The organism is Cyanobium sp. T1B-Tous (assembly GCF_024345475.1).
In the GTDB taxonomy this organism is placed as follows: Bacteria; Cyanobacteriota; Cyanobacteriia; order PCC-6307; family Cyanobiaceae; genus Cyanobium_A.
Window position 1 is genome coordinate 1 of record NZ_JAGQBE010000001.1, and the last position, 53,219, is coordinate 53,219.

58 protein-coding genes, 3 tRNA genes and 1 pseudogene are annotated in these 53,219 nt (G+C 69.6%); 31 read left to right on the top strand and 31 right to left on the bottom strand.

Translation table 11 applies throughout. The features are described from left to right. Window positions 1-269: pseudogene (locus KBY71_RS00005) on the bottom strand (D-alanine--D-alanine ligase); the annotation flags it as partial. 32 nt (window positions 270-301) lie between these two features. Then, window positions 302-1,684 carry a tRNA (N6-isopentenyl adenosine(37)-C2)-methylthiotransferase MiaB gene (gene miaB / locus KBY71_RS00010; protein WP_396095043.1) on the bottom strand — a complete coding sequence of 461 codons (1,383 nt, stop codon included), beginning with the start codon at window positions 1,682-1,684 and terminating at the stop codon, window positions 302-304. 140 nt (window positions 1,685-1,824) lie between these two features. On the opposite strand from miaB, the gene KBY71_RS00015 reads away from it, so the two are divergent. Beyond that, window positions 1,825-2,925 (top strand): enolase C-terminal domain-like protein, encoded by a 1,101-nt coding sequence (locus KBY71_RS00015; protein ID WP_254927047.1) that lies wholly within the window; start codon window positions 1,825-1,827, stop codon window positions 2,923-2,925. Continuing rightward, the gene (locus tag KBY71_RS00020; RefSeq protein ID WP_254926959.1) at window positions 2,919-3,986 is read left to right on the top strand and encodes a DUF1611 domain-containing protein; all 1,068 of its coding nucleotides are present in this window, start codon (window positions 2,919-2,921) and stop codon (window positions 3,984-3,986) included. Before KBY71_RS00015 ends, KBY71_RS00020 begins: the two co-directional genes overlap by 7 nt. A gap of 50 nt (window positions 3,987-4,036) precedes the next feature. Here the strand turns inward: KBY71_RS00020 and KBY71_RS00025 are convergent. Next, a tRNA-His gene (locus KBY71_RS00025) sits at window positions 4,037-4,109 on the bottom strand. Between the two features lie 48 nt (window positions 4,110-4,157). Next, on the bottom strand, window positions 4,158-4,364 hold the full coding sequence (locus KBY71_RS00030) for a hypothetical protein (protein ID WP_254926960.1): 207 nt from the start codon (window positions 4,362-4,364) through the stop codon (window positions 4,158-4,160). Between the two features lie 90 nt (window positions 4,365-4,454). On the opposite strand from KBY71_RS00030, the gene KBY71_RS00035 reads away from it, so the two are divergent. Genes KBY71_RS00035 through KBY71_RS00045 form a run of 3 tightly spaced genes read left to right on the top strand, consistent with a single transcriptional unit; the run spans window position 4,455 to window position 7,584 of the window. Further along, window positions 4,455-4,883, top strand: coding sequence for a DUF4359 domain-containing protein (locus KBY71_RS00035; protein WP_254926961.1), 429 nt, complete (start codon window positions 4,455-4,457; stop codon window positions 4,881-4,883). Next, entirely contained in the window at window positions 4,880-6,175 is a 1,296-nt protein-coding gene (locus KBY71_RS00040; protein ID WP_254926962.1) for an amidohydrolase family protein, read from the top strand. The genes KBY71_RS00035 and KBY71_RS00040 overlap by 4 nt, the downstream gene beginning before the upstream one ends. Beyond that, on the top strand, window positions 6,166-7,584 hold the full coding sequence (locus KBY71_RS00045; protein ID WP_254926963.1) for an FAD-binding oxidoreductase: 1,419 nt from the start codon (window positions 6,166-6,168) through the stop codon (window positions 7,582-7,584). Before KBY71_RS00040 ends, KBY71_RS00045 begins: the two co-directional genes overlap by 10 nt. Here KBY71_RS00045 and KBY71_RS00050 read toward each other — a convergent pair. The 5 genes from KBY71_RS00050 to murA all read right to left on the bottom strand — a co-directional run bounded on the left by KBY71_RS00050 (window position 7,568) and on the right by murA (window position 12,045). Beyond that, window positions 7,568-8,089 (bottom strand): pentapeptide repeat-containing protein, encoded by a 522-nt coding sequence (locus tag KBY71_RS00050; RefSeq protein WP_254926964.1) that lies wholly within the window; start codon window positions 8,087-8,089, stop codon window positions 7,568-7,570. The genes KBY71_RS00045 and KBY71_RS00050 overlap by 17 nt on opposite strands. Window positions 8,090-8,120: 31 nt before the next feature. Next, window positions 8,121-9,344: a folylpolyglutamate synthase/dihydrofolate synthase family protein gene (locus tag KBY71_RS00055; RefSeq protein WP_254926965.1), complete on the bottom strand. Its 1,224-nt coding sequence runs from the start codon at window positions 9,342-9,344 to the stop codon at window positions 8,121-8,123. A 7-nt stretch (window positions 9,345-9,351) separates the two neighbouring features. Continuing rightward, complete coding sequence (locus KBY71_RS00060; RefSeq protein ID WP_254926966.1) at window positions 9,352-10,626, bottom strand: aspartate aminotransferase family protein; 1,275 nt, start codon at window positions 10,624-10,626, stop codon at window positions 9,352-9,354. After that, window positions 10,602-10,683: transfer RNA gene (locus KBY71_RS00065), tRNA-Leu, on the bottom strand. Before KBY71_RS00065 ends, KBY71_RS00060 begins: the two co-directional genes overlap by 25 nt. 12 nt (window positions 10,684-10,695) lie before the next feature. After that, window positions 10,696-12,045, bottom strand: a complete 1,350-nt coding sequence (murA, locus tag KBY71_RS00070) for a UDP-N-acetylglucosamine 1-carboxyvinyltransferase (RefSeq protein ID WP_254926967.1) — start codon at window positions 12,043-12,045, stop codon at window positions 10,696-10,698. Between the two features lie 166 nt (window positions 12,046-12,211). On the opposite strand from murA, the gene KBY71_RS00075 reads away from it, so the two are divergent. From KBY71_RS00075 to KBY71_RS00100, 6 genes are all read left to right on the top strand, one after another. Then, window positions 12,212-12,295 (top strand) — tRNA-Leu (locus tag KBY71_RS00075). A gap of 9 nt (window positions 12,296-12,304) precedes the next feature. After that, the gene (locus KBY71_RS00080; RefSeq protein WP_254926968.1) at window positions 12,305-12,553 is read left to right on the top strand and encodes a hypothetical protein; all 249 of its coding nucleotides are present in this window, start codon (window positions 12,305-12,307) and stop codon (window positions 12,551-12,553) included. Window position 12,554: 1 nt separating this feature from the next. Then, on the top strand, window positions 12,555-13,385 hold the full coding sequence (locus KBY71_RS00085) for an RNA methyltransferase (RefSeq protein WP_254926969.1): 831 nt from the start codon (window positions 12,555-12,557) through the stop codon (window positions 13,383-13,385). Window positions 13,386-13,423: 38 nt separating this feature from the next. Further along, window positions 13,424-14,896 (top strand): dihydrolipoyl dehydrogenase, encoded by a 1,473-nt coding sequence (lpdA, locus tag KBY71_RS00090; RefSeq protein ID WP_254926970.1) that lies wholly within the window; start codon window positions 13,424-13,426, stop codon window positions 14,894-14,896. A gap of 1 nt (window position 14,897) precedes the next feature. Then, complete coding sequence (gene trpC, locus KBY71_RS00095; protein ID WP_254926971.1) at window positions 14,898-15,782, top strand: indole-3-glycerol phosphate synthase TrpC; 885 nt, start codon at window positions 14,898-14,900, stop codon at window positions 15,780-15,782. Further along, on the top strand, window positions 15,783-16,145 hold the full coding sequence (locus KBY71_RS00100) for a hypothetical protein (RefSeq protein ID WP_254926972.1): 363 nt from the start codon (window positions 15,783-15,785) through the stop codon (window positions 16,143-16,145). 107 nt (window positions 16,146-16,252) lie between these two features. Here the strand turns inward: KBY71_RS00100 and rpsD are convergent, their stop codons facing one another. Continuing rightward, window positions 16,253-16,861 (bottom strand): 30S ribosomal protein S4, encoded by a 609-nt coding sequence (gene rpsD / locus KBY71_RS00105; protein ID WP_190389071.1) that lies wholly within the window; start codon window positions 16,859-16,861, stop codon window positions 16,253-16,255. A gap of 167 nt (window positions 16,862-17,028) precedes the next feature. Here rpsD and yidD point away from each other — a divergent pair, with 167 nt between their 5' ends. The 4 genes from yidD to aqpZ all read left to right on the top strand — a co-directional run bounded on the left by yidD (window position 17,029) and on the right by aqpZ (window position 19,961). Next, window positions 17,029-17,277, top strand: a complete 249-nt coding sequence (gene yidD, locus KBY71_RS00110; protein ID WP_254927048.1) for a membrane protein insertion efficiency factor YidD — start codon at window positions 17,029-17,031, stop codon at window positions 17,275-17,277. Between the two features lie 15 nt (window positions 17,278-17,292). Further along, a complete protein-coding gene (locus tag KBY71_RS00115; protein WP_254926973.1) occupies window positions 17,293-17,565 on the top strand; it encodes a glutaredoxin family protein in 273 nt (90 codons plus the stop codon). Between the two features lie 27 nt (window positions 17,566-17,592). Continuing rightward, window positions 17,593-19,104, top strand: coding sequence for a UDP-N-acetylmuramoyl-L-alanyl-D-glutamate--2,6-diaminopimelate ligase (locus tag KBY71_RS00120; RefSeq protein WP_254926974.1), 1,512 nt, complete (start codon window positions 17,593-17,595; stop codon window positions 19,102-19,104). A 128-nt stretch (window positions 19,105-19,232) separates the two neighbouring features. Further along, window positions 19,233-19,961 (top strand): aquaporin Z, encoded by a 729-nt coding sequence (aqpZ, locus tag KBY71_RS00125; RefSeq protein ID WP_254926975.1) that lies wholly within the window; start codon window positions 19,233-19,235, stop codon window positions 19,959-19,961. A 69-nt stretch (window positions 19,962-20,030) separates the two neighbouring features. Here the strand turns inward: aqpZ and KBY71_RS00130 are convergent, their stop codons facing one another. Both KBY71_RS00130 and KBY71_RS00135 read right to left on the bottom strand, forming a co-directional pair. After that, window positions 20,031-20,420 (bottom strand): hypothetical protein, encoded by a 390-nt coding sequence (locus KBY71_RS00130; RefSeq protein WP_254926976.1) that lies wholly within the window; start codon window positions 20,418-20,420, stop codon window positions 20,031-20,033. A 72-nt stretch (window positions 20,421-20,492) separates the two neighbouring features. Further along, the gene (locus KBY71_RS00135) at window positions 20,493-21,647 is read right to left on the bottom strand and encodes an aminotransferase class V-fold PLP-dependent enzyme (RefSeq protein ID WP_254926977.1); all 1,155 of its coding nucleotides are present in this window, start codon (window positions 21,645-21,647) and stop codon (window positions 20,493-20,495) included. A gap of 96 nt (window positions 21,648-21,743) precedes the next feature. Between KBY71_RS00135 and KBY71_RS00140 the strand changes: the two genes are divergently transcribed. Further along, window positions 21,744-22,559 (top strand): mechanosensitive ion channel family protein, encoded by an 816-nt coding sequence (locus tag KBY71_RS00140; protein WP_254926978.1) that lies wholly within the window; start codon window positions 21,744-21,746, stop codon window positions 22,557-22,559. Window positions 22,560-22,571: 12 nt separating this feature from the next. On the opposite strand, the gene KBY71_RS00145 is transcribed toward KBY71_RS00140, so the two are convergent. The 10 genes from KBY71_RS00145 to sppA all read right to left on the bottom strand — a co-directional run bounded on the left by KBY71_RS00145 (window position 22,572) and on the right by sppA (window position 29,031). Beyond that, a complete protein-coding gene (locus tag KBY71_RS00145) occupies window positions 22,572-22,745 on the bottom strand; it encodes a hypothetical protein (protein WP_254926979.1) in 174 nt (57 codons plus the stop codon). Window positions 22,746-22,862: 117 nt separating this feature from the next. Beyond that, window positions 22,863-24,338 carry an AAA family ATPase gene (locus tag KBY71_RS00150; protein ID WP_254926980.1) on the bottom strand — a complete coding sequence of 492 codons (1,476 nt, stop codon included), beginning with the start codon at window positions 24,336-24,338 and terminating at the stop codon, window positions 22,863-22,865. A gap of 10 nt (window positions 24,339-24,348) precedes the next feature. After that, window positions 24,349-24,909 carry a DUF177 domain-containing protein gene (locus KBY71_RS00155; protein WP_254926981.1) on the bottom strand — a complete coding sequence of 187 codons (561 nt, stop codon included), beginning with the start codon at window positions 24,907-24,909 and terminating at the stop codon, window positions 24,349-24,351. A gap of 17 nt (window positions 24,910-24,926) precedes the next feature. Next, on the bottom strand, window positions 24,927-26,054 hold the full coding sequence (gene yidC / locus KBY71_RS00160) for a membrane protein insertase YidC (RefSeq protein WP_254926982.1): 1,128 nt from the start codon (window positions 26,052-26,054) through the stop codon (window positions 24,927-24,929). A 53-nt stretch (window positions 26,055-26,107) separates the two neighbouring features. Next, on the bottom strand, window positions 26,108-26,509 hold the full coding sequence (locus tag KBY71_RS00165) for a PH domain-containing protein (RefSeq protein WP_254926983.1): 402 nt from the start codon (window positions 26,507-26,509) through the stop codon (window positions 26,108-26,110). Further along, a complete protein-coding gene (gene rnpA, locus KBY71_RS00170) occupies window positions 26,506-26,889 on the bottom strand; it encodes a ribonuclease P protein component (RefSeq protein ID WP_254926984.1) in 384 nt (127 codons plus the stop codon). The genes KBY71_RS00165 and rnpA overlap by 4 nt, the downstream gene beginning before the upstream one ends. 5 nt (window positions 26,890-26,894) lie before the next feature. Further along, on the bottom strand, window positions 26,895-27,032 hold the full coding sequence (gene rpmH, locus KBY71_RS00175; RefSeq protein ID WP_190389059.1) for a 50S ribosomal protein L34: 138 nt from the start codon (window positions 27,030-27,032) through the stop codon (window positions 26,895-26,897). 90 nt (window positions 27,033-27,122) lie between these two features. Beyond that, a complete protein-coding gene (locus KBY71_RS00180) occupies window positions 27,123-27,755 on the bottom strand; it encodes a DUF2808 domain-containing protein (protein ID WP_254926985.1) in 633 nt (210 codons plus the stop codon). Between the two features lie 89 nt (window positions 27,756-27,844). Further along, a complete protein-coding gene (gene aroH, locus KBY71_RS00185) occupies window positions 27,845-28,222 on the bottom strand; it encodes a chorismate mutase (RefSeq protein WP_254926986.1) in 378 nt (125 codons plus the stop codon). Then, the gene (sppA, locus tag KBY71_RS00190) at window positions 28,219-29,031 is read right to left on the bottom strand and encodes a signal peptide peptidase SppA (RefSeq protein ID WP_254926987.1); all 813 of its coding nucleotides are present in this window, start codon (window positions 29,029-29,031) and stop codon (window positions 28,219-28,221) included. The genes aroH and sppA overlap by 4 nt, the downstream gene beginning before the upstream one ends. Window positions 29,032-29,090: 59 nt before the next feature. Between sppA and KBY71_RS00195 the strand changes: the two genes are divergently transcribed. The 3 genes from KBY71_RS00195 to KBY71_RS00205 are packed head-to-tail and all read left to right on the top strand — an operon-like array spanning window position 29,091 to window position 32,929. Further along, entirely contained in the window at window positions 29,091-30,026 is a 936-nt protein-coding gene (locus KBY71_RS00195) for a DMT family transporter (protein ID WP_254926988.1), read from the top strand. After that, on the top strand, window positions 30,026-31,093 hold the full coding sequence (locus KBY71_RS00200) for a glycosyltransferase (RefSeq protein WP_254927049.1): 1,068 nt from the start codon (window positions 30,026-30,028) through the stop codon (window positions 31,091-31,093). Before KBY71_RS00195 ends, KBY71_RS00200 begins: the two co-directional genes overlap by 1 nt. 24 nt (window positions 31,094-31,117) lie before the next feature. Continuing rightward, entirely contained in the window at window positions 31,118-32,929 is a 1,812-nt protein-coding gene (locus KBY71_RS00205; RefSeq protein ID WP_254926989.1) for a glycosyltransferase family 39 protein, read from the top strand. On the opposite strand, the gene KBY71_RS00210 is transcribed toward KBY71_RS00205, so the two are convergent. Then, window positions 32,923-33,471 carry a DUF721 domain-containing protein gene (locus KBY71_RS00210; RefSeq protein ID WP_254926990.1) on the bottom strand — a complete coding sequence of 183 codons (549 nt, stop codon included), beginning with the start codon at window positions 33,469-33,471 and terminating at the stop codon, window positions 32,923-32,925. The two genes, KBY71_RS00205 and KBY71_RS00210, sit on opposite strands and share 7 nt — an antisense overlap. Before the next feature lie 88 nt (window positions 33,472-33,559). Here KBY71_RS00210 and KBY71_RS00215 point away from each other — a divergent pair, with 88 nt between their 5' ends. The 5 genes from KBY71_RS00215 to KBY71_RS00235 all read left to right on the top strand — a co-directional run bounded on the left by KBY71_RS00215 (window position 33,560) and on the right by KBY71_RS00235 (window position 37,808). Then, on the top strand, window positions 33,560-34,333 hold the full coding sequence (locus KBY71_RS00215; RefSeq protein ID WP_254927050.1) for a PspA/IM30 family protein: 774 nt from the start codon (window positions 33,560-33,562) through the stop codon (window positions 34,331-34,333). 82 nt (window positions 34,334-34,415) lie between these two features. After that, window positions 34,416-34,736, top strand: coding sequence for a thioredoxin (trxA, locus tag KBY71_RS00220; protein WP_254926991.1), 321 nt, complete (start codon window positions 34,416-34,418; stop codon window positions 34,734-34,736). Continuing rightward, window positions 34,723-35,910 (top strand): aminotransferase class I/II-fold pyridoxal phosphate-dependent enzyme, encoded by a 1,188-nt coding sequence (locus tag KBY71_RS00225; RefSeq protein ID WP_254926992.1) that lies wholly within the window; start codon window positions 34,723-34,725, stop codon window positions 35,908-35,910. Before trxA ends, KBY71_RS00225 begins: the two co-directional genes overlap by 14 nt. After that, window positions 35,907-36,629, top strand: a complete 723-nt coding sequence (locus tag KBY71_RS00230; RefSeq protein ID WP_254926993.1) for a biotin--[acetyl-CoA-carboxylase] ligase — start codon at window positions 35,907-35,909, stop codon at window positions 36,627-36,629. Before KBY71_RS00225 ends, KBY71_RS00230 begins: the two co-directional genes overlap by 4 nt. Before the next feature lie 57 nt (window positions 36,630-36,686). Further along, a complete protein-coding gene (locus KBY71_RS00235) occupies window positions 36,687-37,808 on the top strand; it encodes a M23 family metallopeptidase (RefSeq protein WP_254926994.1) in 1,122 nt (373 codons plus the stop codon). On the opposite strand, the gene KBY71_RS00240 is transcribed toward KBY71_RS00235, so the two are convergent. Both KBY71_RS00240 and KBY71_RS00245 read right to left on the bottom strand, forming a co-directional pair. Then, window positions 37,801-38,475, bottom strand: coding sequence for an ABC transporter ATP-binding protein (locus tag KBY71_RS00240; protein WP_254926995.1), 675 nt, complete (start codon window positions 38,473-38,475; stop codon window positions 37,801-37,803). The two genes, KBY71_RS00235 and KBY71_RS00240, sit on opposite strands and share 8 nt — an antisense overlap. 6 nt (window positions 38,476-38,481) lie before the next feature. After that, the gene (locus KBY71_RS00245; RefSeq protein ID WP_254926996.1) at window positions 38,482-40,041 is read right to left on the bottom strand and encodes an NAD(P)H-quinone oxidoreductase subunit N; all 1,560 of its coding nucleotides are present in this window, start codon (window positions 40,039-40,041) and stop codon (window positions 38,482-38,484) included. A 110-nt stretch (window positions 40,042-40,151) separates the two neighbouring features. Here KBY71_RS00245 and topA point away from each other — a divergent pair, with 110 nt between their 5' ends. From topA to KBY71_RS00270, 5 genes are all read left to right on the top strand, one after another. Beyond that, window positions 40,152-42,878 carry a type I DNA topoisomerase gene (gene topA, locus KBY71_RS00250; protein ID WP_254926997.1) on the top strand — a complete coding sequence of 909 codons (2,727 nt, stop codon included), beginning with the start codon at window positions 40,152-40,154 and terminating at the stop codon, window positions 42,876-42,878. Next, window positions 42,878-43,372 (top strand): hypothetical protein, encoded by a 495-nt coding sequence (locus KBY71_RS00255; RefSeq protein WP_315858472.1) that lies wholly within the window; start codon window positions 42,878-42,880, stop codon window positions 43,370-43,372. Before topA ends, KBY71_RS00255 begins: the two co-directional genes overlap by 1 nt. Window positions 43,373-43,440: 68 nt before the next feature. Continuing rightward, window positions 43,441-44,046, top strand: coding sequence for a DUF2232 domain-containing protein (locus KBY71_RS00260; protein WP_254927052.1), 606 nt, complete (start codon window positions 43,441-43,443; stop codon window positions 44,044-44,046). Between the two features lie 38 nt (window positions 44,047-44,084). Beyond that, window positions 44,085-45,227 carry a nicotinate-nucleotide--dimethylbenzimidazole phosphoribosyltransferase gene (locus tag KBY71_RS00265; RefSeq protein ID WP_254926998.1) on the top strand — a complete coding sequence of 381 codons (1,143 nt, stop codon included), beginning with the start codon at window positions 44,085-44,087 and terminating at the stop codon, window positions 45,225-45,227. A 10-nt stretch (window positions 45,228-45,237) separates the two neighbouring features. Further along, window positions 45,238-46,266: a twin-arginine translocation pathway signal gene (locus KBY71_RS00270; protein ID WP_254926999.1), complete on the top strand. Its 1,029-nt coding sequence runs from the start codon at window positions 45,238-45,240 to the stop codon at window positions 46,264-46,266. A gap of 135 nt (window positions 46,267-46,401) precedes the next feature. Here the strand turns inward: KBY71_RS00270 and KBY71_RS00275 are convergent, their stop codons facing one another. Together KBY71_RS00275 and KBY71_RS00280 are read right to left on the bottom strand one after the other, a co-directional pair. Further along, window positions 46,402-47,562 carry an aldo/keto reductase gene (locus KBY71_RS00275; RefSeq protein WP_254927000.1) on the bottom strand — a complete coding sequence of 387 codons (1,161 nt, stop codon included), beginning with the start codon at window positions 47,560-47,562 and terminating at the stop codon, window positions 46,402-46,404. Beyond that, window positions 47,537-48,184 carry a bifunctional nuclease family protein gene (locus KBY71_RS00280; protein ID WP_254927001.1) on the bottom strand — a complete coding sequence of 216 codons (648 nt, stop codon included), beginning with the start codon at window positions 48,182-48,184 and terminating at the stop codon, window positions 47,537-47,539. Before KBY71_RS00280 ends, KBY71_RS00275 begins: the two co-directional genes overlap by 26 nt. 64 nt (window positions 48,185-48,248) lie before the next feature. Here KBY71_RS00280 and KBY71_RS00285 point away from each other — a divergent pair, with 64 nt between their 5' ends. Further along, window positions 48,249-48,920, top strand: a complete 672-nt coding sequence (locus KBY71_RS00285; protein ID WP_254927002.1) for a riboflavin synthase — start codon at window positions 48,249-48,251, stop codon at window positions 48,918-48,920. 59 nt (window positions 48,921-48,979) lie between these two features. Continuing rightward, complete coding sequence (locus tag KBY71_RS00290; RefSeq protein WP_254927003.1) at window positions 48,980-49,555, top strand: HdeD family acid-resistance protein; 576 nt, start codon at window positions 48,980-48,982, stop codon at window positions 49,553-49,555. A gap of 9 nt (window positions 49,556-49,564) precedes the next feature. On the opposite strand, the gene KBY71_RS00295 is transcribed toward KBY71_RS00290, so the two are convergent. The 4 genes from KBY71_RS00295 to KBY71_RS00310 all read right to left on the bottom strand — a co-directional run bounded on the left by KBY71_RS00295 (window position 49,565) and on the right by KBY71_RS00310 (window position 53,173). Next, window positions 49,565-49,918: an AbrB family transcriptional regulator gene (locus KBY71_RS00295; protein ID WP_254927053.1), complete on the bottom strand. Its 354-nt coding sequence runs from the start codon at window positions 49,916-49,918 to the stop codon at window positions 49,565-49,567. A 133-nt stretch (window positions 49,919-50,051) separates the two neighbouring features. Then, on the bottom strand, window positions 50,052-50,696 hold the full coding sequence (locus KBY71_RS00300; RefSeq protein ID WP_254927004.1) for a cytochrome c oxidase subunit 3: 645 nt from the start codon (window positions 50,694-50,696) through the stop codon (window positions 50,052-50,054). Next, window positions 50,693-52,327, bottom strand: a complete 1,635-nt coding sequence (gene ctaD / locus KBY71_RS00305) for a cytochrome c oxidase subunit I (protein ID WP_254927005.1) — start codon at window positions 52,325-52,327, stop codon at window positions 50,693-50,695. Before ctaD ends, KBY71_RS00300 begins: the two co-directional genes overlap by 4 nt. 6 nt (window positions 52,328-52,333) lie before the next feature. Beyond that, complete coding sequence (locus KBY71_RS00310) at window positions 52,334-53,173, bottom strand: cytochrome c oxidase subunit II (RefSeq protein ID WP_254927006.1); 840 nt, start codon at window positions 53,171-53,173, stop codon at window positions 52,334-52,336. Between the last annotated feature and the right edge of the window lie 46 nt (window positions 53,174-53,219).

A 53,219-nucleotide genomic window follows, 5' to 3' on the forward strand; every position in this document is an offset into this window, starting at 1 on the left:
GCCGGGAAGCCGCGGAAGCCGGGCTCCGGTAGGGGCTGGGGCAGCTGCTCAGGCCGCACCGGGGTGCCCTGGGCCAGCACCGCCTCGGCCACGTCCGAGCCCCACCAGCGCCCGTCGGGATCGATGTAGAAGCAGCGCAGCGCGTAGTGCCCGGCGTTGTCGGCATGCCGCACGGCGGCGGCCACGGTGGCGGCCGAGCGGATCGAGACGGCGTGCTCGCCGGAGGCCCCCCCGAAGATCAGACCAACGGGAAGGGGGGATCGGGTCATGCCGGCCGGAAGGGGCCCCAGGGGGCCAAAGCTCAGGTCAGTTTGCCGCTGAGGGAGAAGGCGCGCACCCCTTCGATTTGCACCGTCACCAGCTCCCCGGCCTCAATGGGGCGGCCATCGGCGCGCTCACCGGGGAAAAAGGTGAGTCGGTTGGTGCGGGTGCGGCCCATCACCTGCTGGGGATCCTTGGGATTGGTGCCCTCCACCAGGATCTCTTCGATCCGGCCGGCGTAGCGGGCACTGCGTTGGCGGGCCTGCTGCTCCACCAGGGCGTTGATCTCCTGCAGGCGCTCCACCTTCACCGCCTCGCTCAGCTGGTCCGGCCAGTCGGCGGCGGGGGTGTTGGGCCGCGGCGAGTAGGCGGCGGTGTTCACCGCATCGAAGCCGATCTCCTCGATCAGGGCGAGGGTGCGGCGGAATTGGGCGTCGGTTTCGCCCGGGAAGGCCACGATCACATCGGCGCTGATCGCGGCATCGGGCATGCGCTCGCGGATGCGCTCGACGATGCGGCGGTAGCGCTCCACGGTGTAGCCCCGGGCCATCGCCTTGAGCACGGCGTCGTCGCCGCTCTGGAAGGGCACGTGGAAGTGCTCGCACACCTTGGGCAGGTCGGCGCAGGCGTCGATCAGCCGCTCGGTGAAGTAACGGGGATGGCTGGTGGCGAAGCGGATCCGTTCGATCCCTGCCACGTCGTGGACGTGATGGAGCAGGTCGGTGAGGGTGTGGGCACGGCGGCCTTCGGGGGTGATGCCGGGCAGGTCGCGGCCGTAGGCATCGATGTTCTGGCCCAGCAGGGTGATCTCCTTGAAGCCGCGCTCCGCGAGGCCTTCCATCTCCAGCTTGATGGCCTCGGGCAGGCGCGACTGCTCCTGGCCTCGAACGGAGGGCACCACGCAGTAGGTGCAGCGCTCGTTGCAGCCGTAGATCACGTTCACCCAGCCGCACACCTGGCTGTCGCGCCGGGCGGTGGTGATGTCTTCGAGGATGTGGTGCTCCTCGGTGGCCACCACCTGCTGGCCCTGCTCCACCTGGGCCAGCAGCACATCGAGCCGGTTGGCGTGCTGGGGGCCCATCACCAGATCCAGCTCCGGCACCCGCCGCAGCAGGGATTCCCCCTCCTGCTGGGCCACGCAGCCCGCCACCACCAGGGTGAGGTTGGGGTTGGTGCGCTTGCGCTGGGCCTGGCGCCCCAGGTAGCTGTACACCTTCTGCTCCGCGTTGTCGCGGATCGTGCAGGTGTTGTAGAGCACCAGATCGGCCGTGTGCTCGTCGTCGCCGGCCCGGTAGCCCATGGCTTCCAGGATTCCGGCCATGCGCTCGGAATCCGCCTTGTTCATTTGGCAGCCGAAGGTGGTGATCCAGTAGCTGCCGCGTGGGCTGAGGGTGGTGGCCTGCATGGGATCAGTTTCGGCCATCGGGTTCCGTGGCTGGGGTGCCGGTGGTCGTGGTGGGGGGCAGGAGGGCCCTGGGCTGGTGTCGGAAGTCTGTACAAGCTGTACGGATTGCAGGAGGCGTGCCTGACGCGTGTCAGCTTGAGGGCAGCGCCCTAGCCCTGATGCAGCTTCGCCTGCAACGCTTTCAGCTCACCAAGGCCGTGCCCCTGGCCATCAGCCGCGGCACGACGGCGGCGGTGGAGCACCTGCTGGTGAGCCTTGAGCACGACGGGCTCACGGGCATCGGCGAGACGGGCGGCTTTGACACCGGCCACCGCCACTACGCCACCGATGCCGTTGCGGCGGAACTGGAGGCAGTTGCCCCCCAGCTGCAGGCCCTGGCACCCCAGCCCCTTCAGGCCCTGGAGCCCCTGCTGGCGGCCCTCAGCCCGCCGGCCCGCTGTGGCCTCGATCTGGCCCTGCACGACTGGTGGGGCAAGCGGTTGAACCAGCCGCTGCACCGGCTCTGGGGGCTGGATCCGGGGGCCTGTGTCGCCACCAGCGTCACCCTCGGCTTAGGCCCCCCCGAGGCTGTCCTGGCGCGGCTCGAGCGCTGGTGGCTGCAGCTGCCCGCCACCCGGATCAAGCTCAAGCTGGGTAGCCCTGACGGGGTAGCCCACGACCTGGCCCTGCTGGCGGCCGTGGCCGCGGCCCTGGAGCAGCGGCGCCAGAGCACCGGTGGGCCCTGTGAGCTGCAGGTGGATGCCAATGGCGGCTGGGATCTGGGTACGGCCCGGGCCATGCTCGATCCCCTGGAGCGCGCTGGGGTGGTGCTGCTGGAGCAGCCCCTGCCGCCCCTGCGGGACCCGGAGCTCGACACGGCTGGCTTCGAGGCCCTGGAGCTCGACTGCCCGATGCCGTTGGTGGCCGACGAGAGCTGCTGGAACCTGGCCGATCTGGTGCGGCTAGCACCCTATGTGGATGGCATCAACATCAAACTGCTCAAAAGCGGTGGCCTTGCCGAGGCTTGGGTGATGGCCCAGGCGGCCCGGCGGCTGGGGCTGGGGGTGATGGTGGGCTGCTACTCCGATGCCGCCCTGCTCAACGGCGCCGCTGCCCAGCTGCTGCCCCTGGTGACCTGGCCCGATCTCGACAGCCACCTCAACCTGGTGGACGACCCCTTCGCCGGGCTGAACCTGGCGGCTGATCGGCTGGTGCCGCCCCCCGGCCCCGGCCTGGGCATTGATCTGCACACCTGCTTGGCAGGCGATCGAGCATGTTGAGCGCCTCCGCTCCGATCGTGCTGCTGCTGCACGGCGGCCTCGACGACCTCTCCGGCAAGACCGGCCTGGCGATGCTGCGCTACCGATCCGGGCCGATCGTGGCGGTGATCGATCCGGCCTTCGCTGGCGCCGACCTCAAGGCCACCACCGGCATCGACCGGGCCGTCCCTGTGGTGCCCGACATGGCGGCGGCCCTGGCCTACGGCCCCGAGGTGGCCGTGGTGGGGCTGGCCCCCTCCGGCGGCCGCTTGCCGGAGGGGATGCGGGCCGATGTGCGGGCCGCGTTGCAGGCGGGGCTGAGCCTGGCCAGTGGCTTGCACGGCCGGCTGGCTGACGACCCGGAGTTCGCCGCCATTCCGCTCCGGCCCGGCCAGTGGATCTGGGACCTGCGCCAGGAGCCGGATGGGCTGGAAGTGGCCACCGCCCGGGCGGCCGCCCTGCCCGGCCGGCGGCTGCTGGCGGTGGGCTCCGACATGGCCGTGGGCAAGATGAGCGCCTGCCTGGAATTGCAGGCCGAGGCCCAGCGTCGGGGCCTGGATGCCCGCTTTGTGGGCACGGGCCAGGCGGGGATCCTGATCGCCGGCACTGGTGTGGCTCTCGATGCGGTGCGGGTGGATTACGCCGCCGGCGCCGTGGAGGCGGCGGTGCTGGCGGCCGCGGCTGGGGCAGGGCCGCAGACGCTCGTGTTGGTGGAGGGTCAGGGATCGCTTGGCCATCCCGGGTCCACCGCCACCCTGCCCTTGCTGCGCGGCAGCCAACCCACCGATCTGCTGCTGGTGCACCGGGCCGGCCAGACCCACGTGCGCACCCGGCCGGGGGCGGCGCCGGTGCCGATCGCGCCCCTGCCGGAGCTGATTGGGGCGTTGGAGTCCCTGGCCGCCCTGGGCCGGCCCGATGGCCTGCGGCCCCGGGTGCGGGCCGTGGCGCTCAACACTGCCCGGCTCTCCACTGCCGCAGCCACCGCCGCCCTGCTGGCCACAGCTGCGGAGACCGGCCTGCCCTGTGCCGATCCGGTGCGGCAGGGGGCCGCTCCCCTGCTGGATGCCCTGGTGGCCGTTTGAAGGCAAAAAAAACCACCTCGCCGCGGGGACGAGGTGGTTGGGTCTACAAGGGCGAGCGAGGGGACTTGAACCCCCGAATGGCGGCGCCACAAGCCGCTGCCTTAACCACTTGGCTACGCCCGCCGTGATCAGCGCCAATGTACCAAGCCACCTCTTGTGGAGAAGCCCGATTCAGTGGGGCTTGAGCCAGAGGATCGGGATCGCCACCAGGCAGAGGATGCCGGCCGCGGTGGGCAGCTGGGGCAGTACCGCCGTCAGGGCACCCAGCTGGCCCAGCTGGGCCCCGAGCTGACTGCGCACCAAGGCGGCTGAGCTGGGGTCGAGCAGAAAGGCCGCGATGGCCGCGAGAAGGGCCGTGGCGACGAGTTTTTGTTCCATCTCCGCCATTCTGATGCCGCATTCAAGCGTGATTGGCGGCTGGCACCAGGATTTGGTGCCAACGTGGGCGTGCCTGATGACTCCCCTGGCTTGTCTGGTCACCCGGCGGTTTCCGCCCGCGCTCCCTGGGGTGCTGGGTTGGTGGTGGTGGCTCTGGCCGCGGCCGGGCTGGCCATCACCAATCCTGGCCCCGCCGACTTCCAGGCCTTTGCGGCCGAGCGTTTGGTGGATGAGATCAGTGAGGAACTCTGCAGGGATGGGGGCTTGCCGGTGCTGATGCGCATGGCGGTGACCAACTGCCAGGAGCTGGTGCAAGCCCAGCGGGCCGCCCTGGGCACCGTGGTGGCCCACCACACCCGTCGCAGCAACTTCGGTGTGCTGAGCCTTTACACCAGCGAGATCGGCGGCCAGAGCCTGTTGCGCTGGCGGGTGCCGCGCTTCCGCTCCACGGTGGTTGGGGTGGCGGGTCAGTTTGTGCTGGTGCGTGCCGCCAGCGACCGCCTCCAGGCCGAACAGTGACCCGCTTCCTGGACCTGCGCCTGCCCCGGGGGCTGCTGGATCCGCGCTTGGTGAGCGGTTTTAGCGCCGACGCCGATGGCCTCGTGCCGCTGCGCATCACCGTGGCCGGGGCCTCCATCGCCGCGATCGAGCCCTTGGCGCCGCGGGCTCCTGACGCGGTGCAGGCCCTGCCGCTCGCCCTCACCCCTTTGGTGGAGCCCCACGCCCACCTCGACAAGGCCTTCAGCGGCGACGCCTTCCCGAATCGGGAGGGCACCATGGCGGCAGCCCTGGCGGCCAACCAGCGGGAGTACGCCGAACGCACTGCTGAGCAGGTGGCGGAGCGGGCTGGGCGGGCCCTGGAGCGGGCCTGGCGCAACGGTGTGCGGGCGATCCGCAGCCATGTCGACAGCGTGGGGCCTGGGGCCCAGCCCAGCTGGGACGCCCTGCTGCAGGCGCGCCAGCGCTGGAGCGGTCGGGTGGAGTTGCAGCTGGTGGCCCTGGCGCCGATGGCCCATTGGCTCAGTCCGGAAGGGGAGGCCCTGGCCCGGCGGGTGGCCGCTGCCCAGGGATTGCTGGGCGGCGTGATCGGGCCTCCCTATGGCCAGGGCCGATCCCGCCGCGCCGCCGACCGCGAGGCCCTGCTGGCCCTGCTCGACCTGGCCGAGCGCCTCGGCTGTGGCGTGGATCTGCATGTGGACGAATCCGACGCCCATCCCGGAGTCGGCGTTGATCTGGTGGCCCGTGGGGCCCTGGAGCAGCGCCGGGCGGTGCCGATCACCTGCAGCCACGCCAGCAGCATGGCCCTGCTGCCTCCCCGGGCCTGCGACCAGCTGGCCGAGCGGCTGGCTGCAGCGGACATTGCCGTGGTGGCCCTGCCCACCACCAACTTCTGGCTGCTGGCGCGCGCCGCTGGCCGCACCCCTTGCCGCCGGCCCCTGGCGCCGATCCGCAGCCTGCAGCGGGCGGGGGTGCGGCTGGCCCTCGGCGGCGACAACGTGCAGGACCCCTGGTATCCGGGCGGCGATTTCGATGCGGTGGAGCTGTTGCGTTGGTCGGCACCGCTCTGCCAGCTGATGCCCTGGCAGCGCCTCGGCCTGGCTCCGTTCAGCACCGCGGCAGCGGCCGTGCTGGATCTGGCCTGGGATGGGGTGCTGCGCGTCGGCGGACCGGCCGACCTGGTGCTCCTGGGCGCCGGCACCTGGGGGGAGCTGCTGGCCCGGCCGCCCCAGCGGCGGGTGCTGCGCGCCGGCCAGTGGCTGCCGCCGCCCGAGGCCGAGCAGCCCTCGGCCCTGCTGCTTCCATGGGGTTGAGCCCCCTGCTCTACCCCGTGGCTGATCCCGCACCCGACCGCTGCCCCGAGGCCCGGATCGCCGCCCTGGCGGCGGAGTTGCGGCGGAGCGATCCGGCGCTGCCGCTGCTGGGGGCGGAGTCGCCCGCGGAGCTGGAGCGCCTCTCCCGCGACTACTACGACTACTCGCCCGTGCTGGTGCCCGTGCTCGAGCACTGCCGGGCCCAGTTGGTGGCGGCGGCCTCCAGCGTGGAGCAGGTGCGACTGGTGGCCGGAGCCTGCGCCCGCCACGGTGTGCCCCTGACGGTGCGGGGCGCCGGCACGGGCAACTACGGCCAGTGTGTGCCGCTGCACGGGGGCCTGGTGCTGGATCTGTCCGGTCTCAACCGGCTGCGGCACCTGGACGACGCCACCGGGGTGATCGAGGTGGAGGCGGGCGCCCTGATGGGGGCGATCGACCATCAGCTGGCACCCCGGGGCCGGGCCCTGCGGCTGGTGCCCAGCACGGCCCGCAGCGCCACCATCGGCGGTTTCATCGCCGGCGGCTCTGGGGGCATCGGCTCGCTGCGCTGGGGGTTCCTGAGGGATGCCGGCAACCTCTTGGGCCTGGAGGTGGTGACCGTGGAGCCCGAGCCGCGTTTGCTGCGCCTCGACGCGGCGGCCAGTGCCCCGCTCAACCACGCCTACGGCACCAACGGCATCCTGACGGCCCTGCGCCTGCCCACCACGGAGGCCGGGGCCTGGCAGGAGCTGGTGGTGGGCTTCGACAGCTGGGCCCAGGCCCTGGCGGCGGCCCAGGCCCTTCCCGCCACGGCCCTGCTGCTGAACGCCCTCAGCCTGATGGAGGCGCCGGTGGCCCAGCAGCTGCCCTGGCCGGCGAGCTGCCCGAAGCCCGGGGCGGGGGAGCATCGCCTGCTGCTGCTCGCCGCTGCCGACACCCTGGAGGTGTTGCCGGACTGGCTGGCGGCCCGCGGTGGTGTGTTGTGCTGGCAAGCCCCCCAGGGGCAGAGCCGGGGCCTGCCCCTGCGCGAACTCAGCTGGAACCACACCACCCTGCACTGGCGCGCCCAGCACCGGGGCTGGACCTACCTGCAACTGCTGTTGCCCCAGCCCGAGACGGCCTGTCTGGAGCAGCTGCGGGCCGGCTGGGGCGACGACCTGCTCTGGCACCTGGAGGCCGTCCGGCAGCAGGGGGCAGCCCGGTTGGCGGCCCTGCCGCTGGTGCGCTGGCGGGGCGAGGAGGCCCTCCAGCGCCTGATGGCCGACTGCCGGGCAGCGGGAGCGGTGCTGTTCAACCCCCATGTGCTCACCGTTGAAGACGGCGGCCTGGGGGTGGTGGATGCCGACCAGGTGGCGGCCAAGGCCGCCTACGACCCGGCCGGCCTGCTCAATCCGGGCAAACTGCGCGGCTGGCTCAGCAGCCCAGGCTGAGGCGGGTGTCGACGCCGGTGATCGGGTTGGTGCCCTCGGCGTCGCGGCAGAGGGAGCGCTGGTCCACCCGGTCGATCAGGGCGTCGCTGAAGTCGGCATCGGTGACCGTGGCGCCGCGGAAGCTGCTGCCCGAGGCGATGGCGCCGCTGAGAATCGCTCCGCTGAGATCGGCTCCGGACAGGTCGACTTTGTCCATCAGGGTGCCGCTGAGGTCGGCGCCGGCGAAGTTGGCCTCCGGGAAGGCGGCCTGGGTGAGGATCGCGCCGTGCAGATCGGCGCCACTGAAGTTGGCGTGGCGGCCCGTGGCCCCGGCGAAGGAGGTGTTGGCCAGGTTTTGGCCGCTGAAATCCTGCTCGTTTTGGTTGGTGAGCGTGTAGTCCACCCCGGAGAACTCGGCGGCCGCCGGCAGCGGCGCCAGTCCCAGCAGCCCGATCAGCACCAGGAGGGCCAGGCCCAGGCTGCGCCGGCGCAGGGCGGTAGCCAGTCGGCCGAGGAGGGGGGACATGGGGAGCAGGGCCGCGGCCCCTCACTCTGGCTCAGCCCACCCGTGGATTGCCCAGGAGGTGGCCGATCAGGTAGAGGGAGCCCGCCACCACAATCGGCGCCGGAGAGCTGGCCTGCTCGAGGCCCCTCTCCAGGTGCGGGGCGGGATGGAGCTGGGCGGCCAGGGCGGGGCAGGCGGCGGCCAGGGCCTCCGGACTCCAGCAGGGGTGGCCGGGCACCGGCACGATCCAGGCTTGGTCGGCGGGGCCCAGCAGGGCCTGGAGGATCTCCGGCCCCTGCTTGTTGGCCAGGATTCCCAGGACCCAGTGGCGCGGTCCGGGGGGCAGGCCATGGCGCTCCGGGTGGCCATCGAGTTCGGCCCGCAGGGCGATGGCGGCGGGGAGGTTGTGGGCCCCATCGACCAGCAGGGGCTGGTTGCGCCAGGTGAGCCGTTGCAGCCGGCCGGGCCAGCGGGCCGCCCAGAAGCCCTGGCGGATGGTGGCCGCGCTGATCGGCCAGCCCCGTTCCGCCAGGGCCTGCAGCATCCCCAGGGCCACGGCGCCGTTGGTCGCCTGCACGGCCCCGGGCAGCCCCAGGGGCCACTGCTGCCGATCCAGGGGCGCCACCCAGCGCAGCTCGGCCCCCACCGCCTCGGCCTGGGCCTCCAGCACCGCCGCCACGTCCGGGGTCTGGGGGGCGCTGATGGCCACGGCCCCGCGCTGGAGCACCCCCGCTTTTTCGGCGGCAATGCGGGCTGGATCCGGCCCGAGAAACTCGGCGTGGTCGAGCCCCACCGAGGCAAAGCCGATCACGGGCCGCTGGGGATGGCAGGTGGTGGCGTCGAGCCGGCCCCCCAGTCCCACCTCCAGCACCACCAGCTCGCAGTTCGCCTCTGCGAAGGCGAGGAAGGCCGCGGCGGTGACCAGCTCAAAGGGCGTGAGCTGGTGGTGGCGGGCGATCGGCGTGGCCGTTTCCAGGTGGCGGCGCAGGGCCGGGGCGGCAATTGGGGCATCGCCCAGCCGGATGCGCTCGGTCCAGCTCACCAGGTGCGGTGAGGTGTAGAGCCCGGCGCGGATGCCGCTGGCCAGCAGCGCCTGGTGCACCAGGGTGCAGATCGAGCCCTTGCCGTTGGTGCCGGCCACCTGCACGGCGGCGAAGCGGCGCTCGGGATGGCCCAGCTCGGCCAGGGCGGCCTGCAGGCGATCGAGGCCCAGGTCGACGCCGCGACGGCTGAAGGGCTCGATCAGGTCGGCGAAGTCGTCGGGCTCAGACGCCAATCCTGGTTCAGGCGCCAAGGCTGAGCAGGGCACGCTCGAGCCGGTCTACGGCGAGGCGTAGATGGCGCGGTTGGATCACCAGCGGCGGCACGAAGCGCACCACCTGGGGGCCAGCAGGCACCAGCAGAAGTCCCTGCTCCATGGCGGCCTTCACGATCTCCGGAGCGCTCGGAGCCTCGGCCCGCAGAACCAGCCCCTGGAGCAGTCCCCAGCCCCGCACCCCCTCCAGCAGGGTTGGGTGGCGGCTCACCAATTCGGCCAGCAGCTCCTGCAGCAGCCCCCCCATCCGTTGCACATGGCTGAGCAGGTCTCGGCGCTCCAGCTCAGCCAGCACCGTGAGACCGGCCCGGCAGGCAAAGGGGTTGCCGCCGAAGGTGCTGGCGTGCTCCCCGGGGCGGAAGTGATCCACCGCGCTCTTCACCGCCAGGGCGCCGATCGGGATGCCGCCGCCCAGGCCCTTGGCCAGGGTGATCGCATCGGGCTCCACCCCCAGCTGTTCGTAGCCCCAGAGCTGGCCGCTGCGGCCGACGCCGATCTGCACCTCATCGAAGATCAGCAGGATGTTGTGGGCGTCGCAGAGCTCCCGCACCCGTTGGAAGAAGGCGCGGTTGCCGGGGTGCACCCCGCCCTCGCCCTGGATCGGCTCCAGCAGCACGGCGGCCACCCGCGGACCCTGCACCTCGCAGGTGGCCAGCAGGGCTTCGAAGGCGGCCGTGTCGTTGTAGGGGAAATAGCGGAAGCCCTGCACCATCGGCTCGAAGCCCTGGTGGTACTTCGGCTGGCCCGTGGCGGTGACGGCGGCCAGGGTGCGGCCGTGGAAACTGGCCTGGGCCGTGAGGATCAGTGGTGCCAGGCCTTCCCCGGACGCTCCCGTGGTGGGGATGCCGCGCACCGTGTGGCCGTGCTTGCGCGCCAGCTTGATGGCGGCCTCGTTGGCTTCGGCGCCGGAGTTGCAGAAGAAGACCCGATCCAGGCAGCTCCGGGCTGTGATGGCGGCGGCCAGCTCCTCCTGTTCGGGGATGCGGTAGAGGTTTGAGACGTGCTGGAGCTTGCCCAGCTGGCGGCCCAGGGACCGCTGCATCCGCCGGTCGCTGTGGCCCAGGGTGCAGACGGCGATGCCGGCTACGCAGTCGAGGTAGCGCTTGCCCGTGCTGTCCCAAACCCACACCCCCCGGCCCCGGGTGAGGCTGATCGGGAAGCGGGCGTAGGTGTCCATCACCGCTGAGGCGGACAGGCCTGAGCTGGTGATGGGCGAGATGGGAGCGGTGGGACTCGAACCCACATGCCCGAAGGCGCTCGATTTTGAGTCGAGTCCGTCTACCAATTCCGGCACGCTCCCGCAGTCGAGAGCTTAGGCGGCGATGCTGGCGCTGCTGCCCGGGGCGTTGACCCGCTCGATGCAGGCGCCGGCGGCGTTGAGCTTGCCCTCGAGATTCGCGTAGCCGCGATCCAGGAATTCCAGGCCCCTCACGGTGGTGATGCCTTCGGCCGCCAGGCCGGCCAGCACCATGGCGGCGGAGGCCCGCAGGTCGGTGCCCTGCACCGGAGCGCCACTCAGGCGGGACACCCCTTCGACGAAGGCGGTGTTGCCCTGCATGCGGATGGCCGCGCCCATGCGCTGCAGCTCTGCCACGTGCTGCAGGCGGTTCTCGAAGATGTTTTCGGTGATCACGCTGGTTCCCTTGGCCGTGGCCAGCAGGCTCATGAACGGAGCCTGGAGGTCGGTGGGGAAGCCGGGGAAGGGTTGGGTGCGCAGGTCAACGGCGTTGAGGTGGTCGGCCTTGAGGGTGAGGCCGATGCCGTCGTGCTCCAAGGTGCAGCCGGCTTCTTCCAGTTTGGTGAGCACGGCGCCGAGGTGCTCGGGGATCACCGGTGCCACGCGCAGGTGGGAGCGGGTGATGGCAGCGGCCAGCAGGAAGGTGCCGGCTTCGATGCGATCGGGGATCACGGCGTAGTCGGCGCCATGGAGGCGGTCCACCCCCACGATCGTGATGGTGGGGGTGCCGGCACCGCGCACCTTGGCTCCCATGGCGATCAGCAGACCGGCCAGATCCACCACCTCCGGTTCCAGGGCGGCGTTGTCGATCACCGTCTCGCCATCGGCAAGGGCGGCCGCCATCATCAGGGTCTCGGTTGCCCCGACGCTGGGGCAGTCCATGTGGATGCGGCCGCCGGTAAGGCGATGGCCACGGCCGGGCACCACCGCGGTGACGACCCCATGCTCAATGGTCACCTGGGCGCCCAGGGCTTTGAGCCCCTTGACGTGTTCCACCACGGGCCGGGTGCCGATCTGACAGCCGCCGGGCAGGGGCACCTTGGCCATGCCCATCCGGGCCAGCAGCGGGCCGATGCAGAAGAAGCTGGCCCTCAGGCTGTTCACCAGCTCATAGGGGGCGGTGGAGTTGTTGATGGCGTCGCCGTTGAGCTCCAGGGCATCGCCGTGGCGCACCACCCGACCCCCGAGGCTGCCGAGCATCTCGCCCATGGCGGCGATGTCCGTCAAGGGCGGCACGTTGCGCAACCGGATCGTGTCGCGGGTGAGCAGGCAGGCGGCCATCAGCACCAGGGCCGAATTCTTGGCGCCGCTCACCTCCAGCTCCCCGGACAGGCGCCGCCCGCCGCGGATCTCCAGCTGGGGATTGGCCGTGGTCTGAAAGGGGGTGGAGGTTTGGGTGGGGGAGGGGACAGCGATCAGGCCCATGGAACGACTGCCCAGCTCTAGAGACCGCATCTTGACAACAAACAGTGAGACCGTCTAGACGGCCGCCGTCCAAACTGTCTCATCTGGTCCTCGTCTGGGTTGGCTCGAGTGGGGTGGCTGGTCGCGCGATGGCGTATGTTTTGCCAGTCGCTCCGGCGGCAGCCACGCGGATGTGGCGGAATTGGTAGACGCGCTAGTTTCAGGTACTAGTGGCAGCAATGTCGTGGGAGTTCAAGTCTCCCCATCCGCACTTTTATCCATGATCGTCCTCAAGATCACCAACGCCTCTGAGGTGATGGCCTCGAAGCTGGGCAAGTTTCTTGAGAGCCTTACCCCCGAAGGTCTCGATCAGTCGACGATCGAGGACATCGTGCTGAAAAAGCTGGTCCAGAATCTGCAGGCCGAAGGCCTCAAGGGGGAAGTGGCCTCCGTTCGCGGCCTGGATCTCGACGGCAAGGACCTGAACATTCACGACGGTCTGCACGTGCGGCGTCACCAGGCCTTCTGAGGTGGTTCCCGGCGAGGAGCTCCTGAACGGCCTGGAGCCGATCACCAGCCGCCGCAACCCGCTGGTGAAACGGCTGCGTCAGCTCCATGACGCCCGCGGACGACGGGAGGAGGGCCTGATCCTGCTGGAGGGCACCCACCTGCTGCAGGAGGTGCTGCGGCTCCAGCTCCATCCCCGGGATCTGCTGGTCACTCCGGCCTGGCTGGAGGCCCACCCCGCCCTGGTCGGGGCCCTGCCGCAGGGATGGGAGCGCCGGTTGGTGAGCGAGGAGGTGCTGGAGGCCGTGGCCACGACCCGCCAGCCCGATGGGGTGGTGCTCACCCTGCCGCCGCCGACTCCGGCGCAGGATGCTCCAGCACCCTTCGTGCTGGCCCTCGATGGCCTGCAGGATCCCGGCAATCTCGGCACTCTCATGCGCACGGCCCTGGCGGCTGGAGTGGGAGCCCTGTGGTTGGGCGATGGGGCCGATCCCTTCCAGCCCAAGGTGCTGCGGGCTTCCGCCGGGGCGGCCCTGGCCCTGCCGCTGCGGCGGGGGAGTCGGCTGGAGCTGGAGCAGTGGCTGGCGGCGGCGGCGGCCGCGGGCTGGCAGGTGGTGGTGACCCTGCTGCCCGGGGCAGGGCCGCTGCCGCCCCAGCCTTACTGGCAGCTCGACTGGACCCGACCCACCGTCTTGCTGCTGGGCAATGAGGGGGCCGGCATCTCCCCCGCACTCGCTGCCCTGGCCAGCCAGCGGGTCACCATTCCCCACAGCCCTGCTGTGGAATCCCTGAATGTGGCGGTGGCCGCGGCTCCGCTGCTGCTGGAGCGCCTGCGCCAGCGGGCCGGAACCTGACGGGGGAGAATGCCCGGCAACAACCGCAGTGCTGCCCGGTGAGCGACGCCCCCCTCCACGGATCAGGTTTCGACTACGACGTGATCGTGATCGGTGCCGGTTACGGCGGTTTCGACGCGGCCAAACACGCCGCTGACCATGGCCTGCGTACGGCGATCATCGAGAGCCGGGACATGGGTGGCACCTGCGTGAACCGCGGCTGCGTGCCCTCCAAAGCCCTGCTGGCCGCCAGTGGCCGCGTGCGGGAGTTGGCGGATGCCGAGCACCTCGCCGGCTTCGGTATCCATGCGGCTCCGGTGCGCTTTGAGCGTCAGAAGATCGCCGACCACGCCAACCAGCTGGTGGCCACGATCCGCACCAATCTCACCAAGACCCTGGAGCGTGCCGGCGTCACCATCATCCGTGGCACGGGCCGCTTGGAGGGCAGCCAGCGCGTGGGGGTGCGGGAGATCAACGGGGTGGATCGGGTGCTCAAGGCCCGTGAGGTGATCCTGGCCACGGGCTCGGAGCCCTTCGTGCCCCGCGGCATCGAGACCGACGGCCGCACCGTGTTCACCAGCGATGAGGCGGTGAACCTGGAGTGGCTGCCCCGCTGGCTGGCCATCATCGGCAGCGGCTACATCGGCCTGGAGTTTGCCGATGTGTACACGGCCCTCGGCTGTGAGGTGACGATGATCGAAGCCCTGGATCGGGTGATGCCCACCTTCGATCCCGACATCGCCAAGATCGCCGCCCGCAACCTGATTGACGGCCGCGACATCGACGCCCGGGCCGGTGTGCTGGCCCAGTCGGTGCAGCCTGGCGCCCCGGTGCGGATCGAGCTGGTGGACATGCAGACCCGGGAGCCGGTGGAGACCCTCGAGGTGGATGCGGTGCTGGTGGCCACGGGGCGGGTGCCCAGCAGCGCCGAGCTCAACCTGGCCTCGGTGGCCGTGGAGACCGAGCGGGGCTTCATTCCGGTGGATGACCGGATGCGGGTGCTGGTGGGCGGCGAGCCCGTACCCCACCTCTGGGCCGTCGGGGATGTCACCGGCAAGATGATGCTGGCCCACACGGCCGCTGCCCAGGGCACCGTGGCCGTGGACAACATCCTGGGCCACAGCCGCAGCATCGACTACCGCTCCATCCCGGCGGCCACCTTCACCCATCCGGAGATCAGCTCGGTGGGCCTGAGCGAGGCCGATGCCAAGGCGCTGGCAGCCCAGGAGGGTTTCGAGCTGGGCGCGGTGCGCAGCTACTTCAAGGCCAATTCCAAGGCTCTGGCCGAGCTCGACAGCGATGGCCTGATGAAGTTGCTGTTCAACAAGGCCACCGGCGAGGTGCTCGGGGCCCACATCTACGGCCTCCATGCCGCCGACCTGATCCAGGAGATCGCCAACGCCGTGGCCCGTCGCCAGAGCGTGGTGCAACTGGCCACCGAGGTGCACACCCACCCCACCCTCAGCGAGGTGGTGGAAGTGGCCTACAAGCAGGCCGCTGCGGCCATGCTTCCCGCCGCCGTGGGGGCCTGAGATGGAGATCCGTCGCCGGCCCCCCAACCCCAAGGTGAAGGTGGCCTTCCTGGAATACGCCATCCCCCACGAGGACGAGGCCCCACGCCACATCCTCGAAGAAATCGTGTGGGCCAAGGACCGTGAAGTGGCTGTGGCCCGCGAACGAGTGCCCCTCGAGAAGCTCAAGCAGCAGGTGGCCGAGTTGCCGGCGCCCCGCGATTTTCTGGCGGCCCTACGGGCCAGCTGCCGCAAACCGGCGGTGATCGCCGAGGTGAAGAAGGCCAGCCCCAGCAAGGGGGTGATCCGCGAGGATTTCGACCCGGAAGCCATCGCCAAGGGCTACGCCGCCGGAGGCGCCAGTTGCCTCTCGGTGCTCACCGATAAGCCGTTTTTCCAGGGGGGCTTTGAGGTGCTGGTGCAGGTGCGCCAGGTGGTGGAGCTGCCCCTGCTCTGCAAGGACTTCATTCTCAGCCCTTACCAGCTGTACCAGGCCCGCGCCGCCGGAGCCGATGCGGCCCTGTTGATCGCCGCGATCCTCACGGATGTGGACATGGCCTACCTGCTCAAGGTGGCCAAGGCCCTGGGATTGGCGGTGCTGGTGGAGGTGCACGACGGGGAGGAGCTGGAGCGGGTGCTGGCCCTCGACGGGGTGGAGCTGATCGGCATCAACAACCGGGATCTGGCCACCTTCCACACGGACCTGGCCACCACCGAGCAGCTCACCGCCCGTTACGGCGACCAGATCCGCGCCAAGGGTTGCCTGCTGGTGAGCGAGTCGGGCCTGTTCAGCCGCGACGACCTCGATCGCGTGCAGAGCGCCGGCGCCGATGCGGTGCTGGTGGGCGAATCCCTGATGCGTCAGGCCGACGTCACGGCGGCGCTGGAAACCCTGATCGGGGGCTAGATGTCCGATTCTCTGCCCCCGGTTCCAGGGTTACCCCCCAAGCCCCAACCCAGTCAGCAGGAGATTGAGGCGATTCTGGCCAGAACGGAGCGGGAGCACCGAGCCCGCTTTCCGGTGGAACAACGATCTCCTTTGGAGATCATTTCTAGCTGGCTTTCGCGTGGCATTGTCGCCCGGGTTCTATTTGGAATATCTGGGCTGATTTTGATCAATAATGGCCTTGCTGGAATGAAGACTAGGGCTGTATCCAACGACAGTTTGATTGCTGTCAGTATCAACAATCAAGGCGGTCAGTCGGTTGGGCTCGGCTTGGCGATGTTGGCTTTCGCCACCATGCCTTTCCCCGCCCGCAAACGCGATTGAGGGAGCGGCGGATGCCTGGGCAGGCACCGGCCTGCCGTTGGTGGCGCCACAACAAAAAGCCCCCGCCGTAGGGCGAGGGCTGGGAAACGACCCGGGCAGCCGCTGGATCACACCTTGCGGGAGTAAAACTCCACCACCAGCAGTTCGTTGATCTCGAGGGCGACCCACTCGCGCTCGCACTTGCTGATCACCTTGGCGACGAGCTTGTTCTTGTCGAGCTCGAGGTGGGGCGGGATGTTGGCCAGACCCGGGAATTCCAGGTTGCCTTCGGCCAGTTTCTTGCTTTGCTTGCGCTCGCGCACGGCCACCACATCGCCGGCCCTGCATTGGTAGCTGGGGATGTCCACGACGCGACCATTCACGGTCACGTGGCCATGGTTCACCAGCTGACGGGCACCGGGCACGGTGGGGCCGAAGCCGAGGCGGAAACAGATGTTGTCGAGACGGTTCTCGAGCAGTTTGAGCAGGTTGGTTCCGGTGGAACCCTCCTGGGCACGGGCTTTCTTGACGTAGCGAACCAGCTGACGTTCGGAAATGCCGTAGTTGAAGCGAAGCTTCTGCTTCTCTTCGAGGCGGATGGCGTATTCGGAGCGCTTGCGACGGGCTTGGCCGTGCTGACCGGGGGGATAAGACCGCTTGGCGGACTTACGGGTGAGACCGGGAAGGTCTCCCAAGCGCCGCGTGATCCTCAGGCGAGGGCCGCGGTAGCGAGACATGAAGTCGAGTTCGAAGGACGAAGGGATCCCAAGGGGAGCCCCAATGGCGCTGCGGCATCGAGCATGCTGGGGAAACCCCGCAAACCCGCGCCTTGCCGCGCCAACGGTCGATCTTATCGGTTGGGCCGCCCAGCCTTGAGCTCCAGACCCAGCCCGGCCTCGCCTCGCTGGAGGCCTCGGATCGGGGGCGGCTGGCCCGGTGGGCTGCGGCCCTGTTGCTGGCCCTGATCGGTCTGTACCGCCAGTGGATCTCGCCGCTGCTGGGCCCCCGCTGCCGCTTCATCCCCAGCTGCAGCGCCTACGGCCTCGAGGCGATCAGCCGCCATGGGGCCTGGCGGGGCAGCTGGCTCACCCTGCGGCGTCTGTTGCGCTGCCACCCCTTCACCCCCTGCGGGTGTGATCCCGTTCCCGATTGACGGCCGTTTCGCGTGATGCCCGTTCTGGTGTTGATGACCCGTCAGGGCTGCTGCCTGTGTGAGGGCCTGGCCGAGAAGCTGCAGGCCCTGGCGTTGCCCCAGGCGCTCGTGCGGATCGACGTGGATGGCGATCCCGCTCTCCAGGCCCGCTTTGGCCTGGAGGTGCCGGTGCTGGTGCTGCGCTCACCCCACGGGGAACAGGTGTTGCCCCGGGTGCCCCCACGGCTGACGGGGGACAGCCTGCGGGTTTGGTTGCAGAAGCACGGTTTTTCAGGCCAGGACGCTTAGAAAGGCGCCATTCAGCCATCTGGTGCCATGACCCAGCTGCTCCATCCGATCCTGCGGGACGTGGGTCTGGAGCTGCCGGAAGGGTTGCCCAATGGGGAGGTGAGCGGCATCAGCTGCGACTCCCGCCGGGTGGGCCGGGGCACCCTGTTTGTGGGCTTGCCGGGCACCCAGGTGGATGGCGGCTGCTTCTGGCCCCAGGCGCTGCAGGCCGGCGCTGTGGCGGCCGTGATCAGCCCGGCGGCCGCGGCGGCCCAGCCCCCGGGCCCCGGCGATGCGGTGCTGGTCAGTCCCGAACCCCTGGCGGGCTGGGCGGGTCTGCTGGCGGCCGCGTTCTGGGCCCAGCCCAGTCGCCGCCTTGCCCTGATCGGGGTCACCGGCACCAACGGCAAAACCACCACCACCCATCTGATCGAGCACCTGGCCAGCCATGCCGGCCGCCCTACGGCCCTGTTCGGCACCCTGGTCAACCGCTGGCCCGGCCAGAGTGTGACCGCCCAGCACACCACGGCCTTTGCCGATCTGCTGCAGGCCCAGCTGGCCCAGGCCGTGGAGGCCGGTGCCCAGCTTGCGGCCATGGAGGTGAGCTCCCACGCCCTCGATCAGCAGCGGGTGGCGGGTTGCCACTTCGCCGGGGCGGTGTTCACCAACCTCACCCAGGACCACCTCGACTACCACCCGTCGATGCAGGCCTACTTCGAGGCCAAGGCCCGGCTGTTTGCGCCGCCCCTCTGGGATGGCAGCGGCAGCCGTGCGGTGGTCAACGGCGATGACCCCTGGGGTGCCCCATTGGCCGCGCGGCTCGGTTCGGCCTGCTGGCGCAGTTCCCTCGAGGATCCTGGCGCCGAGCTGTTCATCCGGGATCTGGTGCTCGGCGCCGACGGGGTGCGGGGGGTGGTGCAGACGCCGGTGGGGGAGGGGGCCTTCCACTCCCCCCTGCTGGGCCGCTTCAACCTGATGAACCTGTTGCAGGCCGTGGGCGCCCTGGTTCAGCAGGGCATCCCCTTGCCCCAGTTGTTGGCGGGTCTGGCCAGCTTCCGCGGCGTGCCCGGGCGGATGGAGCGGGTGCTGGTGGGCGATGGGGCCGGCGACCCGGCCGTGCTGGTCGATTACGCCCACACGCCCGACGGCCTGGCCAATGCCCTCGCCGCCTGCCGCCCCTTCACCGCCGGTCGCCTGATCTGTGTGTTCGGCTGCGGGGGTGACCGCGACCGCAGCAAGCGGCCCCAGATGGGCGCCATCGCGGCCGAACTGGCCGATCAGGTGGTGGTCACCTCCGACAACCCCCGGACTGAAGATCCCCAGCAGATCCTGGCCGACGTGGTGGCCGGCATTCCCGCCGGCCGCCCGCTGGGCCGGCCTGTGGCGGTGGAGGGGGATCGGGCCACGGCCATCGCCACCGCCATTGCCGATGCCGCGCCGGGGGACCTGGTGCTGATCGCCGGCAAGGGCCATGAGGACTACCAGATCCTCGGCACCACCAAGATCCACTTTGACGACCGCGAGGAGGCGGAGAAGGCGCTGCGGAGGCGCCGGGTCTGAGGGGGTGGGATGGTTCAGGGGTGATCGCCAACAATCACGACGGACCTCTGGCCGCCCCCTTCTGCGTTGCGTACCGTGCGCGGATCTGTTGTCTCCGGTGGTTTTTGCCGATGTCCCAGGCCCAACCCATGTCCAGGCGTTTCCTGGCTGAGCTGATCGGAACCTTCTGGTTGGTGTTCGGTGGCTGCGGCAGCGCCGTGCTGGCGGCCGTCTTCCCCTACGCCCAGGCCGATGCCAACCCCCTGGGCCTGGGTTTCCTGGGCGTGTCCCTGGCGTTCGGCCTCACCCTGCTCACCATGGCCTATGCCATCGGCCATATCTCCGGTTGCCACATCAATCCGGCCGTGAGTTTTGGGCTGTGGGCGAGTGGCCGCATGCCCGGATCCCATCTGCTGCCTTACATCGTGGCCCAGGTGCTGGGCGGCACGCTGGCGGGCGGCTTGCTGTACGGCATTGCCAGTGGCCGGCCGGGCTTTGAACTCTCCGGTTCCAATCCCCTCGCCACCAATGGTTTCGGAGCCCACTCCCCGGGCGGCTACGGCCTGGTGTCGGCCCTCCTGATCGAGGTGGTGCTCACCTTCATCTTCCTGCTGGTGATTCTCGGCACCACCCACCGTGATGCCATCGCGAGCATGGCCGGGGTGCCGATCGGGCTGTCGCTGACGCTGATCCACCTGATCAGCATTCCGGTCACCAACACCTCGGTGAATCCCGCCCGCAGCACCGGTGTGGCCCTGTGGGTCGGTGGGGATGCGATGGGCCAGCTCTGGCTGTTCTGGCTGGCTCCCATCGTCGGGGCCCTGCTGGCGGGCTGGGTGCAGCGGCAGCTGCTCGATGGTGGTCGTCCCACCGCCTGAGGGGACGCCCCTCTGACGGGACGACCCTCCTGCCCCCACCACCAGAGCGCCAGCCCCAGGCCGGCTCGATCAGTTCGGGGCTTCCTCCTGGGAGCGCAGGGCCCCGTAGCTGATCGCCGCCAGGCCAACCGGCAGCAGCAGCCACCAGAGTTTGGTGCGCTCCACCCGCAGCGCGGCTTTGGTGGCGCCATCGCTCTCCTTGGCCCCGGCAAAGGGTGACTCCTTGGTGCTGCCGGCGGCCTTGGTGCCCTGAAGCTGTTGCAGGGCCGCGGCGGTGCCGGCTTCCGCCTGGCGTTCGGTGGCGTCCTGGGCAGCGGCGTAGGGAGAGGCTTTCTGCTCGGTGGCCGCCTGGGCGGCGGGCGGGGCTGCGATCGGCGTGCCAAACATCGCGGTGCAGCTCAGGCCGGCGCTGCAGGCGCTCAGCAGCAGCAAGCGCCCGTGGGTGCGGAGGGGTGACATGAAGAGACTCCGGGTCCTCTTCACTGTGGCCAGAGTTGTTCTTTTTGACAGCGTGGCTCTGGCGCCGTGAAGCTAGAGGCTGCCCAACAGACGGTCGATCTCGTCATCGGTGGTGGTGATGTGGGTGCAGGCCCGCAGGCAATGGGGCTCGTCGAGGCTCCGCACCCAGATGGACTGCTGGCCCAGACGGTTCACTGTGGCCTCGGGACCTTCGCCCTCCAGTTCAAAGCTCACCAGCCCCGCCGGCGGGGCCACCTCCAGCAGCGGCCGGGCCCGTGGGATGGCCCCAAGCCCCTGCCAGAGCCGTTGGCTGCTTCGTTGGATCCGCGCCAGTCGCTCCTCGGCGCTGCCTTCGGCCTCCAGCAGCTGCAGCGACTGCTCCAGTCCGGCATAGAGGGGCACGCAGGAGGTGGCCACCTCAAAGCGCCGACTGTCGCTGTGGAAGCTGCTGCTGCCGCTGGCCTCCGAGCGGAGACTCCGCCAGCCGATCAGGGTGGGCTGGGCCTGCTCCAACACCCGTTCGGAGAGGGCCACCGCCCCCAGGCCTTCAGGCCCGCAGCACCACTTGTGGCCGGTGCAGGCGTAGATGTCGGCGGCGGCGGCGGCTTGGTCCAGGGGGATGCAGCCCAGCGACTGGGCCCCATCCACCAGCAGCCAGGGGTGGCGGCTGTGGCCGGCCAGCTGCTGGGCTACCGCGGTGATCGGCATCAGCTGGCCCGTGTTCCAGAGCAGGTGGGAGAGCACCACCAGCCGGGTGGCGGGGGTGAGCCTTTGCTCCAGCCGCTCCAGCACCCGGGCTTCGGTTTCGGCGGGGGTGCCGCGCAGATCGGCCACGGGCAGGGTGGCCAGCTGCAGCCCCTGGCGGCGCGCCAGTTCCCGGCAGGCAGCTACCACCCCGGGGTGTTCACAGTCGCCGATCAGCAGCTCGTCACCCGGCTGCCAGGGCAGTCCCCAGAGCGGCAAGACGCAGCCGCTGGTCACGTTTTCGGTGAAGGCGAGCCGGTGCGGGGGCACCCCGAACCAGCGGGCCAGGTGCTGGCGGAGCCGGCCGGTCGTCTGTTCGATGAAGGGCCACACCGCGCCGGTGAACGGACCCAGCTCCTGGATCTGCTGCCAGGCGGTGGTGATGGCCTGGAGTGCGGGGGTGGGGAGGGGGCCCTGGCCGCCGTAGTTGAAGTAGGTCTTGTTGGCCAGGGCGGGCAGCTGGGCCCGGAAATCAGCAGCCATCACCGGCACCCGTTTCCCGGGATCCTGGCATTGCATTGACGGGCGGGGGAGTCATCCCCGAAGGTGATCCCTTCACCGCGTTGGTTCACCTTGGCGATGCCCATTCCGGATCTTTCCGTGCTCGTGGCGAGCACGATCGTGCCCTTTGTTCTGAAGCTGGTGGGCGCCGTTGCCCTGTGGATCGCCGGCGGCTGGCTGATTCAGATGGCGATGCGCATTTTGCGCAAAAGTTTGCGCCATAGCAGCCTGGATGTCACGGTTGTCGGCTATCTGATCAACATCCTCGCGGCGGTGTTGCGGGTGATCCTGGTGGTGGCGATTCTGGGCTTCTTCGGCATTCAGACCGCCAGCTTTGCCGCCCTGCTGGCCGGCGCCGGCGTGGCGATCGGTGCGGCCTGGAGCGGCATGCTCGGCAACTTTGCCGCCGGCGTCTTTCTGCAGATCTTCCGCCCCTTCAGTGTGGGCGACTTCATCACGGCCGCGGGGATCACCGGCACCGTCGAGGAGATCGGCATGTTTGTCACGTCTCTGCTGGCGCCCGACAACGTGCGCAACATCGTTCCCAATGGCAAGTTGTTCGGCGACACCATCCAGAACTATTCGGTGCACGGCTACCGCAGGGTGGACCTGGTGGCCCAGCTCGACAATTCAGCCGATGTGGCCCGGGCCATCGCCCTGCTCAAGGAAGGTGTGCAGCGCGTGCCCAATCAGTTCGAAGGCATGGCGGCCGATGTGGAGGTGCTCGAATTCAGCGAGCGTGGCCCCCGCCTGGCGGTGAGGCCTTACACCCACACCAGCACCTACTGGCAGGTGTATTTCGACACCAACCGGATGATTGTGGAGGTGCTCGGCAGCAATGGGTTCCCGGTTCCCCGGATTCCCGTGGCGATGGCGAGCTCGTCGGTGAATTAGATCACCGGTGAACTAGATGACCTGACCCACCATCACGGCGGCCACGGCAGAAAACAGGGTGATGCCGAGGGCGGTGAGGGGGTTCTGGCCCTGGGCCACCGCCACCGTGGTCACGACCCCCGCACCCAGGCAGGCCACGGCCAGCTGGCTCACCAGTTCAGGGCGGCTGTTGGGGGTCGGGGTCATGGTGCGGCGGGCGGCATGGGCCAGACCGTAGGGGTGCTGGCCTTGGTGGTCTTGGCCTGAGCGGGAGCTTGTTACCTGGTGTCGGAGTTCGTTACGCCCCGACATCAGGGCCTCCCCTCAAGCCCGACTGGCTGGCCGGGCCCGGCCGCTGCTGGCCCAGATCTGCAGGGCTTCGAGCTGCTCCCTGGCGGTGCGGGACAGCGGCACCACCTGGCTGGCGGCGGCGATCAGGTCGGCCTCCCCGAATTCCCGCTGTTCCGCAAAGGCCAGGTGCATGGCCTCGATCACGGTCTGCTCCAGCTCAGCCCCCGAGAACCCGGCGGTGCGGTCCACCAGGACCTCCAGGGGAATGGTGTGCTCGGGCCGGCGCCGCCGCAGTTGCAGATCGAGGATCGCCCGCCGTTCCTCAGCGCTGGGCAAATCCAGCAGGAAGATCTCGTCGAACCGCCCCTTGCGCAGCAGTTCGGCCGGCAGCTTGTCGACGCCGTTGGCGGTGGCCACCACGAACACGGCGCTGGTTTTCTCCGCCATCCAGGTGAGCACCGTGCCCAGCACCCGCTGGCTGGTGCCACCATCGCTGCGGGCGTCCCCGCCAAATCCCTTGTCGATTTCGTCGATCCAGAGCACGCAGGGGGCCATGGCTTCAGCCCGCTGGATCATGTCGCGGGTGCGGGCCTCCGAGGCCCCCACCAGCCCGGCGAACAGCCGCCCCACATCCAGTCGCAGCAACGGCATGCTCCAGCTGTGGGCGATGGCCTTGGCGGTGAGCGACTTGCCGGTGCCCTGGGGCCCCACCAGCAGCACACCCCGGGGCAGGGGCAGGCCGTAGCGCATCGCCTCCTCGCTGAAGGCCATGTGGCGCTGCTCCAGCCAGTGCTTCAGCGCCTCCAGGCCGCCAATGTCGGCTGGGGTGGCCTCGCTGGGGCAGTACTCGAGCAGCTCGCTCTTGGCGATCGCCTGGCGCTTTTCCTCCAGCACCTCGGCCAGATCCGCTTCCCCCAACTGGCCCCTCCGGGCGAGGGCCCGGGCGGCCAGCTGGCGCACCCGCTGTTCGCTGAGGCCATGGCAGGCCGCCGTGAGCTGCTCACACACCGCGGCAGCCAGGGGCTGGCCGCTGGCGTTGGCGATCGTGCTCAGCAAGCAGCGGATCTCGTCGGCAGCCGGCAGCGGCAGATCCAGCAGGGTGATGCTGTCCTCCAGTTCCCGGGGGATCGACCAGTCGGGGGCGGTGATCACCAGGGTGCGAGGGGCCTGGCGCAGGCTCGCCGCCAGGTTGCGCAGCCGGCGGCACACACCCGCGTCTTCGCAGTAGCGATGGAAATCTCGCAGCACCAGCAGGGCCCCCTGCTCGGGTGGCAGCGGGTCGAGGCAGGCGAGGGCCGCCATCGGGTTGCGGGCGGCTTCCCCGCTGCGGTTCGGGGCGCCACTCAGGCCATCGATGAAATCCCAGCGCAGCAGGGTGCGGCCCCCCAGCCGTTGGGCGGCCTGCTCGAGCAGGGTCTCCACCCGTTCCTCCTCCAGGCTGCGGATCCAGAGGATCGGGGTGCGGGCCCGGATCAGCAGATCGAGTTGGTCGGCCCAGCTGTCGGTCACGGAGGGATGCTCAGGGGTTGAGACCCTGCAGGGCGCTCCAGCGGGGATCCCCCCCGGAGCTGGCGCTGGTCCAGGTGGCAGGGCCCGGACAGTCGCTGCCGCAGTGGTTGACGATGGGCAGCTGCAGGTTGAGCTGCTCGAAGATCCAGTGCTCCGGATCGAAACTGCCGCGGGGATCGAGTTGTTCCATCAGCCCGCTGTCGTCGCCGGCTCCCTCCAGGTCTTCCGGATCGCCGAGACTCTGGCTGCTTTCGCCGATCCAGAGCAACTCCCTGCTGGAGGCCTGCAGAGGATGGTTGAAATGCTGCAGGCAGCGGTCGCAGCAGAGCGTGACGATGGTGGCCGCCTGGCCCTCCACCTCCAGCACGTTGCCGCGGTGGGTGGCCTGCAGCTGGCCCCGAACGGGGGTGAGGCTGGGGAGGCCCGCGATGGGCTGCTCAATCTGCCACTGACGACCATCCTCCAGGTGACGGAGCTCCTGCAGGGGTACGGGACGCAGGGGATCTGCGCCTGGAGACGGAGAAACCGATTCCGGAAGGATGGGTTCCGGCGGGGCAGATCGCTCGGGCACGGCGCAGCGGGGCGGGGTTATTTCTTGCCCTTGGGTTCGAAGGGCAGGCGGCCGCCGCTGGCACTCACGGTGACGGGTTGCTGGGCCAGTTGCTGATCGAGGATGGCCTGCAGGTTGTCGGGCAGGGCTTCCCTGCTGAGCAGGAAGGTCTGCAGCGCCTGGAAGATGTTGGCCACCACCATGTAGAGCAGCACCCCGGCGGGCAGGGGGAAGAACAGGAACATGCCGGTGATCATCACCGGGGTGATCTTGTTGGCGGTGGACTGCTGCGGATTGGGCGGCATGCCCATGCCCGAGAGGATCTGGGAGGCAAACAGGCTCGCTCCAAAGCCGGCCACCAGGATGGCGATGTCCCAGTTGACGGCGCCGTCGGTCATGAAGCCCACCTGACCGAGGGCCTTGATGAACAGGAAACCGCTGCGGGCCGCGAGGCCAGGAATCTTGCCCTCCACGGTGGCGTCACCGGTGCCCAGGGCCGTGATGGTGCCGTCGGCCGCCACACTCACCACGCCCTCACCCTTGGTGACACTCCAGGCGGGAGCGAAGGCGTCGCCATGGTCAATGCCCTGCAGCACCGAGGCGAAGCTGTCGCCTTGCTTGGTGTGCAGCTTCACCTGGGCCGAATCCCCCACGCCCAGCTTGGTGCCCCCTTCCAGGGTGGCGATCACGGGGACGTGGCTGGTTTCGGTGACGAAGATCGAGTGGCTGGGGCTGTTGAAGGGTTTGGGTTCCACCGCCGCGATCTGCTCGGCCGGCAGCACCTTGAGGTTCAGGGTGTAGGGCACATCGGCGAACGGTGAGCCCCGCAGGGTGGCAAACAGGGCGAAGAGGATCGGCATCTGCACCACGAGGGGCAGGCAGCCAGCCAGGGGGCTGCCGAACTCCTTCATCAGCTGGCCCAGTTCCTCCTGCTGTTTCTGGGGGTTGCTGGCGTACTTCGCCTTGATCTCGGCCTGCCGCTTCTGCATGGCCGGCTGGGCGATGCGCATGCGCCGGGCATTGCGGATCGAGCCGGCGCTCAGGGGAAACAGGGCCAGCCGGATCACCACGGTGAGCGCAATGATGGCCAGGCCATAGCTGGGCACCAATCCGTAGAAGAAATCGAGGATTGGGAGCAGCAGGTTGTCGGAGATGTAGCCGATCACGGCAGAGGAGCTCTGGGGGTAGGGAGGAGCGTGGGCTCAGTGTGACTGATGGTCTAGGCGGCCATGCCCTTCGGTGTGGAGCTCTTGGCCTGACGACGCTCCTCGATGTAGGTCTCGAGCTCGCGGAACCGGGGCACGGAGCGCATTTCCAGCTTGGAGCCGTCGTTCAACACCAGCACCATGTCGCCCCAGAGGCCGAAGCCCCGGGGCACGCTGCGCACCTCCCGGATCTGGCTGTACACCACCTGGGTCCGGTCGCGGCCCAGCCAGCCGCCATTCACCTCGATGCGGCGGCTGGTGATCCGGAACCGCAGCCACAGGGCGCGCACGATGGCTCCCACGGCAAAGGGGATGCCGATGATGGTCAACCCCAACAGCAGGTTGAACACCAGATCTCCCTTGGCAGGACCGCCTTCGTAGAAGACGGTCTCCTGAATGTTTGCGCCGGTGCTCATGGCGTCAGACCTGCCTGGTGGAGAAGTTGGCTGCATTCTCCCAGCAAGGCCTGGCTGGGGAGATCGGCGCTGCCTGGTTTGAGACTCAGCAGCAGCCACAGGCAGCGGTCGCCGGCCTCAATCGGCTGGGCCAGAAGGTGGGCATGCAGCAACCGACGCAGCCGGTTGCGTCTCACGGACCGCTTGTGCACCTTGCTGCTCACCACCACCCCACAGCGCCATGGACTGGCCGGGCAGGCCCGTTGTTCGGCCGGCAGCAACGGGGGGAGTGCGTCGAGGATCCGCAGTACCAGGAATGAACCGTGGATGCGCCGGCCCTTCTGGTACACACGGTCGAAGACCCGTTGCCCCTTGAGCCGGTGGCGCTGGGGCAGGGCCAAGGGCCTCAGACGGCGAGACGGGCGCGGCCGCGGCGGCGGCGGGAGCGGATCACACGACGGCCGGTGTGGCTGCGCATGCGCACGCGGAAACCAGACACCCGCTTGCGCTTACGGCTTGTTCCTTCCAGGGTGCGCTTGGTCATGGCTCTCTGCTCGCTGCGCTCGTCGCGTCGGTAATGGGCGTTGGAGCCAACCTATCAGGCGGGGTTGGCGTGTCAGGCAGGGGTGCCGAATCAGTTCGACGGCGGATCGATCTGGATCAGCCAGCTGCCCAGGTAGCCAGCGATGGGCACATCCCCAGGGGCCTGGGCCAGGGCATTGAACTGGTACATGCCGATGTTGAACGGGTTGAAGATGTTCATGTACACCCCGATGGTGCCGGTGTCGGGCACGGGGGTGTCCGGGAAGATCTCGATGGCGCTGCCGTTTGCAGCCATCTCGATCGTGGCCGGAATCGTTTCCTGGCACTTGGTGCGCGACATCATGCCGCCCTCGCTCATCTTGCAGAGCTTCACCCGCTTGGGATCGATTTTGGCGTCGAAGTAGCTCGGGATGGTGATGCTCAGCTTGAGGATCGCCGTTTTGCGGTCTTTCGGTTTGAGGATCAGGTAGTACTCCGAGCGCTTGAGCCGCTCGGTGTAGGTCATGAAGTAGTAGAGCTTGCGGTAGTCCTTGGTGTTGTCCCAGCGGAACTCCATCAAGCTCGGGGTGCCCTGGGCCTGCACGGCTCCGGGATGAGCGCTGAGGGCGACGGCCCCAACTCCGGCCAGGACTGCGCTGGTGGCCAGCACCGCGGCGCGCCGGCCCAGCTTGGGGCTGAGCCCTGCCAGGCGACCCAGCTGGCGGCGGAAGGAGGGGAGACCCATCAGGGCGATACCGATCAAGAATCCAATTCTCATCAGCTGGCGCCGGCCCCGGTGGACCGGGTGGCCGGCGCCACAGCTGGCGGCCCTGCCTAGGGGTGGGCCCGGTCGGGGCGCAGCCGTGCCGCATCCCGCAGATAGGGATGCACCGGCTCCTGTTCTGGACGCAGCCAGGCATGGGCCAGCAGGCGGATGCAGCGGGGCAGGTCTCCAGCCACGGCCATCTGCTGGCAGTCCAGCAGGGCCACCTGCTCCCAGCCCACCTGGCGGCGCGCGATGGCGGCGGGGAAACAGGCATCCAGATCCCGGGTCACCGAAAAGGTCACCGAGACCAGCTGATCTCCGGTGAGGCCGTTGCGGGCCACGAGCACCTCCACCAGCTCAGCCACGGCCGCTCCGATCGCCGCCGCCGTGTTGGCTTCGGCGGTGGTGGCCCCGCGCAGGGCCCGCAGCACAACGTGTTCGTTCATGGCCGATACAGCCACAGGGGTTGGCCGCTCCAAGCCAACTCCAGGCTGAGGGCCTGACGGAGTTGGCGCAACTGGCTGCGACCGGGCAGCACCCCGGCGAAGCGTTTCGGCGGGCTGCCGAAGGTGATCGGCCGGGTTTTTTCAGGATCGAGCCCCGCCAGCTCCGCGGTCAGCCGCCGGGCGGTCTCCTCATCTCCGAGCACATCCACCAGGCCGAGGTCCTTGGCCTGGGCGCCGCTGAACACCCGGCCATCGGCGAAACTGCGCACGGTGTCGGGGCTGAGCCCCCGGCCGCTCGCCACCGCGTCGACGAACTGGGCGTAGCTGGAGTCGATCAGGCTCTGCAGCAGCTCCCGCTCCCCCTCGGTGAGGGCGCGATCGGGCGACAGGATGTCTTTGTAAAGGCCGCTTTTGACGGTTTCAAAGCTGACGCCCACCCGCTCCAGCAGTTTGGAGAGGTTGTTGCCCCGCAGGATCACCCCGATGGAGCCGGTGATCGTGCCCGGGTTGGCCACGATCTGTTCGGCGGCCACGCCGATGTACACCCCGCCTGAAGCGGAGATGTTGCCAAAGCTGGCCACCACCTTGCAGCCCTTCTCCCGCAGCCGCAGCAGGGCGCTGTGGATCTCCTGGCTGTCGCCCACGGTTCCCCCGGGGCTGTCGATGCGCAGCAGCAGGGCGGGGCATTCGCGCTGCTCCACCTGGCGGAGCGCCTTGAGCACCCGGGTGCGGGTGGCTCCGGCGATGGCCCCCTCAATGGCGATGCGCGCCATGGTGCGACGGGTCTTGCGGCGCCAGGGCCAGGGCATCGGGGCGATGTGAAGTGGTTGGATCTTAAAAAGAAAGCCCCCACCGGCCCGGAAGCGCCATGCCCCAGGCCCTGCGTTGGCCCCTGATGCTGCTGCCCTTTGCCCTCTGGGGCACGGCGATGGCCGCCATGCGGCCCCTGCTCGATGGCGGCACTCCCCTGCAGGTGGCGAGTCTGCGGCTGCTGCCCGCCGGTGGGCTGGTGCTGCTGGCGGCCGTGCTGCTGGGGCGCCCTCTGCGGGTGGCCGCCGCCGACTGGCCCTGGCTGCTCGCCTTTGCCCTGGTGGACGGCAGCCTGTTCCAGGGGTTGTTGGCCCAGGGGCTCGGCCAGACCGGGGCGGGGTTGGGGTCGGTGCTGATCGACTCCCAGCCCCTGCTGGTGGCTCTGTTGGCCCGCAGCCTGTTCGGCGAAGCGATCAATCCAGTGGGGTGGATCGGGTTGCTGCTGGGCCTGCTGGCCATCCTCTGCCTGGGTTTGCCGGCGCCGGTGTTGCAGCACTGGTGGCTGGAGGGTCCGGTCGCCCTGGGTGAGCGGGCCTGGAGCCATGGGGAGCTGTGGATGCTGGGCGCGGCGGCGGCGATGGCCCTGGGCACGGTGCTCTCCCGCTATGCCAGCAGCCAGAGTGATCCGGTCGCCATTACGGGCTGGCACATGCTGATTGGGGGGGTGCCGCTGCTGGCCGGCGTGGGATGGGAAGGGCCCTTGGTGCCCAGCTGGACCGCGGCGGAATGGGGCTGGATGGCCTACGCCACCGTGCTGGGCAGTGCCCTGGCCTACGGCCTGTTTTTCTGGTTTGCCAACAGCGGCGACCTCACCGGGTTTACGGCCCTCACCTTTCTGACGCCCGTGTTTGCCCTCCTTTGCGGGGTGTGGCTGTTGGAGGAGCAGTTGCAGCCGCTCCAGTGGCTTGGGGCGGCGCTGGCCCTGGTGTCGGTGCTGTTGATCAACCAGCGCCAGCAGCTTTGGCGTGGAACGGTGCCGGCGGAGCAGCCCTGATGCGGATCCTGGTGGTGAGCACCCCGGTGGGGGCCCTGGGCAGCGGTCGCGGCGGTGGTGTGGAACTCACGGCCTCCACCCTGGTGGCCGGCCTGCTGGAGCGGGGCCATCGGGTCACGGTGCTGGCGGCGGAGGGGTCGGTGTTGCCGCCGTCCTGTGCGGCCGCCACGCTCTGGCTGGAGCGGGGTGCCGACCAGCCCAGCTGGCAGCACCGCAGCCGCCAGGACCCGGTCGAGCTGCCCGTGGATGCCCTGCTCGGCCGCCTCTGGCGCCGGGCCCTGGCGCACCAGGCCCACTTCAGCGTGGTTCTCAACCTCGCCTACGACTGGTTGCCGTTGTGGTTGACGCCCCACACCGCCACACCCCTGGCCCATCTGGTGAGCATGGGGTCGGTGGGAGAGGCGATGGATGGGGTGATCGCCGAGGTCAGCGCATTGCGCCCCCGGCACCTGGCTTTTCACACCGCCACGCAGGCCGCCGATTTCCAGCTGGCGGAGCCCCCGATCCTGGTGGGCAATGGCTTTGACCTGAGCCGCTACCAGCTCTGCTTGGAGCCGGAGCCCGTGCTGGGTTGGGCCGGCCGCATCGCTCCGGAAAAGGGGCTGGAGGACGGGGCGTTGGTGGCGGCTCGGCTGGGTCTGCCCCTGCGGATCTGGGGCTATGAGGAGGATCGGGCCTATGCGGCTCGGGTGGCCGCCTCCGTGCCGGTGGGGACCCTGGAGTGGCGGGGGTTCCTGCCCACGGAGCAGCTGCAGGGGGAGCTGGGACGCTGTGCGGCGCTCCTCAACACACCGAAGTGGAATGAGGCCTTCGGCAATGTGGTGGTGGAGGCGATGGCCTGCGGCGTGCCCGTGGCCGCCTACCAGCGCGGAGGTCCCGGAGAGCTGGTGGTGGAGGGGGTGAATGGGGCCCTGGCCCCCCCCGATGATCGCGAGGCCCTGGTGGCCGCCACCCACCGGGCCCTGGCGGTGGAGCGCCAGGGCTGCCGGGCCTGGGTGGAGGAGCACTGCTCCCAGCAGGCCTTTGCGGCCCGCGTGGAGACCTGGCTGCAGGACCTGGCGGGATAGGTTCAAAGCCGCTGTCCCGGCTGGATGTCCCTGCCGCCCGTCGCCCCGGTCCGCCGCCGCCAGGTGTTGCTGCTCACGGCGGTTGCCGCGGCCGTGCTGTTGCTCTGGCGCCTCGGCCACACCGGCCTGGTGGACGAGACCCCGCCACTGTTTGCGGCCTCGGCCCGGGCCATGGCCGAAACGGGCGACTGGTTGATCCCCCGGGTCAACGGGTTGCCCCGCTACGACAAGCCGCCGCTGATCTACTGGGCGATGGGGCTGCTCTATGCCCTGCCTGGTCAGGAGTTCTGGAACCCCCTCGGCACCTGGGCGGCGCGGCTGCCCTCCGCCCTGGCCTGTGGGGCGGTGATGCTCGGCCTGGCGGCCACCCTGCTGCACTGGCCCCAACGGCCTGAACGCCCGGCCCTGGCCGCCCTCACCGCTGCCCTGGCCTACGGCTTGTCGCCGCTGGTGCTGCTGTGGGGGCGGATCGCCGTGAGTGATGCCCTGTTTTCCGGTTTGCTGGCCGGCAGCTTGCTGCTGGCCTGGCAGGCCTATGCGGCACCCGGTCGGGGCTGGCGCAGCGGCTGGTGGTGGCCCTGGCTGCTGCTGGGCCTGGCGGTGCTGGCCAAGGGGCCGGTGGCCGTGGTGCTGTTGGGTCTCACCCTGCTGTTGTTCGGGTGGTCCCAGGGCGAGCTGGGCCTGCTCTGGCGGCGACTCCGGCCCCTGTCGGGGCTGGCGATCACTGCCGCGGTGGCGCTGCCCTGGTATGGGGCGGCCCTGCTCCAGGAAGGGGAGCCCTTCTGGCGCAGCTTCTTTGGCTACCACAACCTCCAGCGCTTCACGGCCGTGGTGAACAACCACCAGCAGCCCTGGTGGTTTTTCGCTGTGGTGCTGGTGATGGCCAGCCTGCCGGTCACGCCCCTGCTGCTGCTGGGGCTGGCCCAGGGCCTGGGCCGGCTGCGCTGGAACTGGCGGCCCGCCCAGCCCGTGGCGCCGCCGCTGTCGTTGCAGCGCTTCGCCGCCTGCTGGCTGCTGGCGGTGTTGCTGTTTTTCACCGTGGCCGCCACCAAGCTGCCCAGCTACTGGTTGCCGGCCACTCCGGCGGCGGGCCTGTTGGTCGCCCTGGCGGCCCAGCGGGGTGGCCAGCGCTGGTGCTGGTCGCTCACGCTGCTGCTCACGGCCGTGCTGGCGGCCGGCTGGCTGGCTTCCCCCCTGTGGGTGCCGCTGATCGTCGCCCCGGAGATGCCCGGCCTGGTGCCCCAGCTCTTGGCCGGCCGCTGGTTGCTGCTGGGCGGCCTCCTCTATGGCCTGGCGGTGGTGCTGGGTCTGGGCCTGGGCCGGTACGGGGGGGCGGCGGCCCTGCTGGGGCTGCAGGGGCCCCTGTTGGCATTTGTGCCGCTGGTGCTGCAGCCAGCCTGGGAGCTGGGCGATCGCCTGCGGGGCCAGCCCGTGCGGGAGATGGCCGCGGCGCTGGTGCGGCAATCCCGCCCCGCCGAACCGGTGGCGATGGTGGGCATGCTCAAGCCCTCCCTCCACTACTACGGCCGTCGGGTGGTGATCTACGAGGGGGCTGAGCCCCACAATCTGGTCAACCTGGCCGACCGGCTGCGGGGCGAGAGCCGCCCAGGCCAACCGGCCAGCAGCCCAGAGGCCCAGCCCACCGTGCTGGTGGTGATTGATGCCGGCACGGCGGACCTGGCCCATTGGCAGGGCCTGGCGCCCGAGCTCCTGGGACGCAGCGGCATCTATGGCCTCTGGCGCCTCGATCGGCGTCAGCTGGAGCAACGGGCCCAGCAGCTGGGTCGCCAGGGCGTGGCGGCGGACTGGCGGGTGCCGCGCCCCGAGCGCTACTGAATCGGCCCATCCCCCGGGGGCCGGGCCAGCTGCTTCTGCCGGCAGAAGCTGCAGTGGCCCCAGCGGGCCATCTCCCCGGCGGGCGCCGGGCTGCCGCAGCTGGGGCAGGTGGCCATGCCGTGCACATCCACCCGGCTGGGGTGGGCGGCCCACACCGCCGCTTCCTGTTGACGGCCTGGGGGCACGGCGGCACTGGGGTGGTGCTGCTCAAGGCGGAGGTCGCGCACCGTAAAGCCGTTGGCGCGCAGGGCCCCGAGCAATTGGTGGCGGTTGTACTGGAGCGCCTGCAGCCAGGGGCCCGGGGCGGCCCCCACGGTGAGCAGGCCGCTGTGGAGGCGCAGGGGGCGGCAGTGGGGGGCCAGCTGGACACCGGCGATGCGGGGCCAGGCCTGCCAGAGGGCCGCCAGATGGCCCCCCTGCTGCCAGCGCTGCTCCAGCTCCTGCAGGCAACTGGCCAGGCCGCTGGCGGGCGGCCGTGGCGGCGGCACCAGCAGCGTCAGGTTGCCGATCTGGCGGGTTTGCTGGCGAGGTGCCCTGCCCATGGAGCGACCCTATCGGGGGTGCGGCAATCCCGCTGGTGTCGGGCCGCGCGAGCTGGCTACCCTCAGGGCCTTGCCCCTGCCGCCTTCGATGGGCTTCTTCGATCGCCTCAGCCGCCTGATCCGCGCCAACGCCAATGCGGCGGTTGGGGCCATGGAGGATCCGGCCAAGATCCTGGATCAGTCGGTGGCCGACATGCAGTCGGACCTGGTCAAGCTGCGCCAGGCCGTGGCCACCGCCATCGCCAGCCAGAAGCGCATCCAGAATCAGGCGGAGCAGGCCGAAGCCCAGGCCAAGACCTGGTACGAACGGGCTGAACTGGCCCTCAAAAAGGGTGAGGAGGATCTGGCGCGGGAAGCCCTGGGCCGCCGCAAGACCTGCCAGGACACCGCCACCGCCTTGAACACCCAGCTCCAGAGCCAGGCCGGCCAGGTCGAGCAGCTCAAGAAAAGCCTGGTGTCCCTCGAGAGCAAGATCGCCGAGGCCAAAACTAAAAAAGACATGCTCAAGGCCCGGGCCCAGGCGGCCCAGGCCCAGGAGCAGCTGCAGAGCGCCGTGGGCAGCCTGGGCACCAACAGCTCGATGGCAGCTTTCGAGCGCATGGAGGAGAAGGTGCAGACCTTGGAGGCCCGCAGCCAGGCGGCGGCCGAGTTGGCCGGTGCCGATCTCGAAAGCCAGTTTGCGGCGCTTGAAGGGGCCCCGGAGGTAGATGATGAATTGGCGGCTCTGAAAAATCGCCTCGCCGGAGGGACCCCGGTGTCCCTGCCTGGGAACACCCCCGCTGCTCCCCAGCTCGAGCCCGTGCAGGTGAGCGAGGTGGATTCCGAGCTCGAAGAGCTCAAGCGCTCGATCGACAAGCTCTGAGTCGGAGTTGCGGATGGCCACTCCGACCGGTGGCCCCGCTCCATACAATCGCCCTAGCACCCGTTGTTTCAGGGCTTCTGCCGTGTCTGTCGCTCATCTCACCGATGCCAATTTCCAAGCCGAGGTGCTCGCTGCGGCCACCCCGGTGCTGGTGGATGTGTGGGCCGAGTGGTGCGGGCCCTGTCGCTTGATGGCGCCGATGATGGACTGGCTGGCCACGGAATATGCCGGCCGTTTGGCGGTGGGCAAGCTTGAGGCCGACACCAACCCCACCACCCGCGACGCCCTTCAGATCCAGGGGCTTCCCGCCCTGATTCTGTTCAAGGACGGCCAGGAGCTGGCTCGCCATGAGGGCGCCATGGCGAAACCCCAGCTGCAGGCTTTTGTGGATGCCCATCTCTGAGCGGCTGTCCCGGCTCGGCAGTGGCGTTTTCGCCCGCAACGACCAGCGCAAATCTGCCTACGTCGCCCGGGCGGCTCGCGAGGGTCTGCCCCCCCTGCTCGACCTCTCGTTGGGCTCCACCGACCTCCAACCCCCCGCCGTGGCGATCCAGGCCATGGCGGACCAGCTCGGAGCGCCAGCCAGCGCCGCCTATTGCCTGCACGGGGCCACCCGTCCCTTCCGTCAGGCCGTGGCCCACTGGGCGGAGCGGCGCTTCGGCGTGGCGGTGGATGCGGATACGGAAGTGCTGCTGTTGGTGGGATCCCAGGAGGGCACGGCCCACCTGCCGCTGGCGGTGCTGAATCCGGGGGATCGGGCCCTGTTGCTCGATCCCTATTACCCCTCCCACATGGGCGGCCTGCATCTGGCCTCCGCCGAGCCGGTGCTGTTGCCCCTGGATCCCACGGCCGGCTGGCGGCCCCAGTTCGAGGCCCTCAGCCCCGAGCAGTGGGATGACCTCAAGCTGATGGTGCTGGGCTTTCCCCATAACCCCACGGCCACCACCGGCCAGCAGGCCTGGGTGGATGAGGCCGCCGAACGGGCCGTTCGCCACGGGGTGGTGTTCGCCCACGACAACCCCTACGTCGATCTGGCCCTCGATGGGGAGGCCCCGGCCCTGTTGCGATCGCCGCTCTGGCGGGACTGCGGCATCGAGTTTTTCTCCTTTTCCAAGAGCTGGTGTCTCGGCGGGTACCGCCTGGCCTTCGCCATCGGGGCGGAGTGGTTGATCACGGCCCTGCGCCAGCTCAAGGGGGTGGTGGACTTCAACCAGTCGTTGGCCCTCCAGGCCGGGGCCATCGCGGCCCTGGAGCAGGCTCCCGCCTGGCCCGGGCAGCTGCGCACGGTGTATCGCCAGCGCCGCGATCGCATGGCGGCGGCGCTGGAGGCGGTGGGTTGGCCGGTGCGGCGGCCCTCGATGGCGCTCTATCTCTGGCTGGAGCTGCCGCCCCAGGCCCGGGGCATGGGCTCGGAGGCCTTCGGGGCTGCCCTGTTGGAGGCCACTGGCGTTGCCCTCACCCCCGGCAATGGCTTCGGTCCGGCGGGGGAGGGCTGGATGCGGCTGGCGCTGGTGCATCCGGAGGAGGAGCTCGCAGCCGGTGCGGCCCGCATCGGCGCCTGGTTGGCCAGCCTTTGACCTGGCAGCTGCGCCGGCTGCCGGTGTGTGCCAGCACCGAACGCGAACTGGATCGCTGGCTGGCCGAGCGCCAGTCCCGTGGGTTGGTGGCAGACCCCCTGCCGATGGCCCGGTTGGCGGTACAGGCCCGGCGTCAGCGCTTTGGCCATGGCCAGCAGGGGCGTGTCTGGATCTCCCCCCCTGGCGGCCTCTGGCTCAGTGCCGCCTTCCCCTGGGCTCGAGGGGTGGCGGGATCGGCCTCCCTCGGGCTGGCGGTGGCCGTGGGGCTGGCCCAGCAGCTGGAGGCCCTCGGCTTGGAGGTGCAGCTCAAGTGGCCCAACGACCTGCTCGTGCATGGGCGCAAGCTGGCCGGCCTGCTGCCCCGGCTGCGGCTGCGGGGCAGCCGGATCCGCTGGGCCCAGGTGGGCGTCGGGCTCAATGGCTGCAACCGGGTTCCGCCCGGGGCCATCTCGGTGGCCGAGGCCCTGGCGCCTGCGCGGGCCCATCCCCAGGCTCGCCCGGAGCGGTTGCGGTTGCGGGTGCTCGCCGCCCTCGACTGGGCGTCGGCCCATGCCGACCAACCCGAGCTGGTGAGGGCTGCCGCTGAAGCGCGCCTGTGGCGACCGGAGCCGGGTTGGCTGCACGAGGGTGAGGCCTGGGAGGTGCTGGGACTGCACACCGATGGACGCCTGCGTCTGGCTCGAGGCGGCCTGGAGATCGCCCTGCAGCGCCAGTTCTGAAGCCGTCTGCTCCCAGGCGCTGAGACGCCAGTGCCAGGGATTTTTACAATTCACCCCATGACCGACCGGAGCCGCTCGCCCCAACCCGCTCGCCCCCCGTGGGCCTCGGCCCTTGTGGCGCTGCTGCCGCTGCTGTCGGCTCCCCTGCTTGGGGTGGGGCTCGCCTGGGGCCAGGACCAGCTCACGCCCGACCCTGGCAGTGGTGCGCCCGCCGCGCTCCCCGCCGGCCCCCTGGTCCCCCCCCTACCCCCGCCGCCGGTGCCCCTGGCCCAACCGCTGCGGCCCGATCCGGCTGCCCTGCCCAGCCGCCCCCCGGCCCGGTTCGACGCCTCCCTGGATGCCCTGGTGCGGGATGGGGTGGTGAGCCCGGCGGAGCGGGCCCGGATCCGCTCCGGCTCGGGCATGACGCCCTTCCATGTGCCCGCCCACCAGCAGGCCTGCCGCAGTGGTGCCCTCTCCCAGCAGGAATGCAGCAGTGGCCTGGTGGTGCGCTGGCGGGGGCGCTTCAACCCGGGCTCCGGCTCAGGGGCCGATGGCGGCGTGGACGGCGGCTCCGGCTTTGCCGGTCAGCCCCTGCCTCCCCTCACGGTGCCGGTTTCGGCCCTGCTGGCGGGCGCTGGGGGCACGTTCCGACTGGCGGATGTGTTTGGGGTGACGCCGCGGCCGGCACCGATTGGCGGCAATGGCAATCGTCAGTTGCTGTTTCCCCTGATCGGTTCGGCCGTGACCAGCAGCAATTTCGGCTACCGGCTCCATCCGCTGCTGGGCAGCTGGCTGATGCATGCCGGCCGCGACCTGGCGGCGCCGGAGGGGACGCCGGTGGTGGCGGCCCTCGGCGGCCGGGTGGTGAGCAGTGGCCTGGCGGGGGGCTATGGGCTGGCGATTGAGGTGGAGCACGACCGCCCCCGGCGCCGCACCCTCTACGGCCACCTCAGTGAGCTCTACGTCAAGCCGGGGGATCGGGTGCGCCAGGGGGAGGTGATCGGCCGGGTGGGCAGCACGGGCCTGAGCACCGGGCCCCACCTCCACTTCGAGCTGCGGCTGCCCGGGGACGGGGGCTGGGTGGCGGTGGATCCCGGGGATCTTGATCCCGGCGGTGGGGCTGCCGGCAGCGACGCCATTGCCCTGTTGATGGGCCAGCTGCTGCAGAGCCTGGAGCGCCCCCGTCCCGTCAGCTGACGATCCGACCGTCGCGGAAGCGCACGATCTTCTCGGCCCGGGCGGCCACATCGTCTTCGTGGGTCACCATCACCACGGTCATGCCGCCGCGATGCAGGGCATCGAAGATGTCCAGCACTTCGGCGGTGGTCTGGGAATCGAGGGCGCCGGTGGGTTCGTCGGCCAGGAGTAGGGCCGGCTGGTTGATGATCGCCCGGGCGATGGCCACCCGTTGCTGCTGGCCGCCGGAGAGTTGGTTGGGCTTGTTGTGCAGCCGCTCCCCCAGCCCCACCCGCTCCAGGGCTGCCTGGGCCCGCTGCTGGCGTTCGGCGGCGGGCACCCCGGCGTACACCATCGGCAGCATGACGTTGTGGAGGGCACTCAGCTGGGGCAGCAGGTGGAACTGCTGAAACACAAAGCCCAGATCCCGGTTGCGCAGATCGGCCAGCTGGTCGTCGCTGAGCTGCTCCACGGGCGTGTCGTTGAGGCGGTAGCTGCCGCTGCTGGGTCGGTCGAGGCAGCCCAGGATGTTCATCGCCGTGCTCTTGCCGGAGCCCGAAGCACCCATCACGGCCAGGTAGTCGCCCCGGTTCACCGTGAGGTTGAGCTGGTCGAGGGCTTTGACCGCCATCTCACCGCTGCCGTACACCTTGCAGACGCCCTCCAGCCGGGCCACCGGAGCGCTCATCGGGCCTCAGCCAATGGCCTGCATCAGCATCGGGGTGCCGGTCACGGCCTGGCTGGCCCAGGTGAACAGGGGGTTGGAGAGGATGCCCCCAACCGCGGTGACGATCACGCAGCCCACCAGGGCCGTGCGCAGGGCCGGCATCCCGACCACGTTCCAGCTGATCGCCGGGTAGGCCTTCACGACATCGGAGGCTTCCTGGGGCTCCTTCACCACCATCATCTTGATCACCGAGATGTAGTAGTAGATCGACACCACCGAAGTCACCAAGCCCACCACCACGAGCAGGTACTGGTGGTCGGCCCAGCCGGCGAAGAAGAGGTAGATCTTGCCGAAGAAGCCCAGCATCGGCGGGATGCCGCCGAGGGAGAGCAGGCAGAGGCTGAGGCCGAGGGTGATCAGCGGATCCTTCTGGTAGAGGCCGGCGTAGTCGGCGATGCGGTCGGAGCCGGTGCGCAGGGAGAACAGGATGATGCAGGCGAAGGCGCCCAGGTTCATGAACAGGTAGGCGGCCATGTAGAGCACCATTGCCGCAAAGCCGTCCTCGGTGCCGCACACCAGGCCGATCATCACGAAGCCGGCCTGGCCGATCGAGCTGTAGGCCAGCATCCGCTTCATCGAGGTCTGGGCCAGGGCCACCACGTTGCCCAGCACCATGCTCAGCACCGCCAGCACGGTGAACAGCAGCTTCCACTGGGCGTCGAAGCTCTCAAAACAGCCCACCAGGATGCGCAGGGCCAGCGCAAAGCCAGCGGCCTTCGAGCCCACCGACAGGAACGCCACCACCGGGGTGGGGGAGCCCTCGTAGACGTCGGGGGTCCACTGGTGGAAGGGAACGGCGGCGATCTTGAAGGCCACCGTGGCCAGCACGAACACCAGGGCCAGGGCCGTCACCGGGGAGGCACTGGTGCGCAGGGCCACCGCCACCGCATCGAGGCCGGTGGCGCCACCGGTGAGGCCGTAGAGCAGGGAGGCGCCGTAGAGGAACACGGCCGCTGCCGCGGAGCCCACCAGCAGATATTTCAACGCCGCTTCGGAGCTGCGGGCATCCCGCTTCATGTAGCCCGCCAGCAGGTAGCTGGACACCGAGAGGGTTTCCAGCGACACGAAGATGCTCACCAGGTCGGTGGCACCGCAGAGGAACATCGCCCCCAGGGTGGCCGCCAGGAGAATGCCGGCGAACTCGCCCACCGGGGTGCCGCTGCGCTCCACGTAGCGCCAGCTCAGCAGCAGGGAGATCAGCGTGGAGGCCGCCACCACGGCCCGGAAGGCGATGGCCAGGTTGTCGGCCAGGAAGGAGCCCACGAAGGCGGGCTGCAGGTCGGGGGTGTTCCACTGCAGGGCCAGGAGCACCAGGGCACTGCCCAGGCCGGCGTAACAGATCGGCGGCACCCAGCGGCTGGCGGCCTTCTCACCGGCCAGGTCCACCAGCAGGCAGGTGATCAGGGCGATCAACACCGCCGCTTCAGGGGCGATGGCACCGGCGTTGAGCTGGAGGTTCAGTCCCCCGGTTCCGGCACCACTGCCGATCGCATCCGCCACGGTGGAGAGGGCGCCGAGCAGGAACATCAGCGAGAAAACCGCAAGGCGGGAGCTGTGATGTGGGGGACTGTAGCGGCGCTGCGCTGTCGACTTGGTCCCTGGATGCGATAAAGAGGGAAGCGGTTATGCGCTGGTCTGTGGGTCACACCCTGGTCATTGTCGAGAGCCCCACGAAGGCCCGCACCATTCGCGGCTTCCTTCCGAAGGACTTCAAGGTGGAAGCCTCCATGGGGCACGTGCGCGACCTGCCCAACAACGCCAGCGAGATTCCGGCGGCCCACAAGGGCGAGAAGTGGGCCAACCTCGGCGTCAACACCGCCAATGCCTTCGAGCCCCTCTACGTGGTGCCGAAGGACAAGAAAAAGGTGGTGAAGGAGCTCAAGGACGCCCTCAAGGGGGCCGACCAACTGCTGCTGGCCACGGACGAAGACCGGGAAGGGGAGAGCATCAGCTGGCACTTGCTGCAGCTGCTCAGCCCCAAGGTGCCGGTGAAGCGGATGGTGTTCCACGAGATCACCAAGGAGGCGATCGGCCGCGCCCTGGAGCAGACCCGCGAGCTCGACATGGAGCTGGTGCATGCCCAGGAAACCCGGCGCATTCTCGACCGGCTGGTGGGTTACACCCTTTCGCCGCTGCTGTGGAAGAAGGTGGCGTGGGGGCTGAGCGCCGGTCGCGTCCAGTCGGTGGCGGTGCGCCTGCTCGTGCAGCGCGAGCGGGCCCGCCGGGCCTTCAAGAGCGGCAGCTACTGGGACCTGAAGGCCCGGCTGGAGCAGGCCGGCGGCGGCTTTGAGGCCAAGCTCACCCATCTCAAGGGGGAGCGCATCGCCGGCGGGTCCGACTTTGACGAGAGTACCGGCGCCCTCAAGGCCAGCAGCAAGGTGAAGTTGCTGAGCGAGGCCGAGGCCAAAGCCCTTCAGGCTCAGCTGCAGGCCGCCCCCTGGAGCGTGGCCGAGGTGGAGGAGAAGCCCACCGTGCGCAAGCCGGTGCCCCCCTTCACCACCAGCACCCTGCAACAGGAGGCCAACCGCAAGTTGCGGCTCTCGGCCCGGGACACCATGCGCACGGCCCAGGGGCTGTACGAGCGCGGCTTCATCACGTACATGCGCACCGACTCGGTGCACCTGAGCGACCAAGCGATCAACGCCGCCCGCAGCTGCGTCTCGGCCAAATACGGCAAGGACTACCTGAGCCCCGCACCCCGGCAGTTCTCCACCAAGGCCCGCAACGCCCAGGAGGCCCACGAGGCCATCCGCCCCGCCGGCGAAGCGTTCCGCACGCCCAACGAGACCGGTCTCAAGGACAAGGATCTGGCCCTCTACGAGCTGATCTGGAAGCGCACGGTGGCCAGCCAGATGGCCGATGCCCGGCTCACCATGCTCTCGGTGGAGCTCAAGAGCGGCGACGCCAGCTTCCGCGCCTCCGGCAAGCGCATCGACTTTGCCGGCTTTTTCCGCGCCTACGTGGAGGGCTCCGATGACCCCGACGCCGCCCTCGAGGGTCAGGAGGTGCTGCTGCCGGCCCTGAAGGTGGGCGACAGCCCGGCCTGCAAGGCCGTGGAGGCCCTCGGCCACCAGACCCAGCCGCCGGCTCGCTACAGCGAAGCGGCGCTGGTGAAAATGTTGGAAAAGGAGGGCATCGGCCGCCCCTCCACCTATGCCTCGATCATCGGCACGATCGTGGACCGGGGCTACGCCACCCTGGCCAACAACGCCCTCACCCCGAGCTTCACGGCGTTCGCCGTCACGGCCCTGCTGGAGGAGCACTTCCCGGATCTGGTGGACACCAGCTTCACCGCCCGGATGGAGAACACCCTCGACGAGATCTCCCACGGTCAGGTGCAGTGGCTGCCCTACCTGGAGAGTTTCTACAAGGGCGAGAAGGGCCTGGAAACCCAGGTGCAGCAGCGCGAGGGCGACATCGACCCGGGCGTCTCCCGCACCGTGGAGCTCGAGGGTCTGCCCTGTGTGGTGCGCATCGGCCGCTTTGGCGCCTACCTGGAAACCAAGCGGGTGGCCGACGACGGCACCGAGGAGCTGCTCAAGGCCACCCTGCCCCAGGAGATCACCCCGGCCGATCTCGATGCCGACAAGGCCGAGCTGATCCTGCGGCAAAAGGCCGATGGCCCCGAATCCCTGGGTGAGGATCCGGAAACGGGCGACCAGGTGTACCTGCTGTTCGGCCAGTACGGGCCCTATGTGCAGCGGGGCCAGGTGAGCGACGAGACCCCCAAGCCCAAGCGGGCCTCCCTGCCCAAGGGCGTGAAGCCGGAGGAGCTCAGCCTGGAGGATGCCCTGGGCCTGCTGCGGCTGCCGCGGCACCTGGGTGAGCACCCGGACGGCGGCAAGATCGAGGCGGGGCTGGGGCGTTTCGGGCCCTATGTGGTGCACCACAAGGGCAAGGGCGAGAAGGACTACCGCTCGCTCAAGGCCGAGGACGACGTGTTGATGGTGGGGCTGAGCCGCGCCGTGGAACTGCTGGCCATGCCCAAGAAGGGCCGCGGCGGCCGCACCGCCCTCAAGGAGCTGGGCACACCCGAGGGTGCCGATGAGGCGATCCAGCTGTTTGATGGGCCCTACGGGCTCTACGTGAAGCAGGGCAAGGTGAATGCCTCCCTGCCGGAGGGCACCACCGCCGACACCATCACCCTGGAGCAGGCGGTGGAGCTGCTGGCGGCCAAGGCCGCCACGGGCAAGGCCAAGGGCCGCAAGCCGGCCGCAGCGGCCGCCAAGAAGCCCGCGGCCAAGAAGCCTGCCGCTGCCAAGACTGCTGCTGCCAAGACTGCCGCCGCCAAAAAGCCCACCACCACCAAGACCGGCCGCCTCCGGGCCAGTGCGGTTCGGGTGATCAAGGCGGCCGACCGCTGATGGCAGCAGAGCCGCTGCGCTGGGTGCTGTCGGCCCGCCGACCGGTGCTGAACGCTCTGGCTCTCTCGGCCTGCGGGCTGCTGCTGGCGAGTTGCAGCGGAACCCGCTTCGGCGACCAGCTCGCCCGCAGTTTCTCAACGCCCCAGGCCCAGCCTGAGGCACCGCCCCCGGCGCCCACCCAGACCCCCGTCCCTGGCACGACAGCCGCCACCAGCAAAGGCGCGAAAGCTCCAAAGGCTCCCGTGCCGCCCGTCCCGTCCTTGCCCCGGGCGACCCAGCCCAGCAAGCCGGCTCCCTACCGGATCACGATCCAGCTGCCGTCGGCGGATCCGGCAGCCCCCGCCGAGGCGGTCACCGAGGCGCTGCGGGCCGCCGGTGTGAGTTTTGAAGTGGAGATGATCGAGCGCATCGGCGCGTCGGCTGGTGGACAGGCGCCCCCGGCCGCTCCCGCCCCTGCGGCCCCCACGGTCACCCCGGCGCCGGCTCCCCGCTGATGGCACCCCACCGGCAGGATCGGCCGTTGTCCGGGCGTCAGCTGAGTCGACGCCAGGCCCGCCAGTTGATGGACACCGCCTACCTGGCCGCTGCCACCGCCCTGCTCTGGGTGGCGCTCTACTACCTGCCGGTGGGCAGCCCCCTGTTCCGCCTGGCCCTGCCCCTGCCCCTGGCTCTGTTGCAGTTGCGTCACGGCTGGCGCTGTGCCCTCGAGGGGCTGGTGGTGACAGCTCTTTTGCTGGTGGCCCTGATGGGGCCGATCCGGGGGCCGCTGGTGGTGTTTCCCTATGGAGCCCTGGCCCTCTGGCTGGGCTGGTGTTGGCGGCGGCGAACCAGCTGGTGGCTCAGCTGGGGGGTCGGCAGCCTGATCGGTGCCGCCGGTTTTCTGGTGCGAGTGGCGGTGCTGTCGGTGCTCGTGGGCGAAAACCTCTGGGTGGTGATCACCACGGCGGCCGCCGGACTGCTGGAAAAACTGGCCGGCTGGGTGGGGTTGGCCGCAGGCGTTGAACTGGTCCAGGTGCAGCTGGCTGCCCTGGGGCTCGTGTGGGTGCAAAACGTGATCCTGGTGCTGGCCCTGCACGCCGTGGCCTACTGGATCTTCCCCAGGCTGCAGGCGCCGATCAGTGAGCCCCCGGACGCCCTGCGCGCCCTGGTGGCCCTCGATCCCCTCTGAGTGGGCTGATGGCCTCTGGGGGTTTGCCACCCGATGCCTTGGCCCCTGATTCCTGGCGTCAGGCGCTTCAGCTGGGCTGGTCGCAGAGCCGGACCCTGCTACTCCTGGCGGCCACCGACACCGCCGCGGTGCCTGGCATCTCGGCCGCCGGAGCCTCGCCCACAGCCCGGCTCGGCACCGCAGCCGCGGATGCCGAGCTGCTGGTGCAGGGGCCGGGCGGTAGCCGCTGCCATGCCCTGCCGCCCCTGCCGGCGGGGGTGAGTCCGGCCCTGATCAGCCATGTGGTGCTGCGGGAGCTGGGTCTGCTGGACCGCACCCAGGTGCTGGATTTGGGCTGCCCCATCGCGGCGGCGGTGCCGCACCTGCGCCTGCCCGGCCTCGAAGCTGCCGGCCCCGCCCGCTGCCTCAGCACCGGCCGGGCCCTGGATCCGGCCCGGGTGGCGGCCCTGCTGCAGCGGGGCACCCGGTGGGGCCAGCGCTGGGATCCCAGCGAGCCCCTGGTGGTGGCGGAGTGCGTGCCGGGGGGCACCAGCACGGCCCTGGCGGTGCTGCAGGGGCTTGGGGTGGCGGCGGCCGGGCTGGTGAGCGGCAGCCTGCACCAACCCGCCCACGCGCTCAAGGCGGCCCTGGTGGGCCAGGGCCTGGCGGCGGCCGGGCTGTCGGGCGGGGGGAGCGCTGTGGCCAATCCCCTGGCGGTGTTGGCGGCGGTGGGGGATCCGATGCAGGCCTTCGCCACGGGCCTGGTGGGGGCGGCGGCGGCCCGGGGCACGCCGGTGCTGCTGGCCGGGGGCAGCCAGATGGCGGCCGTGCTCGCCCTGGCCCTGGCGCTGGCACCGGTGGCGGCCCGGCAGGCCCTGGCGGAGCGGTTGGTGGTGGCGACCACGGCCTGGGTGGCGGAGGAGCCGGACAGCGATCTGAGCCTGTTGCTGGAGCGCATCGGCGCCTGCTGGCAGGTGCAGCCGCGGCTGGAGGTGGCGGCCCTGCGGTTCCACGGCTGTATCAGTGCAGCCCTGCGGGATTACGAGCGCGGCTATGTGAAGGAGGGCGTGGGGGCGGGGGGCCTGGCCGTGCTCTGGCAGCTGGCCGGACGCGACCCGGCGGCCCTGGCGGCCGCCTGCGATCGTGCCTGCCGGATCGAGCTCGATCTGGACGGGCTGGCTGGGGGGGATCGCGGTGTTTAGGGTCGCTGCCATGGCTCCTCTCCCCGGATCGCTCTCCCGCCGCCAGCTCCTGCAGCTGGGCGTGGCGGCCGGCCTGTTGGCCGCCTGCCGCCCCGCGAACGGTCCCGAGCTGCTGCTGGTGGAGGGAGAGCTGCCGGCTGCCTGGTTGAAGCAGCTGCCGGCGCCCTGGCGTTCCCGGGCGCTGGCGGATCCCGCAGCGGTCCAACGGGCCGGATTCCCCGCTGGGCAGCCCGCACCTGGCCTGGTGGCCCTCAGCGACGGCTGGGCCAGTGGTCTGGGCCGGGAGCGGTTGCAGGCCTTCGGGGCGCCCCGGCTCTGGGCCCGTCTGGCGCCCTTCAGTGCCGAGGTGGCCCGGCTGTTCGGCCCAGCCGGGGGCACGGCTGAGCTGGCCTTCCCCTGGGCCTACAGCCCCTGGGTGATCGCCCTGCGCAACCGTCCCGATCTGGCGGCCCGCCGCCAGCAGGGCTGGTCGCTGCTGCTCGACCCCAGCCTGCGGGGGCGGTTGGTGCTGCCCTCCAGCCCCCGCATCAGCCTGGAGATCGTCAAAGGGGATTTTGAGCAACTGGAGCGGCTGCGGGCCCAGGCCCTGGCCTACGACGACCGCGATGGCCTCAGCCTGTTGCTGGGCGGCAAGGCCGAAGCGGCCGTGCTGCCGTTGCAGCGGTTGATTCCCCTGCTGCGCCGCGACCAGCGCCTGGCGGTGATCTGGCCCGACAGCGGGGCTCCGCTCAGCTGGCAGCTGCTGGTGCGGCCAGCGCTACCCCAAGCCCAGGCTGGGCAGGCGTCCCCCCCACCGCTGGAGTGGCTCGGGGCGGTTCTGGAGCCGTCGCTGCTGGAATCGCTGCTGGCCAAGGGCTGGGTGCCGCCCCTGCCCCAGGCGGTGCTGGCCCCCGCGGCCCGGCGTTTTCCGGCGGCCATGGCGGCGTTGTTGCTGCCCGGCGATGCCCTGCTGGGCCGCTGCTGGAGCCTGCCACCGCTCAGCGTTGCTGCGCAGCTCGCCCAGCAGAACCTCTGGGATGCGGCTGCCCCCAGGCCTTAGTCGTTGCTCCCTTGCCTGAGTGGGGGATGGGGTGGGCGCGGCCGTGTCGCTGTTCCGTACAGCTTGTACAGAATTTGGACCTAGGGGATCTGGGCCATGGGGCCCTCCTCCAGATCCGGATCAGGACGCCAAGGGCTAGCCCCAGAGCCGCCGCCGCGGAGCGGCGGCCAGGCGCCGGTGGGTGTCGGCCAGCAGGGTTGGGATCGGCAGGCCGTGGGGGCAGCGGGGCAGGCAGGCGCCGCAGGCTTGGCAGGCCTCGGCCTGGCGCTCCTCCCACCAGTGGCCGGCGCGGCCGATCAGGTTGTAGCGCTCGCCGGCAAACGCCTCCATGCCGTGGCCGACGGCCAGGTTGCGCAGGCGCAGCAGTTCGGGGATCGGCACGCCGTTGGGGCAGGGCAGGCAGGCCCGGCACTGGCCGCAGCGCTCGGCCCCCAGCCGCTGCCGGCCGGCGGCCTCCAGCCTGGCCAGGGCCTGGTGGTGGGCAGGGCTGAGCCAGGCTGCGGGCTCTGCGGCGATGGCAGTGGCCCAGGCCAGATCGCCCGGCTGCTCGGCCCCCAGGCTCAGGGTGGAGATTCCCTGATCCAGCAGAAAGCGGTAGGCCAGCTCCAGGGGGTGGAACGGGGCGCAGTCGGCCAGCAGTTCGGCTGGTGGGTCGTAGAGGCGGCCGCCCTTGTCGGCGGGGGAGATGGCCAGCACGCCGATGCCGTCCGCGAGGGCGGCGCGGGCCAGGGGCAGGCGGGTCTGGTCGAACAGGTGCAGGTGCAGGCTGCAGAAGCTGAAGGATCCCGAGGCCAGGGCCGCTTCGATCAGCTCCGGACTGCCGTGGCTGGTGAAGCCCACCTGGCCCACCAGCCCTTCGCCGCGGGCCCAGGTCAGCAGCTCGGCACCGGGGCCCCGCAGGGCCCAGTCCAGGTGCTCGGGGGTGTTGAGGCCATGCACCGCCAGGTTGGTGAGTGGGCCTGGGCCAAGGCGCTGGAGGATGGCGCGCAGCTGCCCCTGGGCGGTGGCCAGATCGGGCCCAGGCAGCAGCTTGCTGGTGATGCGCCAGCCGCCCGGCGGGGCCAGGTTGTCCAGGGCCAGGGCGGCGAGGGCCTGGCCGAGGAAGGTTTCGGCGGGGCCGTAGGCCGGGGCCGTCTCCAGATGGTTGATGCCGGCGGCCAAGGCCGCGCGCAGCACCGCTTCCATCTGGGCCGGGCTGCCCAGGGCGCGCATGGTGCCCAGGCTGAAGGCCGATACCGGTGGCCCGGCTCCGAAGGGGCGCAGCCGCTGCTCAGCCGGCGCCGGGACTGTCGTCATGCTCTTCGCCGGGGCCGGGGGCTGGGGGTTCAGGCTCCGCTTCCGTTTGCGATGCCGACCCAGGCTCGGGGTGGGCCTGGCGCAGATGGCGCACCAGGTCGGCGGGGCTGGTGCTGTCGAGGAAGCGGCGGAATTTGTCCTGGTCTTCCGCATCGGCCTCCGCATCCACCGGGATGGAGGCATCGGCCACCACTTCCTCCAGCATCCAGATGGGGCTATGGGTGCGCAGGGCCAGGGCGATGGCGTCGCTGGGCCGGGCATCGAGCTCCAGGCTGGTGGCGGGTTTGGCGTCGCCAGAGCCGGATTCCCCAGGCCCGGACTCCCCTGCGCCAGCGGCCTGGGCGGGGAGGAGTTTCAGCACGGCCCGGAAGGTGCTGTCTTCAATCGTGTGGATCACCACCCGGTCGAGCCGCAGCCCGCCCGCATCGATCAGGGCGGCCATCAGGTCGTGGCTGAGGGGCCGCGGCGGCGGCTCGTTGCTGAGGCCGGCCAGGATGTTCTGGGCCTGGGCCTGGTCGATCCAGATCGGCACCTGGCGCCGGCCCGAAGGATCCCGCAACAGCACGATCGGGCTGCGACTGGCCGCATCCAGGCCGATTCCGGCAACGCGCATCTCGACCATGGCTTGCCCGCCGAGCCCTTTGTCCGATTATGGCCAGATTGGTTCTTCCTGGGCTGGACAGCGGATGTTTACCGGGCTGGTGCAGGCCACAGGGGTGATCCGCCGCAGTCCCCGCGGGGTGCAGGTGCAGTGGTCGGCAGCTCCCGCAGGGGGCTGGGGGCCCCAGAGTCTGGCCCTGGGGGACAGCGTGGCGGTGGATGGGGTGTGCCTCACCGTGGCCGAGCGCCTCGCCGATGGTTTTCGCGCCGATGTGAGTGAGGAAACCCTGGGGCGCACCACCCTCGCGGCCAAGGCGGATCGGGGTGGGGCGGTGAATCTTGAGCCCGCCCTGCGCCTGGCCGATCGCCTCGGCGGCCATCTGGTGAGCGGCCATGTGGACGGCTTGGGGGTGGTGCGCGCCATTGCGCGTCAGCCGGCCTCCTGGCGCCTGGAGCTGGCCTGGAGTGACCCCGCCTATGGCCGCTACATCTGTGAGAAGGCGAGTGTTGCCGTGGATGGCATCAGCCTCACGGTGGCGGGCTGCGAGCCCAGTGGTGCCGGCTTCTGGATCGCCGTGATTCCCCACACCTGGGCCAGCACCACCCTGGCCCAGCTGGCCGTGGGGGATGGGGTCAACCTGGAAGCTGATCTGTTGGCGAAATACACCGAACGGCTGCTCTCGGCCGCCGGCACGGCCGCGGGGCCGGCTGGGGAGTCGATCAGTGGTGCCTGGCTAGCCGACCACGGTTGGGTCTGAGCCAGGCTGACGCCGGCGGATGGCGTGACTACGGTCCGAGGGACGTCGGTTGCATACGGATGGGCTCAAGTCTGCTGTCCCCCAATGGCGCGGGACTCAAGGCCTTCACCCTGTTTGAGGGGGTATTGATGCTGGTGCTGGGGGTGCTGGCCCTGATCTTTCCGGTGGTGGCCTCGGCCTGGATCACCGTGATCGTGGCGGTGTCCTTTCTGGTGGGCGGCATCGTGGGCTGGGTGAGCAATCTGGCCCGCTCCCGCCAGCTGGGGCGGTGGTACTGCTTCTGGCGCCTGGTGATCTCCACCCTGTTTGTCGTGGTGGGGGCCTGGATGATTCAGCAGTTCCGCGGCGGCCCGCTCGAGGGGGGCGTGGTGGTGGCCAGCCTCGCCTTTGCCATCGGCCTCGTCTTCATCCTGGAGGGCGTGGTGTCAATCCTGATGTCCCTGGGGCACACCCAGATGCGGGGCTGGGGATGGGGCCTGCTCAATGGCATCGTCACCCTGATCCTCGGCGTGTTGATCGTCACCATGCAGGGCTGGGGCCTGCTGTGGGTGATTGGCGTGCTGGTGGGGATCAGCTTTTTGTTCAGCGGCATCGACCTGCTGGCCTTCAGCGCCCGCTTTCATGGCGATGACTGAAGCGGGCTCCTAGCCCTCGAGGGGCAGTAGCCAGATGGAGCCGGTTTCCTGGTGAATTTCGATCCGGAACTCCTGGCCCGGCTCCAGTCCCAGCCGGCGGGTGTAGGCCTGGCCGATCAGCAGGTTGCCATTGCCGTGCACGCGGGTTCGGAATTCCGCTTGCCGGCCCTTCCCCTGGCCCGTGCCGCGGCCCCCGGAGCTGGCGGGGAGGTGGTAGCCCTTGGCGGCCACCAGGGCCCGGTAAAAACTCTTTTTCAGCACCCGACCACTCGGACCCACATAGCCACAGGCCCGGGCGATCTGATCTTCCGGCCGATCGCTCAGGGCCCGCGCCCGATCCAGCAGGGCCTGGCCTTCCAGCATTTCCGGTGGGCTGTCGCCCGTCCTGGCCGCCATGGCGCTTGCCTGCCCTCGTCAGTGAGATAACTCGATTCTGCCGACTGTGCTGAAAATCGCCACTCCCGTCAGGGTGAGGAAACTGGGGATTGGATCGCTCTCAGAGCAGATAGAGAATTCCGTACAGCACCACCCAGATGCCATCCACGAAGTGCCAGTAAAGCTCGGCCGCTTCGAGGCCGAAGTGATCGCTGGCGCTGATGCGGCCGCCTTGGCGGGTTTGCAGGGCCACGATGGCGATGCAGATCACCCCCAGGGTCACGTGCAGGCCGTGGAACCCGGTGAGGGCATAGAAGGTGCTGGCGAACAGGTTGTCGGTGAGGCTGAAGGGCAAGCTGAAGTACTCCACCATCTGGCCCGCCAGAAAGATGGCCCCCAAGCCGCCGGTGATGGCCAGCCAGAGGCGACTGGCCCCCAGGTTGCCGCCGCGGCATTCCTTGCCCGCCCGGTGGAAGGTGAAGCTGCTGATGATCAGCACCACGGTGTTGATCGTGGGGAGCAGCAGCTCCAGTTCGTAGGTGCTCCCCTCCTGCAGGGGATTCACGGCCCGGAAGGTGAGATAGGCGGCGAAGAAGCCGGCGAAGGTCATGCCATCGGCCACCAGGAAGGTGGCCAGGCCAAACAGGCGAAAGTCCCCATGCTCCGCGTGCTCCTGCTCGGCCGCGGCGGTGTGGCTGGCGTCGGGGCCCTGGTTGGGGCTGCCGGAGCCCTGGCCGGAGTCCTGGAGGGGTGCGGTGCTGGTCATGCCTTCACCTCCTGGGGTTGATCCTGGTGCTGGCCGTAGCCGTAGGGCTCGGTGACCAGCGGGGCTTCGCCAATCCAGTTTTCCACCGGCGGCGGCGAACTGGTGAGCCACTCGGGGGTGAGGGCATTCCAGGGGTTATCGCCCGCTGGCTTGCCGTTGATGGCGGTGACCACCACGTTGATCAGCAGGGGGATGGTGCTGATCGCCATCAGCAGGGCGCCGACGCTGCTCACCTGGTTGAGGGTGGTGAAGGTGGGGTCGTATTCCGCCACGCGCCGGGGCATGCCATTGAGCCCCAGCCAGTGCTGGGGAGCGAAGCAGAGATTGAAGCCGATGAAGGTGAGCAGGAAGTGGAGCCGGCCGAGGTCTTCATTGAGCAGTCGGCCGGTGAATTTGGGATACCAGTGATAAAGCGAGCCGAAGATCACGAACACCGTGCCGCCATAGACGATGTAGTGGAAATGGCCCACCACGAAGTAGGTGTCATGCACGTGGATGTCGAAGGGCACCTGGGCCAGGGCGACTCCGGTGATGCCACCAAACACGAAGTTGACGATGAAGGCACAGGAAAACAGCATGGCTGAATTCAGGGCAATCTTGCCGCCCCAGAGGGTGGCGAGCCAGTTGAAGAATTTGATGCCCGTGGGAACGGCAATGAAGGAGGTGGCGATCGTGAAGAACAGGCGCATCCAGGGGGGCGTGCCGCTGGTGAACATGTGGTGGGCCCACACGATCAACCCGAGAAACACAATGGCCATGATCGAATACACCATCGTGGTGTAGCCGAACAGGGGTTTGCGGGCGTGCACCGGCAGGATCTCACTCACCAGGCCAAAAGCCGGCAGCACCATGATGTACACGGCTGGGTGGGAATAGAACCAAAACAGGTGCTGGTACACCACCACGTTGCCGCCTAGGGCCGGATTAAAGAAGCCTGTGTGGGCAATGATGTCGAAGCTGAGCAGGATCAGCGTGCCTGCCAGCACCGGCGTGGAGAGCACCACCAGGATGCTGGTGCCGAGCATGGCCCAGCAGTACATCGGCAGCTGCATCAGCTTGAGGCCCGGCCGGCGCAATTTCAGCACCGTCGCGATGAAGTTGATGCCGCCGAAGATGGAGCTGCCCCCCAGTAACAGCACACTCAGAATCCACACCACCTGGCCGGCGGCGGGGGTGGTGAGGCTCAGGGGGGGGTAGGCCGTCCAGCCGGACTGGGCGGCGGCCCCGGCAATGAAGTAGCTGCTGATCAGCAGGATGCCGGCCGGAGGGATCAACCAGAACGCCACCGCATTGAGCCGCGGGAAGGCCATGTCCCGGGCCCCAACGTAAAAGGGGATCAGGTAGTTGCCGAATGCCCCGTTCACCACCGGCACGATCCAGAGAAAGATCATCACCGTGCCGTGGAGGGTGAGCACCTCGTTGTAGGTGTCACGCGGCATGAAATCGGACAGGGGCGTGACCAGCTCCGTGCGGATAGCTCCGGCCAGGGCACCACCCACCAGATAAAAGAGGAAGCCGCACACCAGGTACTGCAGCCCAATCACCTTGTGGTCGAGGCTGAAGCTGAAATACCGCAACCACCCCTGGGGCTGGAGGCTGCCGTTGAAGTCGCTCGGATTGGCGAGGGTCATGGCGTCTCAGGTGGTGGTGCGGTTGGGGCTGTTCTGCTGCAGCCAGGCGTCGTAGGCCTCGGGTTCATGCACCACCACATTGGAGCGCATGCCGCCGTGGTACGGCCCGCAGAGTTCGGCGCACACGATCGGATAGGTGCCCGCCTTGGTGGCGGTGAAGGACAACACGGTGGGTTGACCGGGGATCACGTCCTGCTTGAGGCGGAACTGGGGCACCCAGAAGGCATGGATCACGTCGCGGGCCTCCATGTGGAGCTCCACCGGTTGGCCGGTGGGAACGTGCAGCTCACCGCTGGTGATCTGGGCGTCCGGGTAGTGAAAGATGAAGGCGAACTGCATGGCGGTGACCTCCACGGGCAACACTGGACCGCCCGGGGCGGCGTCCATGCCGGCGGCGCCAATCCCGCCCCAGACCCGGCCAGGGGCTTGGGCCTGTTGCACCGAGTGGTCCATCGCCATGTGGTCCATGGCGGAGTGGTCGTTGAGCGCCACCATGCCGCCCATGCGCTCGTAGATGTCGTAGCTGTAAATGCCGACGAACAAGACCACGATTGCGGGAATGGCGGTCCAGACGATTTCAAGGGGCAGATTGCCCTCGATGGCGAGGCCATCACTGAAGTCGCCGGCGCGGCGTCGGAATCGAAACATGCTGTAAACAAGCAAGATCACGATGCCGAGAAACAGCATGGTGCCAATGCTGAATAAAACCTTAAATAGGGCGTCGTAGGTGGGGGCGTTGCTGCTTGCGTCCAGGGGCAGCATGTTGACGTTGTTGCCCACCCACAACCCTGTCAGCACAAGGGCTGTGGTGGCCGCGAGAACAGCCAGGGCGGTGCGAATCGGCACGGTGCACGTGGCGCGTTTGCTCAGCCTATGGGGAGCAGCGCTGCGG

Excerpts from the sequence above, each read along its gene's own strand:
- KBY71_RS00245 (WP_254926996.1), bottom strand. The coding sequence starts at position 40,041 with ATGTTCCTGCTCGGCGCCCTCTCCACCGTGGCGGATGCGATCGGCAGT.
- KBY71_RS00120 (WP_254926974.1), top strand. The coding sequence starts at position 17,593 with ATGACCCAGCTGCTCCATCCGATCCTGCGGGACGTGGGTCTGGAGCTG.
- rpsD (WP_190389071.1), bottom strand. The coding sequence starts at position 16,861 with ATGTCTCGCTACCGCGGCCCTCGCCTGAGGATCACGCGGCGCTTGGGA.
- KBY71_RS00240 (WP_254926995.1), bottom strand. The coding sequence starts at position 38,475 with ATGAGCGCTCCGGTGGCCCGGCTGGAGGGCGTCTGCAAGGTGTACGGC.
- murA (WP_254926967.1), bottom strand. The coding sequence starts at position 12,045 with ATGGGCCTGATCGCTGTCCCCTCCCCCACCCAAACCTCCACCCCCTTT.
- KBY71_RS00080 (WP_254926968.1), top strand. The coding sequence starts at position 12,305 with ATGATCGTCCTCAAGATCACCAACGCCTCTGAGGTGATGGCCTCGAAG.
- KBY71_RS00275 (WP_254927000.1), bottom strand. The coding sequence starts at position 47,562 with ATGACGACAGTCCCGGCGCCGGCTGAGCAGCGGCTGCGCCCCTTCGGA.
- ctaD (WP_254927005.1), bottom strand. The coding sequence starts at position 52,327 with ATGACCCTCGCCAATCCGAGCGACTTCAACGGCAGCCTCCAGCCCCAG.
- KBY71_RS00255 (WP_315858472.1), top strand. The coding sequence starts at position 42,878 with ATGGCAGCAGAGCCGCTGCGCTGGGTGCTGTCGGCCCGCCGACCGGTG.
- KBY71_RS00280 (WP_254927001.1), bottom strand. The coding sequence starts at position 48,184 with ATGGTCGAGATGCGCGTTGCCGGAATCGGCCTGGATGCGGCCAGTCGC.
- trpC (WP_254926971.1), top strand. The coding sequence starts at position 14,898 with ATGGAGATCCGTCGCCGGCCCCCCAACCCCAAGGTGAAGGTGGCCTTC.
- KBY71_RS00030 (WP_254926960.1), bottom strand. The coding sequence starts at position 4,364 with ATGGAACAAAAACTCGTCGCCACGGCCCTTCTCGCGGCCATCGCGGCC.
- KBY71_RS00100 (WP_254926972.1), top strand. The coding sequence starts at position 15,783 with ATGTCCGATTCTCTGCCCCCGGTTCCAGGGTTACCCCCCAAGCCCCAA.
- KBY71_RS00140 (WP_254926978.1), top strand. The coding sequence starts at position 21,744 with ATGCCCATTCCGGATCTTTCCGTGCTCGTGGCGAGCACGATCGTGCCC.
- KBY71_RS00205 (WP_254926989.1), top strand. The coding sequence starts at position 31,118 with ATGTCCCTGCCGCCCGTCGCCCCGGTCCGCCGCCGCCAGGTGTTGCTG.
- KBY71_RS00200 (WP_254927049.1), top strand. The coding sequence starts at position 30,026 with ATGCGGATCCTGGTGGTGAGCACCCCGGTGGGGGCCCTGGGCAGCGGT.
- KBY71_RS00215 (WP_254927050.1), top strand. The coding sequence starts at position 33,560 with ATGGGCTTCTTCGATCGCCTCAGCCGCCTGATCCGCGCCAACGCCAAT.
- KBY71_RS00045 (WP_254926963.1), top strand. The coding sequence starts at position 6,166 with ATGGGGTTGAGCCCCCTGCTCTACCCCGTGGCTGATCCCGCACCCGAC.
- KBY71_RS00115 (WP_254926973.1), top strand. The coding sequence starts at position 17,293 with ATGCCCGTTCTGGTGTTGATGACCCGTCAGGGCTGCTGCCTGTGTGAG.
- KBY71_RS00020 (WP_254926959.1), top strand. The coding sequence starts at position 2,919 with ATGTTGAGCGCCTCCGCTCCGATCGTGCTGCTGCTGCACGGCGGCCTC.
- KBY71_RS00165 (WP_254926983.1), bottom strand. The coding sequence starts at position 26,509 with ATGAGCACCGGCGCAAACATTCAGGAGACCGTCTTCTACGAAGGCGGT.
- rpmH (WP_190389059.1), bottom strand. The coding sequence starts at position 27,032 with ATGACCAAGCGCACCCTGGAAGGAACAAGCCGTAAGCGCAAGCGGGTG.
- KBY71_RS00260 (WP_254927052.1), top strand. The coding sequence starts at position 43,441 with ATGGACACCGCCTACCTGGCCGCTGCCACCGCCCTGCTCTGGGTGGCG.
- KBY71_RS00225 (WP_254926992.1), top strand. The coding sequence starts at position 34,723 with ATGCCCATCTCTGAGCGGCTGTCCCGGCTCGGCAGTGGCGTTTTCGCC.
- KBY71_RS00270 (WP_254926999.1), top strand. The coding sequence starts at position 45,238 with ATGGCTCCTCTCCCCGGATCGCTCTCCCGCCGCCAGCTCCTGCAGCTG.
- KBY71_RS00235 (WP_254926994.1), top strand. The coding sequence starts at position 36,687 with ATGACCGACCGGAGCCGCTCGCCCCAACCCGCTCGCCCCCCGTGGGCC.
- KBY71_RS00135 (WP_254926977.1), bottom strand. The coding sequence starts at position 21,647 with ATGGCTGCTGATTTCCGGGCCCAGCTGCCCGCCCTGGCCAACAAGACC.
- sppA (WP_254926987.1), bottom strand. The coding sequence starts at position 29,031 with ATGCCCTGGCCCTGGCGCCGCAAGACCCGTCGCACCATGGCGCGCATC.
- KBY71_RS00180 (WP_254926985.1), bottom strand. The coding sequence starts at position 27,755 with ATGGGTCTCCCCTCCTTCCGCCGCCAGCTGGGTCGCCTGGCAGGGCTC.
- KBY71_RS00290 (WP_254927003.1), top strand. The coding sequence starts at position 48,980 with ATGGGCTCAAGTCTGCTGTCCCCCAATGGCGCGGGACTCAAGGCCTTC.
- KBY71_RS00195 (WP_254926988.1), top strand. The coding sequence starts at position 29,091 with ATGCCCCAGGCCCTGCGTTGGCCCCTGATGCTGCTGCCCTTTGCCCTC.
- KBY71_RS00130 (WP_254926976.1), bottom strand. The coding sequence starts at position 20,420 with ATGTCACCCCTCCGCACCCACGGGCGCTTGCTGCTGCTGAGCGCCTGC.
- KBY71_RS00295 (WP_254927053.1), bottom strand. The coding sequence starts at position 49,918 with ATGCTGGAAGGCCAGGCCCTGCTGGATCGGGCGCGGGCCCTGAGCGAT.
- KBY71_RS00210 (WP_254926990.1), bottom strand. The coding sequence starts at position 33,471 with ATGGGCAGGGCACCTCGCCAGCAAACCCGCCAGATCGGCAACCTGACG.
- KBY71_RS00015 (WP_254927047.1), top strand. The coding sequence starts at position 1,825 with ATGCAGCTTCGCCTGCAACGCTTTCAGCTCACCAAGGCCGTGCCCCTG.
- KBY71_RS00145 (WP_254926979.1), bottom strand. The coding sequence starts at position 22,745 with ATGACCCCGACCCCCAACAGCCGCCCTGAACTGGTGAGCCAGCTGGCC.
- miaB (WP_396095043.1), bottom strand. The coding sequence starts at position 1,684 with ATGGCCGAAACTGATCCCATGCAGGCCACCACCCTCAGCCCACGCGGC.
- aqpZ (WP_254926975.1), top strand. The coding sequence starts at position 19,233 with ATGTCCAGGCGTTTCCTGGCTGAGCTGATCGGAACCTTCTGGTTGGTG.
- KBY71_RS00050 (WP_254926964.1), bottom strand. The coding sequence starts at position 8,089 with ATGTCCCCCCTCCTCGGCCGACTGGCTACCGCCCTGCGCCGGCGCAGC.
- aroH (WP_254926986.1), bottom strand. The coding sequence starts at position 28,222 with ATGAACGAACACGTTGTGCTGCGGGCCCTGCGCGGGGCCACCACCGCC.
- KBY71_RS00300 (WP_254927004.1), bottom strand. The coding sequence starts at position 50,696 with ATGACCAGCACCGCACCCCTCCAGGACTCCGGCCAGGGCTCCGGCAGC.
- KBY71_RS00285 (WP_254927002.1), top strand. The coding sequence starts at position 48,249 with ATGTTTACCGGGCTGGTGCAGGCCACAGGGGTGATCCGCCGCAGTCCC.